This window comes from Listeria farberi (genome assembly GCF_014229245.1).
GTDB classification, from domain to species: domain Bacteria; phylum Bacillota; class Bacilli; order Lactobacillales; family Listeriaceae; genus Listeria; species Listeria farberi.
The window spans coordinates 230,686-275,900 of sequence record NZ_JAARZJ010000002.1; the positions used below are offsets into that span (position 1 = coordinate 230,686).

43 protein-coding genes (1 of these 43 running past the window's edge) are annotated in these 45,215 nt (G+C 36.7%); 20 read left to right on the forward strand and 23 right to left on the reverse strand.

Going from position 1 to position 45,215, the window contains the following annotated elements; all coding sequences use genetic code 11:
- The 8 genes from hisD to gdhA form a co-directional block, all read left to right on the forward strand.
- Nucleotides 1-1,121 carry the 3' portion of a histidinol dehydrogenase gene (gene hisD / locus HCB45_RS02960; RefSeq protein ID WP_185618680.1) on the forward strand. It extends 163 nt beyond the left edge of the window, so only the last 1,121 of its 1,284 coding nucleotides appear in the window; the start codon falls outside the window, past its left edge; its stop codon occupies nt 1,119-1,121.
- Entirely contained in the window at nt 1,122-1,706 is a 585-nt protein-coding gene (gene hisB, locus HCB45_RS02965; protein WP_185318073.1) for an imidazoleglycerol-phosphate dehydratase HisB, read from the forward strand.
- Nucleotides 1,707-2,333, forward strand: coding sequence for an imidazole glycerol phosphate synthase subunit HisH (gene hisH, locus HCB45_RS02970; RefSeq protein ID WP_185618683.1), 627 nt, complete (start codon nt 1,707-1,709; stop codon nt 2,331-2,333).
- Nucleotides 2,312-3,034 (forward strand): 1-(5-phosphoribosyl)-5-[(5-phosphoribosylamino)methylideneamino]imidazole-4-carboxamide isomerase, encoded by a 723-nt coding sequence (gene hisA, locus HCB45_RS02975; protein WP_185618686.1) that lies wholly within the window; start codon nt 2,312-2,314, stop codon nt 3,032-3,034. Before hisH ends, hisA begins: the two co-directional genes overlap by 22 nt.
- A complete protein-coding gene (gene hisF, locus HCB45_RS02980; protein ID WP_185608093.1) occupies nt 3,024-3,779 on the forward strand; it encodes an imidazole glycerol phosphate synthase subunit HisF in 756 nt (251 codons plus the stop codon). Before hisA ends, hisF begins: the two co-directional genes overlap by 11 nt.
- The gene (gene hisI / locus HCB45_RS02985; RefSeq protein ID WP_185318069.1) at nt 3,776-4,093 is read left to right on the forward strand and encodes a phosphoribosyl-AMP cyclohydrolase; all 318 of its coding nucleotides are present in this window, start codon (nt 3,776-3,778) and stop codon (nt 4,091-4,093) included. Before hisF ends, hisI begins: the two co-directional genes overlap by 4 nt.
- Nucleotides 4,094-4,405, forward strand: a complete 312-nt coding sequence (gene hisE, locus HCB45_RS02990) for a phosphoribosyl-ATP diphosphatase (protein WP_185318068.1) — start codon at nt 4,094-4,096, stop codon at nt 4,403-4,405.
- 532 nt (nt 4,406-4,937) lie between these two features.
- Nucleotides 4,938-6,314, forward strand: coding sequence for an NADP-specific glutamate dehydrogenase (gene gdhA / locus HCB45_RS02995; RefSeq protein WP_185618689.1), 1,377 nt, complete (start codon nt 4,938-4,940; stop codon nt 6,312-6,314).
- A 43-nt stretch (nt 6,315-6,357) separates the two neighbouring features.
- Here the strand turns inward: gdhA and HCB45_RS03000 are convergent, their stop codons facing one another.
- Entirely contained in the window at nt 6,358-7,263 is a 906-nt protein-coding gene (locus HCB45_RS03000; RefSeq protein ID WP_185318066.1) for a magnesium transporter CorA family protein, read from the reverse strand.
- 394 nt (nt 7,264-7,657) lie between these two features.
- Here HCB45_RS03000 and HCB45_RS03005 point away from each other — a divergent pair, with 394 nt between their 5' ends.
- Nucleotides 7,658-8,698 carry a lactonase family protein gene (locus HCB45_RS03005; RefSeq protein WP_185618692.1) on the forward strand — a complete coding sequence of 347 codons (1,041 nt, stop codon included), beginning with the start codon at nt 7,658-7,660 and terminating at the stop codon, nt 8,696-8,698.
- Nucleotides 8,699-8,740: 42 nt separating this feature from the next.
- Here the strand turns inward: HCB45_RS03005 and HCB45_RS03010 are convergent, their stop codons facing one another.
- The 4 genes from HCB45_RS03010 to HCB45_RS03025 all read right to left on the reverse strand — a co-directional run bounded on the left by HCB45_RS03010 (nt 8,741) and on the right by HCB45_RS03025 (nt 13,023).
- Nucleotides 8,741-9,436 carry a histidine phosphatase family protein gene (locus HCB45_RS03010; protein ID WP_185618695.1) on the reverse strand — a complete coding sequence of 232 codons (696 nt, stop codon included), beginning with the start codon at nt 9,434-9,436 and terminating at the stop codon, nt 8,741-8,743.
- Nucleotides 9,437-10,144, reverse strand: coding sequence for a histidine phosphatase family protein (locus HCB45_RS03015; RefSeq protein WP_185318063.1), 708 nt, complete (start codon nt 10,142-10,144; stop codon nt 9,437-9,439). It lies immediately after the preceding gene.
- A 127-nt stretch (nt 10,145-10,271) separates the two neighbouring features.
- On the reverse strand, nt 10,272-11,789 hold the full coding sequence (locus tag HCB45_RS03020; protein ID WP_185318062.1) for a peptide MFS transporter: 1,518 nt from the start codon (nt 11,787-11,789) through the stop codon (nt 10,272-10,274).
- A gap of 52 nt (nt 11,790-11,841) precedes the next feature.
- A complete protein-coding gene (locus HCB45_RS03025; RefSeq protein ID WP_185618697.1) occupies nt 11,842-13,023 on the reverse strand; it encodes an iron-containing alcohol dehydrogenase in 1,182 nt (393 codons plus the stop codon).
- 209 nt (nt 13,024-13,232) lie between these two features.
- Between HCB45_RS03025 and cbpA the strand changes: the two genes are divergently transcribed.
- Nucleotides 13,233-13,868 (forward strand): cyclic di-AMP binding protein CbpA, encoded by a 636-nt coding sequence (gene cbpA / locus HCB45_RS03030; protein WP_185318060.1) that lies wholly within the window; start codon nt 13,233-13,235, stop codon nt 13,866-13,868.
- A gap of 52 nt (nt 13,869-13,920) precedes the next feature.
- Here the strand turns inward: cbpA and HCB45_RS03035 are convergent, their stop codons facing one another.
- The 5 genes from HCB45_RS03035 to HCB45_RS03055 all read right to left on the reverse strand — a co-directional run bounded on the left by HCB45_RS03035 (nt 13,921) and on the right by HCB45_RS03055 (nt 18,987).
- Nucleotides 13,921-14,952 (reverse strand): WxLIP family cell surface protein, encoded by a 1,032-nt coding sequence (locus HCB45_RS03035; RefSeq protein ID WP_185618700.1) that lies wholly within the window; start codon nt 14,950-14,952, stop codon nt 13,921-13,923.
- Nucleotides 14,953-15,028: 76 nt separating this feature from the next.
- Entirely contained in the window at nt 15,029-15,871 is an 843-nt protein-coding gene (locus tag HCB45_RS03040; RefSeq protein WP_185318058.1) for a WxL domain-containing protein, read from the reverse strand.
- A 44-nt stretch (nt 15,872-15,915) separates the two neighbouring features.
- Nucleotides 15,916-16,209, reverse strand: a complete 294-nt coding sequence (locus tag HCB45_RS03045) for an LPXTG cell wall anchor domain-containing protein (protein WP_185318057.1) — start codon at nt 16,207-16,209, stop codon at nt 15,916-15,918.
- A gap of 19 nt (nt 16,210-16,228) precedes the next feature.
- Entirely contained in the window at nt 16,229-18,304 is a 2,076-nt protein-coding gene (locus tag HCB45_RS03050) for a LapB repeat-containing protein (protein ID WP_185618703.1), read from the reverse strand.
- Nucleotides 18,305-18,333: 29 nt separating this feature from the next.
- Entirely contained in the window at nt 18,334-18,987 is a 654-nt protein-coding gene (locus HCB45_RS03055; RefSeq protein WP_185318055.1) for a cyclic nucleotide-binding domain-containing protein, read from the reverse strand.
- 362 nt (nt 18,988-19,349) lie between these two features.
- Here HCB45_RS03055 and HCB45_RS03060 point away from each other — a divergent pair, with 362 nt between their 5' ends.
- The 7 genes from HCB45_RS03060 (at nt 19,350) to HCB45_RS03090 (ending at nt 25,194) form a co-directional block, all read left to right on the forward strand.
- Nucleotides 19,350-20,297, forward strand: a complete 948-nt coding sequence (locus HCB45_RS03060) for a sugar-binding transcriptional regulator (protein WP_185608090.1) — start codon at nt 19,350-19,352, stop codon at nt 20,295-20,297.
- Nucleotides 20,298-20,553: 256 nt separating this feature from the next.
- A complete protein-coding gene (locus HCB45_RS03065) occupies nt 20,554-21,804 on the forward strand; it encodes an NAD(P)H-dependent oxidoreductase (RefSeq protein WP_185618706.1) in 1,251 nt (416 codons plus the stop codon).
- Between the two features lie 54 nt (nt 21,805-21,858).
- Complete coding sequence (locus HCB45_RS03070; protein ID WP_185318052.1) at nt 21,859-22,239, forward strand: transcriptional regulator GutM; 381 nt, start codon at nt 21,859-21,861, stop codon at nt 22,237-22,239.
- 25 nt (nt 22,240-22,264) lie between these two features.
- Complete coding sequence (gene srlA / locus HCB45_RS03075; protein WP_185318051.1) at nt 22,265-22,786, forward strand: PTS glucitol/sorbitol transporter subunit IIC; 522 nt, start codon at nt 22,265-22,267, stop codon at nt 22,784-22,786.
- 20 nt (nt 22,787-22,806) lie between these two features.
- Nucleotides 22,807-23,793 carry a PTS glucitol/sorbitol transporter subunit IIB gene (gene srlE / locus HCB45_RS03080; RefSeq protein WP_185318050.1) on the forward strand — a complete coding sequence of 329 codons (987 nt, stop codon included), beginning with the start codon at nt 22,807-22,809 and terminating at the stop codon, nt 23,791-23,793.
- 19 nt (nt 23,794-23,812) lie between these two features.
- Entirely contained in the window at nt 23,813-24,163 is a 351-nt protein-coding gene (locus tag HCB45_RS03085; RefSeq protein WP_185618708.1) for a PTS glucitol/sorbitol transporter subunit IIA, read from the forward strand.
- Between the two features lie 110 nt (nt 24,164-24,273).
- Nucleotides 24,274-25,194 carry an ABC transporter substrate-binding protein gene (locus tag HCB45_RS03090; RefSeq protein WP_185318048.1) on the forward strand — a complete coding sequence of 307 codons (921 nt, stop codon included), beginning with the start codon at nt 24,274-24,276 and terminating at the stop codon, nt 25,192-25,194.
- A 36-nt stretch (nt 25,195-25,230) separates the two neighbouring features.
- On the opposite strand, the gene HCB45_RS03095 is transcribed toward HCB45_RS03090, so the two are convergent.
- The gene (locus tag HCB45_RS03095; RefSeq protein ID WP_185318047.1) at nt 25,231-26,427 is read right to left on the reverse strand and encodes a serine hydrolase domain-containing protein; all 1,197 of its coding nucleotides are present in this window, start codon (nt 26,425-26,427) and stop codon (nt 25,231-25,233) included.
- Nucleotides 26,428-26,663: 236 nt separating this feature from the next.
- Here HCB45_RS03095 and HCB45_RS03100 point away from each other — a divergent pair, with 236 nt between their 5' ends.
- On the forward strand, nt 26,664-27,680 hold the full coding sequence (locus HCB45_RS03100) for a tagatose-bisphosphate aldolase (RefSeq protein ID WP_185618711.1): 1,017 nt from the start codon (nt 26,664-26,666) through the stop codon (nt 27,678-27,680).
- A gap of 45 nt (nt 27,681-27,725) precedes the next feature.
- Here the strand turns inward: HCB45_RS03100 and HCB45_RS03105 are convergent, their stop codons facing one another.
- The 4 genes from HCB45_RS03105 to HCB45_RS03120 form a co-directional block, all read right to left on the reverse strand.
- Nucleotides 27,726-28,907, reverse strand: coding sequence for a M20 family metallopeptidase (locus tag HCB45_RS03105; protein WP_185318045.1), 1,182 nt, complete (start codon nt 28,905-28,907; stop codon nt 27,726-27,728).
- Nucleotides 28,900-30,144 (reverse strand): Zn-dependent hydrolase, encoded by a 1,245-nt coding sequence (locus HCB45_RS03110; protein ID WP_185318044.1) that lies wholly within the window; start codon nt 30,142-30,144, stop codon nt 28,900-28,902. Before HCB45_RS03110 ends, HCB45_RS03105 begins: the two co-directional genes overlap by 8 nt.
- 24 nt (nt 30,145-30,168) lie before the next feature.
- Nucleotides 30,169-31,359: a hypothetical protein gene (locus tag HCB45_RS03115; protein WP_185618714.1), complete on the reverse strand. Its 1,191-nt coding sequence runs from the start codon at nt 31,357-31,359 to the stop codon at nt 30,169-30,171.
- A 159-nt stretch (nt 31,360-31,518) separates the two neighbouring features.
- On the reverse strand, nt 31,519-32,841 hold the full coding sequence (locus tag HCB45_RS03120; protein WP_003721330.1) for a 6-phospho-beta-glucosidase: 1,323 nt from the start codon (nt 32,839-32,841) through the stop codon (nt 31,519-31,521).
- A gap of 171 nt (nt 32,842-33,012) precedes the next feature.
- Here HCB45_RS03120 and HCB45_RS03125 point away from each other — a divergent pair, with 171 nt between their 5' ends.
- Nucleotides 33,013-33,981: a LacI family DNA-binding transcriptional regulator gene (locus HCB45_RS03125; protein ID WP_185618717.1), complete on the forward strand. Its 969-nt coding sequence runs from the start codon at nt 33,013-33,015 to the stop codon at nt 33,979-33,981.
- 38 nt (nt 33,982-34,019) lie between these two features.
- On the opposite strand, the gene HCB45_RS03130 is transcribed toward HCB45_RS03125, so the two are convergent.
- The 8 genes from HCB45_RS03130 to wsfD form a co-directional block, all read right to left on the reverse strand.
- The gene (locus HCB45_RS03130; RefSeq protein ID WP_010990473.1) at nt 34,020-35,375 is read right to left on the reverse strand and encodes a PFL family protein; all 1,356 of its coding nucleotides are present in this window, start codon (nt 35,373-35,375) and stop codon (nt 34,020-34,022) included.
- An 18-nt stretch (nt 35,376-35,393) separates the two neighbouring features.
- A complete protein-coding gene (locus tag HCB45_RS03135) occupies nt 35,394-35,663 on the reverse strand; it encodes an ACT domain-containing protein (RefSeq protein WP_185318041.1) in 270 nt (89 codons plus the stop codon).
- Between the two features lie 183 nt (nt 35,664-35,846).
- Entirely contained in the window at nt 35,847-36,320 is a 474-nt protein-coding gene (locus HCB45_RS03140) for an Imm26 family immunity protein (protein ID WP_185618720.1), read from the reverse strand.
- Nucleotides 36,321-36,990: 670 nt separating this feature from the next.
- Complete coding sequence (locus tag HCB45_RS03145) at nt 36,991-37,845, reverse strand: diguanylate cyclase domain-containing protein (protein WP_185618722.1); 855 nt, start codon at nt 37,843-37,845, stop codon at nt 36,991-36,993.
- Nucleotides 37,846-37,857: 12 nt separating this feature from the next.
- Entirely contained in the window at nt 37,858-39,909 is a 2,052-nt protein-coding gene (locus HCB45_RS03150; RefSeq protein WP_185618725.1) for a cellulose biosynthesis cyclic di-GMP-binding regulatory protein BcsB, read from the reverse strand.
- 15 nt (nt 39,910-39,924) lie between these two features.
- On the reverse strand, nt 39,925-41,175 hold the full coding sequence (locus tag HCB45_RS03155) for a glycosyltransferase family 2 protein (protein ID WP_185618728.1): 1,251 nt from the start codon (nt 41,173-41,175) through the stop codon (nt 39,925-39,927).
- 10 nt (nt 41,176-41,185) lie between these two features.
- Nucleotides 41,186-42,682, reverse strand: a complete 1,497-nt coding sequence (locus HCB45_RS03160) for a DUF2334 domain-containing protein (RefSeq protein ID WP_185618731.1) — start codon at nt 42,680-42,682, stop codon at nt 41,186-41,188.
- Nucleotides 42,675-44,150 carry a glycan biosynthesis hexose transferase WsfD gene (gene wsfD, locus HCB45_RS03165; RefSeq protein ID WP_185618734.1) on the reverse strand — a complete coding sequence of 492 codons (1,476 nt, stop codon included), beginning with the start codon at nt 44,148-44,150 and terminating at the stop codon, nt 42,675-42,677. Before wsfD ends, HCB45_RS03160 begins: the two co-directional genes overlap by 8 nt.
- Nucleotides 44,151-44,387: 237 nt before the next feature.
- Here wsfD and HCB45_RS03170 point away from each other — a divergent pair, with 237 nt between their 5' ends.
- Nucleotides 44,388-45,128: a MerR family transcriptional regulator gene (locus tag HCB45_RS03170; protein ID WP_185618736.1), complete on the forward strand. Its 741-nt coding sequence runs from the start codon at nt 44,388-44,390 to the stop codon at nt 45,126-45,128.
- Nucleotides 45,129-45,215: the final 87 nt, after the last annotated feature.

Genomic DNA, 45,215 nt, shown 5'->3' on the forward strand with positions numbered 1-45,215 from the left:
GTATTGAATTAAATGAGTTGCGCGTCCCAAACAGCGACTTCCAAATAGCCAACAACAAAGTCGATCCCGCCTTCTTAGAAGCTCTTAAGCAAGCAAAAGCAAACATAGAAAGCTTTCATAACAAGCAAAAACAATCAGCTTTCCTAGATAGTGAAAAAGACGGTGTCATACGCGGGCAAATCATTCGCCCACTAGAAACAGTCGGCGTGTATGTTCCGGGCGGTACAGCAGCCTATCCATCCTCTGTTTTAATGAATATCCTCCCTGCCAAAATTGCTGGTGTAAAACGGATTGTGATGATTACACCCCCTGGCAAAAATGGTGTTAATCCACATGTTTTAGCAGCTGCAAATCTAGCAGGCGTAGACGAAATTTACCAAGTTGGCGGTGCGCACGGAATCGCTGCTCTTGCTTATGGAACAGAAACCATTCCTAAAGTTGACAAAATTGTCGGTCCTGGAAATATTTATGTCGCTACTGCTAAACGTGAAGTTTTTGGCGTAGTAGATATTGATATGATTGCCGGTCCATCTGAAATTGTTGTGCTCGCAGATGAAAAAGGCAATCCCGGTTTCATTGCAGCTGACTTACTCTCACAAGCAGAGCACGATACATTAGCCCGTGCTATTTTAATTACTACAAATGAAAAAGTCGCACAACAAACAAAAAAAGAACTATACAAACAATTAGAAAACCTACCTCGAAAAGCGATTGCACAAGAAGCTATTGAATCAAACGGAAAAATTATTATTGCAGAGAACACTACAGAAATGTTTAACATCATGAACGAAATCGCCCCCGAACATCTAGAGGTACAACTTGAAAATCCTATGAACTATCTTTATCAAATTAAAAATGCTGGCTCTATTTTCTTAGGAAACTATGCATCTGAGCCACTTGGAGATTATTTTGCTGGACCGAACCATGTCTTACCAACAAGTGGAACCGCCAAATTCTTCTCTCCACTTGGTGTAGAAGATTTTACGAAACGTTCTGCCTTTATTTCTTATACGAAAGAAGCTCTTGCAAAAGAAAAAGATGCTATCGTACTTCTTGCTAACAATGAAGGCCTAAACGCACATGCCAAAGCCATTCAAATTCGATTTGAGGAGGAAAACTAAATGAGAACAGCAAGTAAAACAAGGATTACTGGAGAAACTTCTATTGAACTGTCACTTAATTTAGATTCACAAGCAGAATCTACTATATCAACTGGTGTCGGCTTTTTAGATCATATGCTAACGTTATTTGCGAAACATAGCCGAATTACTTTAAATGTAAAAGCAGAGGGCGATACATATATTGATGCACATCATACAGTTGAAGACGTCGGCATTACACTCGGTATTTGTTTAAAAGAAGCACTTTCTGATAAAGCTAGTATTAACCGTTACGGCTCAGCGTATGTGCCAATGGACGAATCACTGGGATTTTGTGCACTTGATTTAAGCGGTCGTTCCTATCTTGTATTTGACGCCGAATTAACAAATCCAAAGCTTGGCGATTTTGATACGGAATTAGTAGAAGAATTTTTCCAAGCAGTCGCCTTCAACTCTGAAATGAACCTTCACCTTCGTGTCCTTTATGGTAAAAATACGCATCATAAAATTGAAGCACTTTTTAAAGCATTTGGTCGTGCTCTTCGCGAAGCAATCACCATAAACCCTGAAATCAAAGGTGTAAATTCTACTAAAGGAGTCCTGTAAATGATTGTTATTATTGATTATGATACAGGAAACACGAAGAGCCTCAGCAAAGCACTTGATTTTATTGGACTGCCAAATAAAATTTCTAGTACTCACGAAGAAATTTTACAAGCTGACGGCGCTATTTTACCAGGAGTCGGAGCTTTTCCAGAAGCGATGCAAGAACTCAGTCAGCGTGGACTTGATATGATGTTAAGAGAAATAGCAGCAACTGGTAAACCGATGCTCGGTGTTTGTCTTGGTATGCAACTTCTACTTGAATCAAGCGATGAACATCATTTTACTAAAGGGCTTGGTCTCATTCCCGGGCATGTCGAAAAACTACCAGCCGAACCTGGATTTACCGTTCCCCACATGGGCTGGAATCAACTTGAAATAAGACGCACCACTCCGCTCACTAGAAAACTTGGTGGTGAATATGTCTATTACGTCCATTCCTACTATGCAAATTGCCCAAAAGAATTCATCATCGCAACGAGCGACTATTCTATTGAAGTCCCAAGCATGATAAATAAAGGCAATATTTATGGTGCGCAATTCCACCCAGAAAAAAGTGGTCAAATCGGACTTGAAATTTTAAAAGGATTTAAGGAGGTCACTGAATCATGCAAATCTTCCCAGCAATAGATTTAAAAAATGGACAATGCGTTCGACTTTTCCAAGGTGATTTTTCAAAAAAAACGATTGTAAATGAAGATCCGATTGAGCAAGCAAAATCATTTGCTAAAAGCGGTGCAACCTATTTGCATATTGTTGACCTAGACGGTGCATTAGAAGGTCGCCCTGTTAATCTAGAAATTATCCAACAAATGAAAAAAGTAGCGAAAATTCCTGTTCAAGTTGGCGGTGGTATTCGAAGTATGGCTCAAGTTGATTACTATCTTGAGTCTGGTATTGACCGCGTTATTATCGGATCAGCAGCACTAACAGATCCAAGCTTTTTACACGCGGCAATACAAAAATACGGAACTAAAATCGTTGCTGGAATTGACGCAAAAAATGGCTTTGTTGCAACGAGTGGTTGGTTAGATATTAGCAAAGTAAGCTATTTAGATTTAGCCAAAGAAATGGAGACGATGAATGTCAAAACAATTATTTATACAGACATTGGTCGCGATGGTACGTTAACAGGTCCTAACTTAGAGCAGATGATTGCACTTCAAAACCACGTTACGGTAAATTTAATCGCTTCTGGTGGAGTTAGTAGCCGTAACGATCTAGAAGCAATTGCCGAACTTGGTTTATACGGAGCAATTGCTGGAAAAGCTCTTTATAATGGAAATATTTCGATGTCAGATATAGTTGAGGTGGAGCAACTTGCTTACTAAACGAATCATACCTTGTCTTGATGTTACAGCTGGACGTGTGGTTAAAGGAGTGAATTTTGTTTCATTGACCGATGTAGGCGATCCAGTAGAAATTGCCAAAGCTTATAATGAAGCAGGAGCCGATGAACTTGTTTTCCTAGATATTACGGCAACCGTTGAACTGCGTCAAACGATGATAGATGTTGTCGAACGGACAGCAGAGCAAGTTTTTATTCCACTGACAGTCGGTGGCGGTATAAATAGCGTGAAAGATATGAAAGACTTACTTCAAGCTGGAGCAGACAAAATATCTCTTAATTCTGCTGCAATAAAAAGGCCCGACCTTATCCAAGAAGGTGCTAGTAAATTTGGAAACCAGTGTATTGTAGTCGCAATTGATGCTAAATGGAACGGCACAAATTGGAGTGTTTTTACTAGAGGCGGACGAGATGATACGAAATTAGATGCTATTGAATGGGCAAAAAAAGCGACTCAACTTGGCGCTGGTGAACTTCTACTAACAAGTATGGACGGTGATGGCACGAAAAACGGTTACGATATCCCACTCACAAAAGCAATCTCCGAAGCCGTCTCCGTCCCAGTTATTGCTTCAGGAGGATGCGGTAGTGCGAGCCATATGGTAGAAGTTTTCGAAAAAACAAGCGCAACCGCCGCTCTCGCTGCTAGTATTTTCCATTACGGTGAACTTAGTATCCAAAATGTCAAAACTACTTTACGTGAAAAAGGAGTGAACATTCGCCCATGAATATTGTTGATTTTTCTAAAGGTTTAGTCCCAACAATTATTTTAGATGATCAGAACGGAGAAGTTTTAATGCTCGCCTATATGAATCAAGAAAGCTATCAAAAGACGCTTGAAACTGGCTATACTTGGTTTTTTTCACGCTCTAGAAATCAACTTTGGAATAAAGGCGAGACAAGTGGACATACTCAAAAAGTAAGAAAAATTTGGACTGACTGCGATAATGATACTTTGCTTATTCGCGTTATTCAAACCGGTCCAGCATGTCATACTGGTAAAAAAAGCTGCTTTTTCAACCTTATAAAGGAGGAATCTTAAATGCTTAGTAACTTATATGAAGAAATCAAACTTCGCAAAAACCAACCAAAAGAAGGTTCCTACACCAACTACCTTTTCGAAAAAGGGTTAGATAAAATTTTAAAAAAAGTTGGCGAAGAAACTACCGAAGTTGTTATTGCTGCTAAAAATAATGATCATGAGCTCATTTCAGAAGTTGCAGACTTAACTTACCACTTACTTGTTCTTTTAGCTGAAAAAAATATTCCATTGGAGCATATAAAAAAAGAACTACAAAACCGTGAAGGAAAGTTAAGCATAACAAGTGATCGTAAAGAAATTAACGATTTATAAAAACATGACATTTTCGTCACCTTAAAGAATGTTATTGTAAGAAAAAGCACATGATTTTAAAGAGCATATTTTATATACTTGTTTATGTGGAGAGCTTTTATTTTTCCCAAAAGAAAGCATGTAATGTTAGAGCAATAATTCTAGTATCCGAATTTAGTCTTATCCCTTGACTCGCTCTAATATTACTACTCCCTAATACTCCCTTTAACCGCATCCCCCTGGTGCGGTTATTTTTTATTACATCGCTTGGCAGTTAAGAAATCGTTTCAAAAAAGATTGTTTTGTCATCATTTTCCATTATTAACTTAAGCAAACGTTCTCATTGACTTGATTTTAAAAAATTTCAGAAAAATTGGTTTTTATGCTTGAAAATATTCTCAACAATGTGTAAACTAACAACATAGGTAAGAAAAGTTGACCTACTTGACGCACGAAAGCCGTTGTTTTTCTACTTTATAACATCGTGCGTATTTGCATTAAGTTTTCTACTTTTCCTTATAGTCAAAATATTTAAACAAGGAGCGATTATAGTATGGCACAAACATCCACTATTCAAAACGACACAAAGGCAGCCGAAGAATACGCAGCCCGTGTGTTTGAAACAATTAAACAACGGAATCCTGGCGAAACGGAATTCCACCAAGCAGTTGAAGAATTCTTAAACTCTGTTATCCCAGCCCTTGCAAAAGAACCTAAATACGAAGCAAATGGTATTTTAGAACAGTTAACAGAACCCGAACGCCTAATTAGTTTCCGAGTTCCATGGGTGGATGATTCTGGCACAGTACACGTAAATCGCGGTTATCGGGTTCAATTCAATAGCGCAATTGGTCCGTATAAAGGTGGGCTTCGTTTCCATCCTTCTGTTACAGGAAGCATTATTAAATTCCTTGGTTTTGAACAAATCTTCAAAAATTCCCTCACTGGTTTACCAATTGGTGGCGGTAAAGGTGGCTCTGATTTTAATCCAAAAAATAAATCAGATGCTGAAGTAATGCGTTTTTGCCAAAGCTTTATGACAGAATTACAAAAACATATCGGCCCAGATACTGATGTTCCAGCTGGTGATATCGGCGTGGGTGGACGAGAAATCGGCTACTTATTTGGACAATACAAACGTCTTCGCGGAGCTTATGATGCTGGTACTATAACTGGTAAAGGGCTATCTTATGGTGGTAGTCTAGCACGTACAGAAGCAACTGGTTACGGTCTTGTTTATTTCACGGTTGAAATGTTAGAAGCAGCTGGTGAATCTATTCGCGGTAAAAAAATTGTCGTTTCCGGATCTGGTAATGTAGCCATTTATGCAATTGAAAAAGCCCATGAACTTGGGGCTAAAGTAGTTGCATGTAGTGACTCTGCTGGTTTTGTTTATGATAAAGAAGGTATTAAAGTAGAAACTGTAAAACAATTAAAAGAAGTAGAGCGTAAGCGTATCAGTGAATATGTAGTACTTCATCCATCTGCTGAATATTATGCAGGCGGCGATGTGTGGTCTGTTCCATGTGATATTGCACTTCCATGCGCTACTCAAAATGAAATAAATGCCGACCAAGCTCGTGCACTCGTGAAAAACGGTGTAATCGCAGTTGCAGAGGGTGCAAATATGCCATCTACGCTTGAAGCGGTTGACATTTATCACGAAAACAAAGTATTATTTGGCCCAGCAAAAGCAGCCAATGCCGGTGGAGTTGCCGTATCAGCACTCGAAATGGCTCAAAACAGCACGCGCATGAGCTGGACTTTCCAATCAGTAGATGAACACTTACAAAATATTATGAAAGACATTTATAAAAACTCAAGCAATGCTGCAAGCGAATACGGCGCAACTGGTAATTTAGTTGTCGGTTCCAATATTGCAGGTTTCCTAAAAGTTGCAGATACAATGATTGCTCACGGAATTATTTAAATAGAAAAACCCTGCTTTCACACTGAAAGCAGGTTTTTTTACGTTATCTCATCAATTTTCGTAATATAAAAGAAAGTCCAAACCACAGTAAAACGCTAATAAAAATAGCAACAATCCATCCAAATGCATTATGTTCTAATGGAAGTGGCATATTCATTCCAAAAAAACCAGTGATAATCGTTGGCACTGTAAGCAAAATAGATAGCGCCGTAAGTATTTTCATCGTATCATTCAAATTATTATTTAAGATGTTATTATACGTACCCGACAGTTGCTGTAATATTTGCGAGCTAAGTTCTGTCATTTCAACTAGTTGTCTAGCTTCAATTAATGCATCCTCAAACTGCTCTTTTTCCACTTCATTTAACGTTCGAAAGATTACATGTGTTTTCATTTGCTCTAATAAAGCGGCGTTTTGTTTAGAAGCTGATAAAAAGTACACGATTCCTGTTTCTAAATCAGATAAAGAAAGTAAATTTTTCTTCGTCGTTTTAATTTTCAGCTTATCATTAATTGTTTTGCGATCAATATCCATCTCTTCTACATACGGGAAAAACGAATCCATAACAAGGTACAAACTACTAAATAAAAATTGTAAAATAGTCACATCTTCATTCTCTTTTAAGTATTTATTCATTTTTTTTACAATATATTGGTTGTTTTTATTTGTAATAGTTAGCAACTGTTTATCTTTAATAATGTAAACCATTGGAATTGTTTCATAATGATTATCAATTTTTCTCTGGTCGGGTACATTAAATACCACCACAAAAGTATCCGTTTTCTGGTCGTATTCAAAATGAGCTCGTTCGTTTCTATCTAAAGAATAAGCAATGACTTCCTCATCAATGTTATAGGTAGTATAAATATTTTCTAGCTTACCAGCCTTATCCGTATCAATGTTAACCCAATTGTATTTTTTATTACCAAAAATTGTTTGAATAGACATTCATTTCCCCACTTTCCTAGATGACATAAAAAAAGAGCACCTTTTCTAGGCACCTCTATTCATACATAATTATAGCACAGAACCTGGGAAATTCTGTGCTACAACCATCTTAAAGGAGTGTTTATTTGAAAAAAGTAATTAAAAACATTTCTATGGGGGAAGTGATTTATTTTTAATTAATTCATTTCAAATGACAATCTCTATGGGATAAGTATATCTTACATTACTTTTATTTCCAAGTCAATACTTTTGTTACAAAAATATTTCATAAAAGTCTAATATATAGTTAACTTTATGAAATGTAATAAAAATGCAATAAACATGATGTTTTTCTATCTTTTCTTCACTATGCTATAATTGATTAGGAAATATCTTATATATAGGAGGAATTGGCATGTCAAATAATGAAGCAACTGCTTATATTGGTACATACACCAAAGTCGAAAGCCAAGGCATCTATCGCCTAGTAATCGATAAAACTACTGGTGAAATTAAAGAAAATAAATTAGCTGGAAAAATGGATAACCCAACATATCTTAAAATTTCAGATGACGAAAAATTCGTCTACTCTGTAGCAAAAGATGGCGATAAAGGTGGAGTTGCAGCTTTTTCAATTGAAGAAGATGGCTCGCTTGCTTTCATTAATCAAGATGTTCAAACAGGTAATCCACCATGTTATGTAGATGCTTCAGAAGATGGTTCTATCGTTGTTTCTGCTAACTATCACCTAGGTACAATCGTAAGTTACCCAACAGAAAACGGTGCTTTAAAACCTTCTGTTGCAACGATTCAACATACTGGTAAAAGTGTTCACGAACGTCAAGAAAAACCTCATGCACACTTTGCCGGATTTACTCCAGACCAAAAATACGTTATTACATGTGACCTTGGAACAGACAAAGTAACTACTTACTCCTCTCATTCTGGTAAACTTGAAAAAGCAACTGAATTAGATGTAAAACCTGGGAGCGGTCCTCGTAACCTTGTCTTCCATCCAAACGCTAAATATGTATATATCATGACTGAATTAAATTCCGAAGTTATTTTTGCTGAATATGATAACGCAACTGGTAAATTAAACGTTATCCAAACAATCGCTTCTCTTCCAGAAGGATTTGATAAAGAAAATAAAGGTAGCGCAATTCACATTTCTCCAGATGGTCGTTTCCTCTATGTTTCTAACCGTGGCCAAGATGCTATCGTTAGCTATGCTGTTGCAGAAAACGGTACTTTAACACTTGTAGCAACAACTCCAGTAGAAGGCATTGGTCCTCGTGACTTTGACCTTAATTACACTGGCGACATTTTAGTTGCAACGAACGAAAACAGCAATAACGTTACTGTTTTTGGTGTTAATAAAGAAACTGGTGCTCTTACTTTACTTCAAAAAGATGTAAAAGTTCCAGAACCAGTTTGTATTAAATTCGTAAAATAATTTAAAAATCCAGAGTAGCGTATTTCGCCACTCTGGATTTTTTTATGCTAAGACTAGCTTTCCTGCTTCAATATAGCTTAAATCATTAACTGCTTCAATCGTCCATTCACCATTTTCAAATCCAAGTCTTGTAACACTCGCATTTGCTAATTCTGGATTAATTTGCGTTATATCAAAGAAAGAAATAATGGTATTAATCGCCATCCCATGAGAAACAACTAATACATTTGCATTTTCAGATTGATTTTCTTTAGCAACTGTTTCCAAAGCATTTTTCAAGCGAGTTACCATGGAATTCCATTTTTCGGACATTCCGGTCTCATCAATTTTTTCAACTGTTTCTGAAATGATTTGATAGCCATCGTAGCCGAATTTTTCAAAAGCTTCCTCCACAGACTGAAAACCAAGGTGCTCGATTACTTTTCCGAACATCACATCTTCATATTCTCCTTCAAACTTACCAAAACCAAATTCACGAAAATCACGCAACTCATTGATTTCTAAATGTGTTTGCTTACTTTCTCGTAAAACAATTCCAGCAGTTTCAATCGTTCGACCGCGGTCACTTGTATAAACAGCATCAAAAGGAATTTCCCTTAGCCCGCGACCTAAAAATTCGGCCACTTCTATTCCTTCATTTGTTAATGGTGTATCTGACCAACCTTGCACACGACGATATGTATTAAACATTGTCTTACCATGCCTAACTAAATACACATTAAGTTTTTCTGCTCCCACTTAAACTCCTCCTTGCGCTTTTTTTCCAGCCTCTACATAAAACATATTTCCAGGTTCTTCAATCGAAAAAACACCATCTTCAAAAATAACTTTTGTCACACTAGCATTTTCGATGGTTCTTAAGTTTTTACTTGCATCAATCATTTCAATAATGCGGTGAATCACCATACCGTGCGCAACGACTAGTACATCTCCACCCCCGCGAGTTTGCGCATCCCGAAGAATTGCATTCAATCCAGTAGTCAATCGTTTTTCAAAAATAGTCGAGTTTTCTGTCATACCGGTTTCATCCATTTTATGCACTGTATCAATGACGATATTAGAATTGTTTTCAGAAGTTTTATCATAATAGTTTTCAATTGACTCAAAACCGTGAGCCTTCGCAACCATTTTTAACACAGTTTGGTTATATTCACCTTCAAATTTACCGAAACCAAACTCGCGCATTTCAGCTAATTTTTCGAGTTTTAAATGATGGTTGTTACTTTCTTTCATCACAATTCGAGCTGTTTCGATTGCACGTCCACGATCACTTGCGTAAGCGCCTACAAAATGAGTCCCTTTTAAACCACGTCCTAAATCATGGGCAACAAGTGCTCCCTCTTCAGTGAGCGGTGAGTCAGCCCAACCCTGTACCCGATCAAGTGTGTTTAAAATCGTCTTTCCATGTCGCGTTAAATAAATAACTACCCTACTTGAAGATTCCATGTATACACTCCTTTAAATTATCACTTCTCCCTTTAATAGTAGCAATCTTAGGAGTTAATGGCAAACTAATTAATTCTCTATACAAAAAACACTTCCTCCAATTAAGGAGAAAGTGCGTTTAATTCTTTTAATGAACACCCTTCATGTATTTTTTCAAAAATGGTGCGAAAATGAATAATGCTATTGCAAAGGCAATTGCTACAAAACCAGTGATTCCGAAATAAGCAATTTCTGTGTCGGCATTAAAGAATTGTGTTACTTGCGCATTAAATGCTTGGCCCATCGCATCTGACAAGAACCACAGGCTCATTGTTTGGGATGCAAAAGCTTTTGGAGCTAGTTTTGTTGTTGCAGATAATCCTACTGGTGAGATAAACATTTCACCAAAAATACATATGAAGAAACTTAATACTAGCCAAAGTGGACTTACAAGTGTTGTCGTATTTCCATGTAAAATACCAGGAAGCATCATTACAACAAATGATAGACCAGCAAAGAATAAACCTAAAGCAAATTTTCGGGGTGTAGAAGGTTGTCTGTCACCAAGTTTTGTCCAAATCCAAGCAAAAATTGGCGATAAAGTAATCACAAAAACTGGATTAAGTGACTGAAAATTAGCCGGGTTTAGGTTAATTCCCAAAATAGATAAATCTGTTCTTTCTGCCGCAAAAAGGGCCAATGTTGATGAGCCTTGTTCTTCAATCATCCAAAAAAGAACTGCGATTAAAAATAACGGTATGTATGCAGTTAATCGTGATTTTTCATCTGCCTCTGTCTTTTTACTTGTCATCATCATAATAAAGTAAGCAAGTGGAACGCCAACGCCCATCACCGTTACAGCAAGGATAATTGTATTAATTGTCAAACTACCTGTAATCAGAGTTAAAATAGCAATTAATAATCCTATACCTAAAACAATACCAATGATTTTGAATGTAAGACTTTTTGCTTCTGCTTTTTGAAGCGGATTTGGAACTTTTTTGCCTGCTTCTTTTAAGTAACGTTTTCCTGTAAGAACATAAACAATTAGTGCAACTGCCATACCAATTGCCGCTACACCGAAACCAGCGTGGAAACTTCCAGCCCTATCAGATACAGTGGAAACGATTGGTGGGGCAATAAAAGCACCTAAGTTAATCCCCATGTAGAAAATACTAAAACCAGCATCACGGCGATTATCTCCCACTGGATATAAGTCACCAACTACACTGGAAACATTTGGTTTAAGCAAACCAGTTCCTAAGATAATAAATGCCATTGAAACAAATAGAGCCGTTGCTCCACCATTAGGAAGGGCAAGAACAATATGCCCTACCATAATTAATACGCCACCATAAAAAATTGTCTGTCGTGGCCCAAGAACTCGGTCCGCAAACCAACCGCCTATAACACCTGACATAAAAACAAGCGATCCATAGATAGACATAATTGCGGTAGCGGTAGCTTGGTCAAATCCTAGCCCACCTTTTGCAACCGAATCATACATATAATAGATAAGTATTGCTCGCATCCCATAGTAAGAAAATCGCTCCCAGAATTCTGTATTAAATAGGGTAGCGAGTCCACGCGGATGCCCAAAAAATGTTTTTTCCTTTGATGCATTCTCTGTACTCAAGAAAATTCGCCCTCTTTCATCTCTTTTCATATAAAATTAAGTAAATGCAGTTTATGCTAGTTACGAAAAGTTTCATTTATTGTTATAAAGCATTCGTATAAATTTGACGAGATACTTCTAATGTTTGATTGCCACGTTCTGAAATATTTGTTAAACCATGACGTTCTAATTGGTCTACAAGTACATCCACCACTTCTTCACCTAGCCCATAATCACTAAATCTAGTCCCTGCCCCTAAACTTTCAAAAAACTCACGGGTCTTAAGAATGGCTAGATCTATTTTCTCTTCATTACTTCCACTCGTGATTCCCCATACACGTTCAGCATATTGCACTAATTTATCATGTTTTTCATTACGACGTACATTTAAAAGAGAAGGTAGTACAATTGCTAATGTTCGTGCATGATCAATCCCATAAAGTGCAGTGATTTCATGGCCTAAACTGTGGCTCGCCCAGTCTTGCGGAACACCTCTGGATAACGTCCCATTAAGTGCATTTGTTGCAGACCACATGAAAGTAGCACGTGTATTATAATCATGATTATCTTCCTTGATAACATCTGGACCAATTTCAATTAATGTTTGTAGTAAACTTTCAGCATAACGGTCTTGTAGTAATGCACCCACTGGATAAGTCATATATTGTTCCATTACATGCACATAAGCATCCATAATCCCATTCGCTAATTGACGTTTTGGTAGTGTATATGTAAGTTCTGGATCAAGTAAAGAGAAAACCGGGTAAGTATAAGCACTACCAAAGCCAAGTTTTGCTTTCTTTTCAACAAAAGTGATTACTCCACCACTATTCATTTCAGAACCAGTTGCTGGGAGGGTTAAAACGGTCCCAAAAGGAAGTGCCTTTGTGATAGGCCGTTTTTCACCAATACCGCTACCAAAAATATCCATTGGCTCGCCGTCGAATAATGCTCCAGCTGCAACGAATTTTGTTCCGTCTATCACTGAGCCACCACCGACCGCAAGTAAAAAGTCATAATTTTCTTCTTTAACTAGTTGGATAGCTTTAATTAATGTTTCGTATGTGGGATTCGCTTCAATACCACCAAATTCGCCAACTTCTCGTGATTTAAGAGCTGCTTTTACTTTATCTAATGTGCCAAAACGCTCTACACTTCCGCCCCCGTACAAAATCAATACTTTTTTATCTTGAGGAATCACTTCATTTAATTCTGCTAAACGATTTTTACCAAAGATAATATGCGTAGGATTATAATAATCAAAATTCAACATTTCTTTTTGCATGTTAACGTCCTTCTTTCTGTTTACAAAATTACATAGCATAGTTAATAATACACTTTTTCAAGAAAAATTAAACCTTTACACAAAAGTTTCCATTTATATATGTAAATAATCGCTTTTATTCCGAATAATCGTCCCTGATAATAGTGATTTTCTATACAAAAGACCTACTTTAAGTTAAAATGAAATAGAAAAAGAATGGAGTGAATAACATGTTGATAAAAAACCTTTGTATCCCTAAAATAAATTTAACAACCGTTCCTGGAGATGCTACTTTACAAGAGGCTATCAATTTACTAGAAGAATCTGGTTATCGCTGTGTTCCTGTACTAGATGAAAAAGGCGAAAAGTTCCTAGGTAATATTTATAAAATGCATATTTACAAACATGCAGCAAATGGTGGAAGCCTGAGCGATCCTGTAATGAGCTTAATCAAAAATGCAACAAAACACATTTGTGTGAATGCATCTTTCTTTGAAGTATTCTTTACAATTAAAGAACTACCATATATCGCTGTTTTAAACGAACAAGGTAATTTCTATGGTATTTTGACGCATGGTAAGCTACTTGGTCTTCTTCAAGACGGCTGGAACGTAAAAACTACTAGTTATGTACTTACGATTGCAACCGGTGAAGTACAAGGCGCCTTAACTAAAATCACTAAAATCATCGACCGTTATTCGAGCATCGCGAGTTTGATTACACTCGATAACCAAACAGAAGATTTCATTCGTCGCGTACTTGTTTCCTTGCCAGTTGGAGTAACCGAAGATAAGAAAAACGAAATCATCACTCATTTAGAACGTAAAGGTCTTCGTGTTGTAGAGACAGAGAAAATTAAAAAATAAAAAAAGCTTGAAAACGACTTTTCATCTCGTTTTCAAGTTTTTTTATACAAATTTATTTTTCATCATCTTTTTTCTTTGCTGCCCTTTTTCCAACAAAGTAAGTTGCGATAATGATTAGAATGAAAAGTAGCAATCCGCCTACAATATACATCCATGTGTAATCTTTCTCTAGTCCTAATGCTTTTTTATTAGCTTTTTTCGCCTCATCTGATGATATAGTAAAATCTCTCGTCCACTCCCATTTGTCGTCTTTATTTTTAGCAACTAAATGTAATTTATACTTTCCTGGTTTTAATTCTTGATTTTTCCAATCCACGCTATAATTAAAATTGGAATTTGGCGCCATTGATAGGTCTGTGCGCTTTGATTCATGTAAAACTTTTTCGCTACCTTTTTTATATATTTTGGCATCCACGGCCAGTCCACCAACTAAGGTCGCTTTTGTATTTTGCAAGTTTATTTCGACTACATTTCGGTAGTTCCTACTTCCTGCTTTAATTTGATTTAATACTAGTTCTGGCTTCACTACAGTCGTTTTTTCGGTTAATTTCACACCAATTACATAGGCATATTCATTTTTAATTTGAACTTCTTTTTCTTGCTTTGTTTCTTTCTCTGTTTTTTCTTTAGTCTTTTCTTTAAAATGTAACCCGCCTAAAATAATTCCATCATAGCTTTCTTCAGGCATCTGAACAGTTACTGACCAACTTTTAGTCTCATTTGGTTCTAGTGAAACTTCAGAGTCACTCTCTTCTGTTATATATGCAAACGGATATTTAAGCGTTTCGTCCGGTTTCGTTTTCGGTATCGAGTAATCCACATATCCCATCTCATTGGTAATAGCCGTGTTGGCAACGCAATTAATAGTCATTTTTTCTTTACTTTGATTGGTAATTTCCACATCTAGTTTTTGCTTCTGCTTCGGTTCCATTTGTAAATCGAAATAAGTCACACTAGACGCCTGATTATCAGGGAGAACTGCTTTTACAGAAAAATTATTACTTTCTGCTGCATCTACTTGCTGGACTGGAAAACAAAGAATAGCAAGTATGCAAACAAAGATGAGAGTCCATATTTTTTTCAAATCTCTTTTTCCTCCTAATTACTTAATGTAAAAAGAGAAAACAACATCAAAAAATGAAGTTTTCCCTTATAAATTATTAGATTGCTGGTGTATCGCTTAAGGTCCAAGTTAATGTACTTTGGTATGTTCCTTCCGCTACTGCCACATTTTTAGGAATAGTTAATTTTGGTTTAGTTGTTTCCGTTGCTGATATTTGTGCGGAACCAAAGCTATCCGTCCATGTCCCCATTCCTTCATCATCGTTAAAGTTAGTTGGTGTAGCTGTTTGTTTATCTTTAGCTGCCATTACAGGAACTGCTGCCCCGCCAGTCATGGAAATTGTTACATTATCATACCCAGTTGGAGCTTGGGCAGTAGAATCTCTCGTACTGACAGTAGATTTTGGAATAGTTAATTCAGCACCAGCAATTTTTTTAGCAGGCGTGGAAGAATCTTTGAACTCACTACCTGTTACAGAAAGCGTCCATCCATTATTCGAACCACGAACGTCACTAATTTGGGCGTAAGGAGTTACATCTTTAGTAACAGAAACTTCTCCTGGTAAATCTTGTGTACCATTTCCATTAGTATCTACATAAGTATTAATCGTTTCATCTTTTGCATGCGCGGTTATTGCACCTTTAGATAATTTTGATACATCATGAGAGCCAAAATCCCAATCAGATACTGATAAAATCCAAAGACCATCAGTACCTACTGGAGGAACAGTTGGATCTGGAATAATCGGGTCTGGATCAACCGGATCTGGATTTACCGGATCTGGATCTGGCGTTAAGCTTTTATCAAATTTCACAGTCCCTTTTGAATCATGTGTTACGGATGTAGTTGCTGAAGCACTATCACTAGAAAGTACTGGTGCCACAATCAATCCTAACGCTAATAAACTTGCTGTTGTTACTTTTACTGTTCTACTAATCATATTATTCTCCTCTTTCTGTTATCTTTTTTTGCCTTGCCAAACAATTAACTCTCTTTCCTCACCCCCTTAAAGTGTTTTTTACCTATAAATAAAATTAGGCCAATCCCTAGAAAAACAAGAGTGAAATCACTTGAACCTCCAGTTTTTGGAAGCCTTTGGGGGATTTTCGTAGGAAAAGTGCCTGTTTTATCATCTGTTCCACTTTTACCTTTATGAGGGTCTTTCTTGATTACAACTCCTGCTTTACTAGTCGCTTTATCCATTGCTTTTACTTCTACATAAAATGGGGTTATGCTTAAGAATAAACTACAAATTATAATGAATCCTATTTTTTTCAAATCAAATAGCTCCTTTTGATTAAGGTCTAGGTGCATCTTCTAAAGTCCATGTAACCTTAGATTCATAAGCATCATTCACTAAAGCATCATTAGGTTGGATTTCTATTATTAATCTATCTTCTAAGTCGAAAATAGTAGAAACAAAACCTGATTCTGTAGTTGTTGCTTGTTTTTGCTCAATTGGCTGGTTTGTATTATTTAAGTAAACCGGACTACTCGCAGGTAAGTTACTTTGATACTTTAGTGAACTTTGAATAATGTCTCCACTGCCATTTGTAAATGTTGTCATTGAACCTGTTATCGTCCAACCTTGCTTCGACTTTCTTCTATCTATTACCTTTAACTCCACTTGTTCTCCTACTTGATAGCATTTCAATGTTTGTTTTTCATTTGAAATTGGAACCGAATCAATATTTGTATCAATATCCATCCGAAAATCACTAGGAATTTGCAGTTCTAGACTTTCTCTAACGTGAACTACTACAGTTACAGGGATAGCCGTTTGAGAATATGGTGGATTGCCTGGAGATGATAGCGTTACAACATAATCTCCAACTTTTTTTAAATCTACTACTGAGTCAAAATCATCCACAAGCGAACCAACCCCAGTCAAATTTGCATTAACATCTAGCCTAAATTGATTAGCATCAATACTTTCACCGACTAAATAAGTATATTCTTCATCTGCAGTTATAATAGGTGGCTTTGGTTGAAATATGACATTCACATTCACCGAGTCTTCTCCATCTATATTAGAAGCTTCGATTGTAACTACATAATTAGTAGGATTTTTTGAACTCGGTATTTTTTCCTTAAAATTAGTTGTAATTTTCGCTGGTTTATCTGTTACAACTTTTGCATCTTGTAACAATTGTTCTTCTGTTAGCGGTGTATCTATATCATAAATAAGCTGTTTTTCATATGATATAATCTTCGGAGCTACTATATATTCTAATGGTTGGTAAAAATATCCTGAATACATCAACTGACCGCCATTATCATTAATAGGTGTAACTTCTTCCCATCCATAAGAAACACCCTCTTTAATGCCACCTTCTTTTAAAGGTATAAACGGTTTTAATTTTACTACTTCTTGTGCCCAAGTAATCATGGAGTTTGTAGAGTCAATTGTCGCAGCTGGGTTAAAGCGAGACATTGGGATTGATTTGGTTGTACCTATAGCCTCTTCTGCCTTTATAGTAAAATCATATTTGGCAGATAGTTCCTTTGCTTCTAAATAAATTTTTTGATTTTCACAAGTTATTTCCACTAGATTCAGCATAGATGTATTTTTAAGGCTTGATAAATCAGCAATATTATTATTATTTAAATGAAGCCACTTTAGTTCAGTACTAGAAAATTCTGCCAATGGTGAAACATTTGAAATATCATTATAGTCAAGCATTAGTTCCTGTAATCGAGGAAGCGCATCAGGGATACTTGCAAATTGAGATAAATCAGTGATATTATTTTTCGCTAGATTTAGTTGCTTTAACATAGGTGCATTCATTTTTAAAATCGGCGAAATATCAGAAATCCCTCCTTTTAAAATACTTAAGCTGTCCAGTTTTTGAAAACCATTTGGTGCTTTTAAAAAAGCTGACATCCCTTGTAAAGATTCGTTAGATATAATCCTTAAGCTTTTTAAGTTAGATAGATATTGTATGCCTTCGATATTTTTAATAATTACTGTCGACTCATCAGCAATAGAAGAAATATTATTCAAATCCGCTTCAGTAACAACATCGCTAACTACCCAATCATTTTTATAAGTGGTCTGAAAATTGAGGTGTCGTGCTACTGATTCTGCCAGTTCTGGATCTGGGAATAAATCTGCTATCGTACTATTTGCAGGAATTGATAAGGAGTTGGCTTTCAGTTTTTTCGGTTCAATTAGTGTTTTTTTCGGTTCATTTTCTTCTTTTTTCAGTGACTCTGGTGTCACTTCTTTTTTTTCTGAAGCTTCCTCTATTACCGATTCCGCTGTTTGTTGCGGCAATATACTTTTTTCCGTCTCCGTAGCTTTCGAGTAGACAGGTACAATGAGCGCTAAAATTAAAACAAAAACCAGAACCATCTTCCAATTTATTTTCATTATTTTAAGGTCTCCTTTTTAAATGCTAGTTAACTGTTTTCATAATGTTTTGCTACCTTTTTTTGGACTAAGAAAGTTTTTTTGTGTGGCTTCAAAATTTCTTGTTCTATTAAGCGAATACGTTGTCTGTAAAAAGCTGCCTTTGATAAGGTACTATATTCAATTAAGATTTTAATTGTAATTTCTGGTGGTAATAAAACATTACCTTTTTCATCCTTTTCGCCAATGAGCATTCCTAAGTACTTTATCGCATAATATAGTTTTTCTTGATGCTCTTTACCATTAAGTAAAGCCCTATAGTATAAATGACGCCCAATCATTTTTAAAAAGAAATATTGAAAGCCAAAGTTTTCTGGAAAGAGTGATAATGCGTATTCTATATCCTCTTTTTTGTACTCATATACTATACATTCTTCTGAAAGAGCGATATTCGTTACTATTGGTGGTGAATTTTCTAAAATGGAATAACTTAAAAATATACCCGGTTCAAAAATAGATAACAGTTTTTCAGGCGACTCACAAGTATAACTGCTAATATAACCCTTTATTAATAAAATGGCACTGTTCGGATTTGAAGAATTGGTCATTACATTTTCATCACGTTTTAATTTACGTTTTTGATGTTTGATACCATATTTTTGCATCATTTTGATAAATTCTTTATATGTATATAATTCTTCCATTAAAATCCACTCCTCTTCTAAAATGAGCTTTTAAGCAGCTCATTGTTTAGCTTGTCAAGAACTAAACTTATACTACCATGCGTGAATTGATGTTGTTTCTCCAGAGAGAACAAATAACAAACTTTTCATTCAAAAATTATAAAGAATGGTTGCAAATTTCCTCGTAAATCCCAAAATAAAATTGTTTGTTATTTTGTCACAAATTAGCAAAAATCATTTTTCAATTTATTTTCTCTTATAAAAGTGCTCTATATACCTCTGATACCTTTCCAGAAGGTTCATTCTATGATACTATTATCATAAAACATTTGTGATAGATGGTAACTTTTGTTCCAATATAAAGTAGGATGGAGGTAATAAAGATGAAATGGGAAGAAAAAAGAGATATGGTGAAAATCGCTACTTGGTATTATCACTATGGTTGGACCCAAGCACAAATCGCCAAAAAAATCGGGATATCTAGATCTATTATTTCTAAAACTTTGCAACGCGCAAAAGACTTAGGTATTGTTGAAATTTTTATTAAAGACGAAACTTATTATACGGTGGACTTAGAACAAAAGTTAGAAGAAAAATTTGGTTTAGAGGAAGCAATTGTCGTGGCAACACATGATATGTCTGAGGAAGAGGCGCTAAATTTCCTCGCCAAAGAAGCAGCTTACACACTAAGTAAAAGAATTGCCAAAGTGAATACCCTCGGGATTTCATGGGGGAAAACAATTCGTAAATTCGCCAATGAATTCCCGTATATCCCTCATAAAGATTTAACGATTATTCCGCTAATCGGAGGCATGGGATCAAGCGATATCGACCTCCACTCCAACCAAATTTGCTACGATTTAAAGAAAAAAATGCAGTGTCATAGTAAATATTTATATGCACCTGCCCTTGTAGAAGATACAGAAATGAAAGTGGATTTATCTAAAAATAAATATATTAACGAAGTCCTTAAAGAAGGTAAAACTGTTGATATGGCTATTGTTGGTGTATCCAGTCCCTACAACCAAAGTACAATGGAAGAAATTGGTTACATCACACCTGAAGATATTGAAGAACTACGTTATAAAGATGTGGTTGGTGATATTAATTCACGTTTTTTCACGGCAAATGGGGAGGAAGCAAATACACAAATAAATACACATGTGATTGGACTCAGCTTAGAAGAACTTAAAAAAATTCCAACAGTCGTCGCTTTAGCAAATGGACTACAAAAAAAAGACGCCCTTGTTTCAGCACTCAATGCTGGATTGATAGATGTGATTGTGATTACTGATAGAATGGCCGAATATATCCTTCAAAAAAACGATTAAGTAAGATTTCATCCGTGAAAAACACACAATATCAAAAGCACTCTCCGACAATGGATTGGGCTTTTTTTATTTATTTTAAACTAAAAAAATCCAATATTTCATTGACGAAAAAATATTAAAGTGTTATATTTAATTTGTGAAATACGACATTTGTCACAATTGGTGACAAATGTCACCAAATTCATTTATTGGATAAAATAGCTTTATCCGGAGTTTTATTTTAATAAATGAAAACGATTACTAGGAGGAACTTGAAATGACTTTATATAGACAGTTACTTGCTCGTGAGAACGAAAATAATCCGATTCGCGTTGGCGTTATTGGCGCTGGTCAAATGGGATTCGGTATGATTTCGCAAATCGCCGCTATTCCGGGTATGAGTGTTGTTGGTATTAGCGACATTCATGTAGAAGCAGCACAAAAAGCAGCGGACGCATATAACGCCACCGCTACAAAAAAAGAAAAAATTCTACTATCCAATGATTTTAAAGAAATTATCCATTCTAATCTGGTAGAGGTAATTGTTGATGCCACTGGCGTTCCAGAAGTCGGCGCAAAAATTTCCCTGGAAACCTTACTTGCTAAAAAACAACTCGTTTTACTTAATGTAGAAATTAATATCACTATTGGGCCGCTAATGAAAAAATTATATGATAGTGCTGGCCTCATTTATACTGGCTCTGATGGTGATGAACCTGCCGCAATAACTGAACTTTACGAATTTTCCAAATCCATGGGTATGGAAGTCCTCGTCGCTGGTAAAGGGAAAAATAATAAACTTAAAATTAGCGCCAACCCTGATAGCTGTCAAGTCGAAGCCGATGGGAAAAATATGGCCTCTCACATGCTAGCTGCTTTCCAAGATGGAACAAAAACAATGGCAGAAATGAATTTGCTTTCTAATGCTATCGGTTATGTCCCAGACGTTGTTGGAATGCATGGTATTTCAGGTGACGTTGATTCGGTCATCAAAGACCTAAACTTAAAAGATCAAGGTGGTATTTTAAATAAATTCGGCGTTGTAGAATATGTAGATGGCTTAGCACCAGGTGTCTTCGTTATCGTAAAAGGACAAAATGAAGGCGTTAGTCACGAACTTAGTTACCTCATGAAAAAAGGTGACCGCGATCATCACATTCTTTATCGTCCCTATCACCTAGCTAGCCTTGAAACACCTTTAACCATTGCAAAAGCTGTGTTGAACCACGATCATGCTATCGTTCCAATGGGAGCACCAGTTTCCGAAACAGTTGCAGTTGCTAAAAAAGACATGGTTGCCGGAGAAAAATTAGATGGAATTGGTGGTTTCTGTGTACGAGGTGTATTGGAGACTCACGTCGATATGGCAACGAATGGTCACATTCCAATCGGTTTAATCAGCGGTGATGTGGTAGCCCGCAGAAATATCAAAGCTGGCACATTTATTACTGACGAAGACGTTTCATTAGATGAATCTACTACTGTTTGGAAACTTAGAAAACTGCAGGATGAAACATTTAGTAAATAAATTCAACTTGGTGGGAAGGCGAATCTCTTCCCACCCTCTAAGGAGGAAAAGTAAATGAATATTGTCCTTATTGCTTCCCTCATTTTCATTGCTCAGACGTGTCTTGGCTTTTTCCAAGTCAGGTATTATCAACATCATATGAACAAAGTTGCGAACAAATATGCTGGAAAAATCGGTTATCATCTTTATTCTGAAATGGAACGACTAAAATTTCGTACGAGTGCTGTAGCCATCTTAGTCGTAAATGAAAACCATATTGTTCATGAATGCCAAATTTTAACCGGTAAGACAATTTTTGCACAGTTCAAAACGTTCACCAACTACCATCATAAGGAATTATCCGAAATATTAATGGAACTCAGTAGTAAAAATAAGAATACAATTCAAGAAAAAGCCATTATTAAAACTGTCAACAGTTGTATGAAAGCGCTTTAAATAACTAAAAAAGGAGTGTTTCCTAGTGAATTATATTGAATGGTTTGGAACAAACTTTATCGGTCTATTTGAGGCTGGTGGCAAACAGTTTGTAAGTTTTATGACAGGAATTGTCCCTCTTTTAATTGTCCTATTAACCTTTACTTACTCGATTATCGCCTTTATCGGCGAAGAGCGAGTCAACCGAGCAATCCAATTTTCAGCCAAGAATATGATTTTGCGTTATACCTTAATGCCCATTTTATCCGTCTTGATGTTAACGAATCCTATGGCTTATACATTCGGTCGATTTGTTAAAGAGCATCAGAAACCAGCTTTTTATGACTCTGTGGTATCGTTTTTGCACCCAGTTACAGGATTATTTCCGTATGCAAATGCTGGTGAATTATTCGTTTACCTAGGTATTGCTAACGGTGTGGTCGAAGCTGGATATAGCATGTCAAGCCTTGCTGTTCGTTACTTCCTAGCTGGCATCGTCGTTATTTTAATGCGTGGTGTGATTACAGAAACAATTACAAAATTCTTAATGCGAAAAGAAAAAGTCTGATATAGAAGGAGGCAAATTAAATGTATCAATCAATTCATGTGAACAAAGGTCAAGGTGGTTGGGGAGCTGGACTAGATATTACTCCGAGCGAACCGAGAACAAAAGTTGTTTCTATTACTGGTGGTGGTATTCATCCCGTAGCACTGAAAATTGCTGAATTATCTGGCGCTGAAGCCGTGGATGGCTTTAAAAACTCGATTCCTGAAGAAGAAATGATGTGCGTTGTTATTGATTGTGGTGGTACTGCGAGAATTGGCGTCTATCCGATGAAACGTATCCCAACCATTGATGTTCTCCCTTCTTCCCCATCAGGCCCCCTCGCAAAACATATTACAGAAGATATTTTTGTTTCTGGCGTCAAACCTGAAGATATTGAACTTCGAAATAGAAGCGCTGAAACTGGAAAACCATTTGACAGAGAAAAGTTCAAAGAAGATTATGCCAAAATTAAAGAAGACCAAAAAGAAGCAAGCGAACTAAAGGAAGGTTTCCTCGTGAAATTTTCTCGCGGTATTGGTAAAGCAATGGGGGTGTTCTATCAAGCAGGACGTGATTCTGTGGATATGCTCATTAAAAACATTATCCCTTTTATGGCATTTATTAGTATGATTATCGGTATTATTAATTACACCGGCATTGGGAAATTAATTGCGAATACGCTCTCTCCTTTAGCTGGATCCCTGTGGGGAATGTTATTAATTGCATTTATTTGTAGTTTGCCTTTTCTTTCACCAATTCTCGGTCCCGGAGCAGTTATTGCTCAAGTAATTGGCGTTCTGATTGGTTCTCAAATTGCAATTGGTGCTATACCAGTAACTTACGCCTTACCAGCACTATTTGCGATTAATGCTCAAGCTGGTTGCGACTTTATTCCAGTAGGACTATCTCTTGCAGAAGCTAAGCCAAAAACAGTTCAGTTCGGTGTTCCAGCCATTCTTTATAGCCGGATGATTACTGGTGTCCTTGCTGTTGTTATCGCTTGGGTATTCAGTATCGGTATGTATTAATTTTTAGGAGGAACTTGCTATGACTATAAGTAAAATTATTGAAATCGGACAACTTGTCCCTGCTTTTGAAGAAGAAAAAATCGTTATCTTATTCGGACCAACAGCTACCAATGAATTGCGCGAAATATCGGTTATTCACGAATTCCAAGATCCACCAAATAACACCCTATCTAAAGGGAATAAATTACTAATCGGCAAACAAGCGTATATAATAGAAGAAGTCGGCACAGAAGCTAACAAAAACCTCGAAGAACTTGGTCATATTTCTATTTATTTCCGCTCAGGACAAAATGAAGTTTTACCAGGAGCAGTGGTTGTTTCTCCAGAAATTTTCCCAGCGATTACAGTGGGTGACAGTATTCAATTTTAAACCCCTGAAAAAAATGTGTTATCTTTCACCTTGTCAATCCTCCCTGTTTTCGATATAATTACTTTTATAACGATAATGAAAATCATTTTCAATTAGGGAGGAAATACAAAATGTACCAAAAGCATAAATGGGCTGCTATTTTGATGACTGTTCTTTTAGCAGTAGTTCTAACCGCTTGTGGCAGTTCTTCGGATAAAGACTCAAGCAAAGAAAAGGAATCCGCAACAAAAACGGTCACTGATACAACGGACCGCAAAGTAGAAGTTCCAACTACGCCAAAAAGAATTGTCGCACTTCAAAACGTAAGTGAAATGGAAATTCTTGGCGTTAAACCTGTTGGTACAACTGATTATTACATCACTACATACCCTGAGGCAACTAAAGGGACAGAAAGTGTTGGTAATGACAAACCTAGTATTGAGAAAATCGCTAATTTAAAACCAGACTTAATTATTATTAGTGATTACCAAAAAGATCTTTTAGAGAATTTAGAAAAAGTTGCACCAGTTTACATCTCGCATTTCGGTGATACTCCGGACAAACAACTTTCTAACATTGCCAATCTCTTAAATAAAAAAGAAGAGAAAGAAAAATGGGACAAAGATTACGCTCAAAGTTCTAAAGAAGCTAAGGCAACGTTAAAAGATGCTGGCGTGGAGAACGAAAAAGCTGCTGTGATTCAATTCTACGGCAAAGAAATCTATGTTCATGATGCTAAAGTATTTGATGGCTTATTCTCTGGGGCTGGTTTTACTCCTACTGATGGAGCTAAATCCAACAAAGAAACAAAAGCAATTTCAAGTGAAGCTATACCTGAATATGCAGCAGGTGCAGATCGTTTATTTATCTTAATGCCTACAGATGGTAATGAAAAGTCTGTAGACGAAATGCTTAACGGTGTTTGGAAAGATATTCCAGCTGTGAAAAAAAATCAAGTATATAAAGTAGACAACACTAAATGGAGTGACTATAGTGCTGCTGCTCAACTTTATCAAATGGAAGATGCAGTAAAACAAATTACTAGTAAATAAATAAGAACTCGATTCTGCTAACAGAATCGAGTTCTTTTATTTATTTAATAAACTATAAATGTGATTATTCACTTTTCCAAAGGAGGCAATCTTATTTTGAACATTAGAAAATAAGATTACATAAGTTCTACCAGTATGGCTCATGCTATTAGAAACATCCCAACCAGTTAAAACCCCGTGACTATTATAGCTTCCAGGATCCGCATAAAATCCCATACCATAATTAGATTTACTGCCCGGTGTGAACATTTTTTTTAAGCTTGCTTCTGAAATTAACTTTTTATCCATTAATGCTTTATCGAATAAATACATATCCGTAGTAGACATACTTATGTCCCCTGATCCATATAATTTCGTTAAATTTACTAATGCTGGATTTTGATAAACTCCATTTTCATCTATTTTGTAGCCTGTTGATATGTTTTTTCCCCCATCAACATCTTTTTGAAAGTATCCAGTATGTTTCATTTTTGCTGGTTCAAATATATTTTCTTGCAAATAAACGGCGAGTGGTTTCTCGCTAACTTTTTCTACGAGATACGCCATAATAGTATAATTTGCATCCAAATAGTCCCATTTCCCAGGTGGTGATTTAATTCCACGCTTCTCAATAGCTGCAACTAATTGTTCTGGCGTCACATTCCCAGATACTTGCGGACGTCCGACAATTCCAGAGGTATGATTCAAAAAATTTTTAATTAAGATGTTATTACCATTAGGAAAATCAGGCAAATACTTCGATATAGGATCATTTGTACTTATTTTACCTTTTTCTTCTAATTGTAATAAGGCTGTTGCTATTATCGCCTTTTGAGAAGAACCGATATAATATAATGTATCTGGCGTGTTTAATTCTTGTGTTTCTCGATTAGCAAACAAATACCCTTTTTGTATAATGATTTGGCCGTCACGAATAATTAGGGCTGAACCACTAAATCCGATTTCTTGTAAATAGGTATCAATTGCTTTGTTATTAACTATTGTTTCTTTAGGTTTTTCTTCTACTTTTTCCGGCTCTTTTGGCTTCTCAGCTTTTTTGGTAGTCGGTTTTTCATTTGGTGTAGTCGCTGTAGCTGCTTTTTTCTTTGTTGGTGCGGATACTGTTTGTTGTTCTTTACTTTTAAATTCAAAAACCATCCAGCTAGTAGCCATAAAAAAAAGTATAAGTACAGTACTCAACACGATAATCATGTTCTTGCGTCTTTTACGTTTACGTCTTTCGCGTCGATTCATTTCATCACTCCTGGTCTAGTCTAATCACTTACTGACTTCCCAAAAGAGAATGTATTAAAAGAAATTATCCCAAATTTCTAATAATACCTAACACTCCACATACATCGTAATTTATTATCTAAAATAAATCAATATGGAAATATACCTATGTTTTAAAAAAACTTTTAAGTGGTATACTAAGGATGGACAAATTGATATAGGCAACGATAAATTGCTATAAAGGAGACTAGATAAAAATGGTACAAATAACAAAAGGTAAATTTGATGGTTTACAAAGACTCTCCAACGATAAAGGTGTCATTGCAGCACTTGCTATTGACCAACGTGGCTCACTAAAGAAAATGATTCAACAAGCAAAGGGAACAGAAAATAAAAAAGATGTGGAAGACTTCAAACAACTTGTTTCTGAAGAACTGACACCTTATGCTTCCGCTATTTTGCTTGATTTAGAATATGGTACTCCAGCAATCAAAGCTCGTCATGAAGGTAGCGGTCTTCTAACTTCTTATGAAAAAACAGGATATGACGCAACTACTCCTGGTAAACTTCCTGATTTAATTGAAGATTTATCAGCACTTCGTATTAAAGAAAATGGCGGAGATGCTGTTAAAATTCTTGTTTATTATGATCCAGATGAACCTGCTGAAATTAATGAAATCAAATATGCCTTTTTAGAAAGAATTGGAGCAGAATGTCGTGCAGTTGATATTCCATTTTTCTTAGAGCCGATTACTTATGATGCAAAAGTTACTGATTCCGGTTCTTTAGATTACGCTAAATTAAAACCAGCGAAAGTAAAAGCATCTATTAAAGAATTCTCTAAACCTCGTTATGGTGTGGATGTACTTAAACTTGAAGTTCCAGTAAACTTCAAATATGTCGAAGGTTTTGCTGAAGGTGAAGTAGCTTATACGCAAGATGAAGCAGCTCGTCATTTTGAAGAATGCTCTGACTTAAGCCCGCTTCCATTTATTTATCTAAGTGCTGGCGTAACTTCTTATATGTTCCATAAAACAATCCAATTTGCTAATCAACATAATGTACAATATAGTGGTGTACTTTGTGGTCGTGCAACTTGGGCTGATGGTATCGAAGTGTATGGCAAACAAGGCGATGATGCTTTACGCGAATGGCTTCGTACGCAAGGGAAAGAAAATATTACTTCTCTTGATAAATTGCTTGATGAAGGTGCCGTTCCTTGGTGGACAAAATATGGTTCTTTTGAAGATGTTCACGTAGTAGAAAAACAATAATATCCAAAAAGCCTCCAGTTAAATTATTAACTGGAGGCTTTTTTATTAAAACTCATCTTGATTTAAATAATTATAGGCAAACTGAGCGTATAGTTCGGCGCCATTTTTCATGACACTTTCGTCAATATTAAAGCGACCATGATGGTGTGCCCATTCTGTGTCTTTTTCAGGATTACCCGAACCAACAAGCGCAAAACTTCCAGGAGCTTCGTCTTGGAAATAACTAAAGTCTTCTCCTCCCGTAGTTGGCCGTTCAAAATAAAGGGCATCTTCACCGAATGATTCAGAGATTGTTTTTTGAACAAGTAGTGCACTTTTTTCATTATTGATAACTGGTTGGGTCCCTTGTTTATATACCATTTCAGCTGTTCCTCCATAAATAGCGGCGGTTTGTTTAGCGTAATGTTCAATTGATTTGGCTACTTTAGCACGTGTCTCATTATTAAAACAGCGAAGTGTTCCTTCCAAATGAGCATTTTCAGCAATAACGTTGAACCGTGTGCCAACTTCCATTTTTCCAATTGTAACAACGACTGGGTCGAGAGGATCTGTTTCCCGCGCTACAATAGCTTGAAGATTCATAACAAATGAAGAAGCAATCACTGCTGCATCAATTGCGTCATGCGGCATTGCTCCGTGGCCACCCTGACCTTTAAAATCAATTTGAATGATATCTGCGGAAGCGAATGACGAGCCGACTACGCATGATATTTTCCCACTTGGAGTTTGGGACCAGATATGCATTCCAAACACGTGGTCCACACCCTCCATCGCTCCTTGAGCAACCATTTCTTTCGCACCTTCTGCATTTTCTTCAGATGGTTGAAAAATGAAACGAACTGTTCCTGGTAGCTCGTCTTTTACTTCTACGAGTGCTTTCGCCGCGGTTAGCAACATTGATGTATGAGAATCATGTCCACAAGCATGCATTTTACCGTCTTCTGTCGATTTATAAGGGAGATTTTGGTTAAGCTCTTGGACAGGTAGCGCATCCATATCAGCGCGTAAAGCTACAGTTTTTCCGGGTTTCTTACCTTTTAAATCGGCAATCAAACCTGTTGGGGTGGTTCGCCGGTATGCGATTCCGAGTTTATCTAATTCTTTAGCTACTTGGTCGGTTGTTCGAAATTCTTGCCATTGTAATTCTGGATACATATGCAAATCGCGGCGGAAGGCAATCATCTCTTCTTCTTTATTTAAAATAGTTTGTTTTATTATATTATTCATTCGTGCTTTCCTCCGTCCATTTTTTTACAGTTTCCAAAACGACTTCGATTCCTTTTTGAAGCTTATCATAATCAGTCCATTCTTCTGGCGCATGACTTATACCATTATGACTAGGCACGAAAATTAACCCTACATCAGTTAAATTAGCAAAAATCATTGCATCGTGACCGGCTCCACTAACCATTGTTCGATAGTTAAATCCAAGTTTATTAGCACTTTCGGTTAAAGCTTGATGAATTTCCTTTGATAAATTGGTTGGTCTTTCATAAAGCATATCCTCTATTTCGCAACTAATACTATCATTTGTGGCAGATTGGATAATTTTTTTTGCTTTTTTTAATGTATTCTGGACATGCGTTTCATCTTTTGCTCGAATATCCACGGTGAAAACGACTTTATCCGGAATTACATTCGCCCCATTTGGGTAGACGTTTAGTTTACCAATTGTGAGAACAGTTCCGCCTCCTTCTTGGATAGCAATTTCTGGCAGTTCGCTAATAATTTGGACTGCCGCAACTAGTGCGTCTTTTCTACCAAGCATGGGTGTGGTGCCAGCGTGACCAGCCTGACCCTTTACCGTTACTTTTATTTCAGTTAGACCGACAATAGTATCGACTAACGCAACGTCTTCATTTGCATTTTCTAGAACTGGTCCCTGTTCAATATGTAGCTCGATGAAAGCTCTGATTGAATCTTTTGACCGAATAACTGTATCTACTTTATTTGCATCAAATCCCATGTCTGCCATGGCTTTTGCGGCTGTAATACCAGCCATGTCTTTCATTTCATGTAGCATTTCTTTTGTGACTTTTCCCGTAATCGCTCTCGAGGCAAGAAGACCTGCCCCGAAACGAGAGCCCTCTTCTTCAACCATTGCAATGATTTCAAGTGGAAAATATGGCTTTATGTGTTGTTCATGGAAAACACTAGCTACTTCAAGCCCAGTTATAACACCAGCTGGGCCATCAAAAGCACCTCCATTTGGAACAGAATCAAAATGAGAACCAACCATAACAGCTGGTAAGTCTGGATTTGCACCTTCTAGTCGTCCATAAATATTTCCAATAGCATCTTCTGAAACAGTAAGCCCCACTTTTGCCATCTCACTTTTTAAATAATTTCGTGCGCCGAGGTCCTCTTTACTATATGTAAGGCGAGTAGTTCCTTGACCTGGAGTCGCTGTATAGACATCTAAATTTTCAAGGTGATTTTTAATTCGTTCAAGATTTGTTTGCACTAAGCATTCCTCCCCTTTTCTATTTTACAGGAATCCTACAAAAATGCCCGCTAGAACAACTGAAACAATCGTAACAGTGATAAAACCAGCAACAAGCATTGGCGGTAACATGTGGCTAGTGAGTGCATCTCGCTCTTTTTGGTCGGTCGTAAGTGAATTAATAACTTCATTTGTAATAATATAATCTGCTGGGAACCCATACAAAGCAGTAAGTGAAACTGCGAAAGCTAGCTCTTTACTAACTCCTAAGACCTTCCCAACGATAAAGGAAAAAATGTACATTCCTATTACACCAATAACAATTGTTCCAAACATTGGCCACATCAAATCTAGCAACATTTGTGGAGTGGCATTTTTTAGACCATCAAATATAAACAACATTAAACCCATGATGGCAAAACCGAATCCATTCGCTTTTTGTAATGGCTGACGCTCTAAAAATCCTATTGATGTCGCAATAACACCAAACAATAAACAAAGAACAAATGGGCTAATTGTCAAAATAGGATCAATTAAAACAGATAATCCATAAGCTAAAAAGCCAACTAATCCAAGACGTAAAAATTTAAAATAGCTCGTATTATATTTATCTGGAATTTTTCTAAACATTCGAGGTGTCTCATGGTTATCCGAGCCATCCACTTGAGCGACTTCATTGGTTGGCTTCCATTCACCTGAACGATATTTAGAAAGCATGCGGCTACCTTCTTTTTTCAACATAATCGAAGTAAGTGGATATCCCGCAAATCCTTGCATAACGTAGATTAAAATTGCTAATACTGATAAACTAACTAGTCCGGCTGCTTTTGCGGCTTCCGACATAATAAGGGAAGAAACAACCCCACCAACTAGCGGTGGTGCAACAACTACAACCGTTTTAAAATCAAATAGTAGTGTCCCAATCGTAAATAGTAAAGCTAAAATCCCCAAGATTCCAGAAAGAGCAATTAAAATCGTCTTCCATTGGTTCATAAGTTCACGAACCGATAGCAATGTTCCCATATTAGTAATTAATAGATACATTAAAAGCGTCGCTACAATCGGTGGAATACCTGCAATTTCGACAATATTACTTGGGAAAAATGTCCAATATCCAAATAAGAATAAGATAGCACATACAAAAACGGAGGGCACCCATGCTTTTGTTCGCGTGGCAACCACATCCCCAATAAATAAAATTAGTACGACAATTACGAAAGCTAACATCTGTGACATGTAAAAACCCCTTTTTAATTTTTTGACTTTTTCTAATTATGTTTTATTTTTAAAATATTACTACAAATCGAATTGTCAGTCAAATTAATTTTTAAATTCTGTAATAATTAAAACACTAATAAAAAAAGTGATTCCAACTAATTGGAATCACTTTTTTTATTATTTAGCGAACTGTGGTAAGAACTCTTTGTGTGCTTCTAACATTTCATCTAGAATTGTTTTTGCTAAGTCGCCGCTAGGAACAAGTGGATTGGAAGTAAATGCTTGAAGCGCTGTTGCATAATCGCCTGTTACTGCTGCTTCGATAGTCAATTCTTCCATGGATTTCATTACTTGTAGTAAGCCGCGTTGTGCTGGTGGGAATTTACCGAAGTTGATTGGTTCGGCACCGTGCGCACGAATAACACTTGTGATTTCTACTGCACTATCATAAGGAACATCATCAATTGCGCCATTATTACGAGTAGATACTACCATTACGGTACCTTTGTTGTTGTAAATGGAATTGATGATTTCACAAGCTGCATCACTGTAGTGTGCGCCGCCGCGTTTGGATAATTCTTCTGGTTTGTAATCAAGATTTGGATCTTTATATAATTCGAATAAGCTGTCTTCTAGTTTTTTCACGACTTCTCCGCGAGTACCTTCGTTTTTGAAAGATGCCAGTTCTTCTTCAAGCATCGCATCCGTCATGTAGTAGTAACGGTGGTACGGACATGGAAGCATTTTTAGATGTTTAACTTGCTCATATAAGAAGCGCATGTTTTTAATGTTTTCAACGACTTTTCCTGGATTTGCATCTGGTGCGTAAAGACCGTCAATCACTTTTTCTGTTAGTTCGGTACCATCTTTGTCAAATACGCGGTGCCAGTGCAAATGGTTGATTCCCGCGAATTTGAAGAATAAGTCTTCTTCTGGTTTTTCTAACACGTCTGAAGCGCTTTTCACTGCTCCGATTGGCACGTTACAAAGGCCGATAACTTTATCCCAGTTACCGTAACGAAGAACTGCTTCTGTAACCATTCCAGCTGGGTTAGTGAAGTTAATTAACCATGCATCTGGGCAAAGTTCGCGCATATCTTCGACGATACCAAGAATAACAGGAATTGTACGGAATGCTTTGAACATCCCACCTGCTCCGTTTGTTTCTTGGCCAATGATGCCGTGGCTAAGTGGAATTCTTTCATCTTTAATACGAGCATCTAACAAACCAACGCGGAATTGTGTTGTAACAAAATCAGCATCTTTTAAAGCTTCACGACGGTCGAGTGTTAAATGTACTTCGCAGTCAATGTTCGCTGCTTTAACCATACGTTTTGCCATATTACCAACGATTTCTAATTTTTCACGACCAGCTTCAATATCTACTAGCCAAAGTTCTCTGATTGGAAGTTCATGATAGCGTTTAATAAATCCTTCAACAAGTTCTGGTGTGTAACTAGAACCCCCACCAATTGTAACGATTTTTACACCTTTTTTCATAATATACTTACCTCCTAGAATTTTAAAGCGTTTTCTTTTCTTCTAGTTCATCATAATTCATGTAATGCATTACAGGTCAAGCACTTATTTTAAATTTATCTAAACTGGCTATTTGGCGGGCTTTTTTGGTATACTAAATACAGAGCTACGAGAAATCGAGGTGTTTTGTAATTGGCAAATATACAAGAAATCGCGAAACTAGCGGGTGTTTCATCAGCAACAGTTTCCCGAGTAATTAATAATCGCGACTATGTGAGTGAAGAAACGAGAAAACGCGTCCAGACAATTATTGACAAGTTAGATTACGTTCCAAATATTAATGCTGTATCACTGAAAAAAGGCGCAACTAAGTTAATTGGCATGGTCATTCCTAGCTTTACAGATTCACTTAATGTATTTTTAAAAAGTTTTACGATGATAGCGCAAGAGCATGGCTATAACGTCACTTTGTTTATGACACGGATTGATCCGGATAAAGAACTGGAAGCTTTAGAAATGCTGCGCCAAAAACAAATCGATGCGCTCGTACTTGTGATTCGGTCAAATGATTGGAAAACGATTGAGCATTATACAAAATATGGTCCAATTGTCACTTGGCAACGTGTCGAAAGTGAAAAAATCCCTTCTGTATTTATGAATCAATATGATGGCTATACGCTTGCACTAGAACACTTGTATGCAAAAGGCTACCGAAAATTTGTGAATGTCTACGGGAATACGACCGGACTCAATACGCAAAGTCGCATGCTTGCTTTTAAAGACTTTTGTGCGCGTTATGAGCTTGATCCGCATGAGTTTAGACAATTTTATGGGCAAGGTTCGCGACAAGACGGGGAAAAGATTGCGCATTGGTGGAGTGAGACTGAGCATAAACCCGATGCATTTTTAACGCCAAACGATTATTTTGCGGCGGGCCTACTCACGGAAGCTAGACGGCTGGGTTACAGTGTCCCGGAAGATTTTGCGATTTGTGGGTTTGATAATATGGAAGTGGCGCATTTGCTTGATATTACAACGATTCATTATCCGGTAAATTTACAGGCTGAAAATGCTTTTACGCTCATTATGAATCAATTATTTGGAAGCAACTTGCCACTGCTTGATTTAGATTTCCATTTAGTAGAAAGAAAAACGACATAAAAAAGGTTTCCTCGTAAATTTGCGAGGAAACCTTTTTGTTAATTTTTAAATGAATGAATTGGTGCTGGGATTCGACCACCGCGTGCAATAAAACTAGCGGAAGATTTACCGTTTACTGGCATTACTGGTGCCGTTCCAAGTAAGCCACCGAATTCGACCATATCGCCAACTTTGGTGCCGCTCGCCGGAATTACTCGGACAGCGGTTGTTTTATTGTTAATCACGCCAATCGCCGCTTCATCCGCAATCATCGCAGCTAATGTTTCGGCGGTGGTGTCACCTGGTACGGCAATCATATCAAGTCCAACTGAGCAAATTGCCGTCATCGCTTCTAGCTTTTCAAGATTAAGGGCGCCTTGTTGAACGGCTTCAATCATCCCCGCATCCTCAGAAACTGGAATAAATGCACCTGATAAACCCCCGACGTGTCCACAAGCCATGACGCCGCCTTTTTTCACCGCATCATTTAATAGTGCTAAAGCAGCCGTTGTACCATGCGTTCCAACCATTTCTAGTCCCATCTCTTCTAAAATATGTGCGACTGAATCACCAATCGCCGGAGTTGGCGCAAGTGATAAATCAACAATTCCAAAAGGAACGCCGAGTTTTTCAGAAGCGACTTGCCCAACGAGTTGACCCATTCTAGTAATTTTGAAAGCTGTTTGTTTCACTGTTTCGGCAACAATATCAAATGGTTCGCCTTTTACTTTTTCGATAGCGCGCTTCACAACACCAGGACCACTGACGCCGACATTGATAACACAGTCAGCTTCACCAACACCGTGAAATGCTCCAGCCATAAAAGGATTATCCTCGACTGCATTGGCAAATACAACGAGTTTCGCACATCCTAGTCCTTGCGTATCCGCTGTTAAGTCCGCAGTTTCTTTGATTACTTCACCCATTTGACGGACAGCATCCATGTTGATTCCTGTTCTAGTCGAGCCAACATTGACCGATGAGCATACGCGTTCCGTTTGTGCGAGTGCTTGCGGAATCGAGCGAATCAGGATTTCGTCACCTTTCGTGTAGCCTTTTTGAACGAGTGCGGAATAGCCCCCAATAAAATTCACGCCAACTTCTTTTGCGGCTGCATCGAGTGTTTTAGCAAATTCTACATAGTCAGTGTCAGCGCTTGAGCCAGCTATAATCGCAATGGGTGTGACAGAAATTCGCTTATTGATGATTGGAATACCAAACTCAGATTCAATCGCTTCACCAACAGCCACTAAATTGCGCGCTTTTGTCACGATTTTTTGGTAGATTTTCTTTCTAGCTACTTCACCGTCGCCGTCCATACAATCTAGCAAAGAAATCCCCATGGTAATTGTTCGGATGTCTAGCTTCTCTTCTTCAATCATACGTATTGTTTCTAAAATTTGGTTTGTTTCCATACTAGAATCGCCTCCATCCTAAAGTTTATGCATTGCGTTAAAAATTTCTTCCCGTTGAATATGTATTTTTACTTGGAGTTCTTCACCTTTTCCAGCTAATTCTGCCTTTACTTCATCAAATTCTTTCGTAATTTGGCTAATATCGCACATCATCATCATCGTAAAATATCCGTCCATAATTGTTTGAGATACATCCACAATATTGATGTTCAGTTCAGCTAATTTATTACTAACACCTGCGACAATACCCACATTATCTTTTCCAATTACAGTAAGTACAGCTCTCACATCCAACACTCCTTTAGTTCGTTAATACGTTCCATTATAGCATAAAAAATTTAAATCTTGTGAAAAAGAAAACACCTGATACAAACAAGTTAACTACATCCCCAAATCATTTTTTGTTTTCTAAAAGACGGATATTAACTATATCTATCATTATATGGTTTTAACATTTTTGCTATTTACTTCTTAAATGTTTTTGGGCATTTGAAAATCTGGCCAGTTTTCCAAATGTTCCAATATCCATTGAGGCAGTTGCTCCGGTTTATTAAATGTGCCGAGAGTGTATCCTTTTCTCACTAGATATATGTAGTATTCCTTCTCTACTATAACTGTTTTTTCTTTTCTATTTATTGCTGAGCGCTCCACACTTTCCTCAGGTAACCATTCCACGTAATATGCTAAATCTGGAGCGTGTACCTCTTCATCATCTAGTTCAATGCTCCCAATAACCGGCCATGTTCCATTTTTTATTAGAGATTCATTGCAACCTTTATATAATTTAAGCTCATGATTAATAATGTTTTCCGGTAAAACTCTAATTTCAGAAATAATATTATATATACCAATAATGGAGTCTTTAAATAATAGCCCATACGCAAAACGTCCATCAGGAAGGGGGATTTCTATGATTGAACCATAACCTATTTTTTTCCTATTCATTTCGATTTTACTCCTAAACTTTTCAACTATTTTTTGTAATTTATTATTTCCTATAAAATCGCAATTTATCTCAAGTATGTACTCTTAATTAACTAATAAACTAAATGAAAATAACAACCCCAAAACTGATACCTTTTTTCTCTTCGCATCAAAGGGAGTCCGTATCTATATCAAATTCATATAAAAGGTCATTTTTATCCAATAACACAAAGCTATAAAAATCCAATATTTCTATAAGATTAGTCAGGTTTTGATTAATATCATCATTACGAACAATTACCTTCCCTTCATAAAATAAGAAAATATATGGTGACACTAAAGATAAATATACATACATTGATTTTTAAAATCCTTAATTTCAATTGATATACAAACAGCATAATTTAAATCAGTATAACCATTAATTTTAAATGAATGATGTATAGCACTTAAAAATATTTTAGCAACTATGGTAATTTTCTATCTGCACAAATTAATTATAAATGAAGCAATACCGAACTTCCACAAAAAATTTTCATGTTTATGTTGCTAGAATCAAAGCTCATTCTTTGAAAGATAATCTTATTCATTTTCTTCTCTAAATTTGTAATTGCTATTATGCCATAGCCCTCATAGACTTCCGCCAATAAAATAGAGAGTTACCTCCTATTATAGAAGGTAACTCTCTTTTTTACACGTCATATTCTAATTCTTTTGTTGCTAAATCAATAAAATCAAGTGGTGTCTTCACTTTTTCGCTATCAAATTGACTCGTTCCAATTCGAAGTTCTAGCTTCACTCGGTACTTCGCGGCAAATTCTTCAGTGTTGGCCTCAGCTATGCGGCTTTTAATTCGGTCAGCAACTAATTTCCCGCCTGGCTCATCTGTTAAAAGCAAGAGCCCCCAAGTGGCATCGTCCTTATCTAGCAAATAAAGAACATCACTCGTACGGATACAAGTCTCTAAAACCGCCGAAATATCTTGCAGTGCCAGGCGCATTTCATCTTCGCTTTGGAATCGTTTCAATTCGCGCCAGTGGCGAACTTTGATAACCATCAGTGATAATGGTAAATCATAACGACGCGAAATGCTGGAAAAAATGCGCTCGTCATTTTGGAAAGAAACGATATTTTTAAGTAAAGTTTCTTGATCGATGGTTCCTAAATATAAGTTTTGCTGTTTGATTTTCGTATTTTCTTCTTGTAGTCTGGATGTATTTCTTGTAAACATCGCACTCGCTACCGTAAAAAGTGGCGTAATAATAAGCCAGTAGTAACTTCCAATACCATATGCTATTTGATTTGCAACAATTTCATAAATAATGTAAGTCGCATAAATGAAGATATAGAGGATATTTAAAATCAAACCAAGCGTTAAGTTCGTAAAATAGGTGATAATCACAAGTAAAAAAGTAATATTTAACAATATAATGTTTCGCAAATATTCATCTGGCGTATTAATCATAAAGCCAATCGTGATGAAACAAAGCAAAATGAAAAATAAAAAGCCGATATCTGCAAATAAGTTATTCGTTATTTTTTTCATGTTTATTTCTCCTCACTTCCGGCTCCGGCGATATTTACGCAAGATTAGTAAGACAGCAACTATTAGGATAACAGCAGTGAGAAGAGCGAATGCCCCAAACACAGTTACTTCTTTGTTATTACTAATTTTTGTCCCAAAACTTTCTTCTTTTGTATCTGCTGCTTTTTTGAACCTATAAGAGTGGATTGTGTTGTCATTATCAACAATAGCGCCATCTCCGTAGATTTTAGCTAAATTAGCTTTTGTGGCGATTAAATCTGAACCAAGCTCTGTTTGTTTAGCGCCCGGACCAGTGACTGCAAGAACGGGTACGCCACCAGAAGTAATCAGTTGCACACTACCAAGTTGTTTGCCGTAATTTTTTTCAATCGAGATTTTTTCGTTGGAAAGGAAATAACTACCTGATTTGTTGTACTGGAAATATAGGTCGTCATTAGCATTTTTTATGACTGGATTATTGTTCATTGTTCCCACTGCGATAACGTTCGATCCTTCTTTTGGCTTTTTCCAGTTTGCAGCATGTACAGCAGTTAGATTACCTCTATTTCCATCATGGAAACGACCCAGTAAATTGAAAATATTTGCTAATGAATCGGTATCTTCCGTCGTTAATTCGTCTGGAACAACGACAACTGCATTGTTAAAATCTCCACCGGTAACGAATGGATATGGATATTGTTCAAATAACAAGTCTGTTTCTTCGCTAGTATTCAGGTTAATGGTAGATTCTGGTGTGATATACGCCCATGGAATTTCGGAATCTGCAATAAAACCACAATAATTATTTGTTAAAACTAAATCAAAGGCAACTGTAACAGAAAAATCACCTTTTACATTTAAATCGCTTGGAATTTGGAAAGTTACTTTATCACTATTTGCTTTTTTGGCAGAAAGTTTTTGGCTTCCGATTGGTTTTCCGTTGACTAAGATGGTTACTAAGGAATGCTCAAAATCGAGGTTTTGGGCGTATCTGAAATCAAGCGATACCTCTGTTCCTGTTGAGGCACTTCGATTTGCAGGCATACTGATGAAATAATCTTGTGTGATGTGACCGATTCCTTTTAGTTTATCGCCAGTTGTTGTGAGTTTAGTATTTTTATCGATATTGTTGGCCGGTGTGTCAATTTGTTCATCCGTTGTTAGCCATTTAGTATTTGCTCCTAGTTGACTTAAGTAATTTTGGTTGGCAACTAATTTCCCTGCTTTTTTAAGGGCATCATTTGATTTAGAAGTGATCACAAGCGTATTAGTGTTTCCTACTTTCACCACTTGGAAAAGTGCTTGCCTTTCTAGTTTTTGATCGTCTTTAATTTGTGATTTTAGGTCATTTGGTAAATTGTTATAGCTGGAAAAAAGGACGACATAGTTTTTGCCATCGCGTGTTTTTGCTTCTTCGTACTGACCAAAAGTAATATTTTTATCTTCTAATGTATTCGCTGCTGAAAATCCAGAAAGGCCTTCAAGCGCTGCGCCAAGTTCTGCGTCATCGGCTTTTTTCATGACAGCTACCACACCTTGTCCACTTTTCACGGTATCAATTCCTGTGAAGCGTTCGCCAAAATCAGCGACCGTATTTTGAAAAGCTTTATCGGAATAAGAGACATTTACCGCACTGGTTTTGTCGAATTGTAGCCAATTGGCAGGCGTATCATCAATCGTACAACGACCATCTGGTAAATCTGTGTAGACAAAACTTTCAATGGATAGAACGTTAACACCTTTTTTTAATTTATCTTTTGGAATTTCGACTTCGATTTGTTTCGTCCCTTTGTCGGTTTTATCAGGTTTAAATGAGTAAAAAGCAGCATCGTTAATTTTTAAAGTCATTGTGGAAACTTCTCTTTCACTCAGTTGGGTAATCGTGTATACAAGTTTCACGTTTGCGTTTGACACGTCCCAATAATTCTCCACAGTGAAGTTTTGTTTGGTTGTCGTGAATTTTCCTTGAGCGGTTTTATCTGTTCCAAAAACGGTTTGATAATTTTTATCTGCTGCGAAAACGTCTGGCCTATACAGAAATAGTACGGCGAAAACAAGCAGCCCCATAACAGCTAATTTTTTCATTAGGCACTCTCCTTTTTAGAAACGCTCGGTTTTATACCATTTGGTTTCCCTTTTTAGTACAGTATCTTTTAAGAAAATAAAGAACCCATATGCGGCGACCACCATCCAAAGCTGGCAATACGTCACATACATCAACATAATAAATAATAGATTCGAAAAACTAATTTCCCCTTTTTCAGTGGTGAGCGTAATAAAAGTACCAGCGACAAAAAGTAAAATAGCCAGCAACCAAAGCGCCCCGCTAAGGCCAGCAAGTGTCGTATGTACAAGTCCAAGCGCATATAATACAAGTAAAACATCACTAACAATCAAGGAAGTTAATAATAAAAAGTAAATTGATAAAAAGTACAAAATATCAAATCGTACACGTCTCCCTTCTCGTTTGAAAAGGAGTGGTACATTTTTTAAAATTACATAAATATTACCTTTCGCCCATCTTGAGCGCTGTTTAAACCAGACCGGCAATGTTTGTGGTTCTTGCTCCCAAGTCACGGCCTTCGCTTGAAATTTGATTCGGTAACCCATCATATAAATCCGGAAACTGATTTCGGTATCCTCAGCGACTGCTTTCACATCCCAACCACCAATTTCATCTAAGAGCGATCTTCTCACAATAAAGTTGGTACCTGGAATGGTGCACAGTTTGAATAGCGCCCATCTACCAGCCTGAGCCATCCACTGAAAACTAAGCGTTTCGATATTGATAAAGCGCGTTAACCAGCTCGCATTTCGATTCCGCGTTCGGAATTTACCAATGACCGCACCAAGTTTTGCATCATTAGTAATCTCACTGACAAGAATTCGTAGCGCTTGTCGTTCTGGGGTATTGTCAGCATCATATATTGCCACCAGTTCGCCGCGGCTTTCCGCAAAGCCGATATTAAGCGCATTGGATTTTCCTTTGCCACCCGTTAAGTTATCGGTATTAATAATTTTTAACTGACGAGTTGGATTCTTTGCTTGAATAGCTGCAAGAAGTTCTGCGCTATTATCCGAAGAATTATCATTAATGACAATAATTTCGTAGCGATTGACCGGATAATCAAAAGCCAGCAGTGACTCAACTGTTTTCACGATTACTTTTCCTTCATTATGAGCCGGCACCATGACAGAAACAAATGGTACTTCCGCTGGTATTTCAGGGACCTTACGCGCTTCGTTTTTCAGATAGTAGATGTATCCTGCAACGATTAACACAATATTAATTAGTAAAAGTCCCCAAATACAAACCACCGCGAATAATGCTAAATAATCTGCAACAACCATTTATTTCACCTCATTTCATATATTTTTTCATATAAAGCCGGTATCCAAAGATGAATAAAACACCAATAATTCCAAGAGAAAGTACAATAATTATCGTGAAAAATGTATTTTGATAGCCGAAAAATCCTTCTAAACTACCAGCTTGTTTTTTAGTTTTATCTTGATTTGTTTTAATATACTTTAAATCATCATCTAGTGTTACGGACTGATTATTGATATAAAGTGAGCCAGCATTTGAAACAATCGTATCTTTATTTGTTTTTACTTGATGATCTTTATACCTGAAGTCACTTATGTTTTCATTTGCTAGATTGTTCGCAGCAGCCTTTAACTCCTTCTCATTCTGGAAAAATGAATAAGTCACCGCTATATCAACAGGAAAATTTTTTTCATTAGTCGTTGCGTAAAAATCGTTTGCTATACTGTAAGGCGACTTTTCAAAAGCGCTACCGTTGTTCTTTTTCGTTGTATGAATAATTTTTTGGTTCGGCAGTAAAATTCCAGTGTTAAATGGTTCAAAGCCCTCAATACCGTATACTTTATCAAAATTCCAATATAGTTCTGCTGTCACACCGAGTGCCGCTATATCATGATTCGCGAAAAAATGTAACGATTTTTGGATAATGTTTTCAAGTTCTCCCGGCGGACTATCACCGTACGTAACGACTGGGACATCCATCATAATAGTGCCATTTTTCGCTTGCACATAACGTAAAATTTCTGCATAATTTTTGGCAGCTTGAAAATCTTGATTATAGAAAACCGGTCCAGCACTTATAATAAAAGGAATCCCTTTTTCATAAAATGTGTCTGCCATTTTTTTTAGTAAATCAAAATCAACAAATGGATTTACATCCGTTATAAGCGCATATTGATTCGTCGTAGTTTTAATTTCAAATACTGCTTTAAGTAAATCCATCAAAGCAAATTCACTTGTATTATTGGCTTGAAACATTGGCGTATAAGCATAGTCACCATCATGAATACCGTAAGCCGATTTCCCATTTTCCGCGGCGTCCATTTCACCTAATGCTTTTCCTTTATAAGAAGTAATTAAATTAGTTTCGCTCACTAACTGAGGTTTTCCAGCTAGCCCCGCCTCGGTCTTGATGGCGATAGAACTATCTGTAATCGTTTTTGTTTTTAGCTGCAATTTATTTGCGAAGAAAGTTGGTGGATTCGCACCTATGTATGCGATTTTCGATTTGCTTTTAGCTAATTTCTCGGTCCATTTATCCGTTAATTGGTCCTTTTTATTTTGCAGTACGATAATTTCGCTTGCCTGACTTAGATTTGGATTTTCTTCCCAAGAATAGACCGTCACCCGTTTTCCTAAACTGTTTAACATCCGGAGTAACGAGTCCATATTCCCTTCGTTATCCGTCCCCTTTGCCAGACTATCATAAAAAACAACAACATCACTATCTGCTTTTGCTGGTTGAGGATGGGCAATTACTACGAAAGCGACGCAGGCAAATAGAATGCTTATAATGATTTTTTTATGCATTCCGCTCACCTCGTTTCTTCAAATAAAATTCGAGTAATGAAGCCGCTCCAATCAACATCGTTAAGTCAAAACAAACATTAAACAGGAAATTATGCTTCGTTAAATCCGCTTCTCCGTCACCAACAACTGTCACTAAAATCACTGCAAAACCAGAACCAATCAGTAAAACAACTAAATCAAAGAGTAGCGTTCCCCGAATGTTCTTCTCGCGGAAATGTTTAAACGCACTCACTCCGTATCCAATCAGAAAAACAAGCGCCCATAAAATCAAAAACGTGAATTTCGCTGGAGCAAATTTTTCTTTTACATCACTGTAAGCCGAGAAAAAATGCGTTTTCTCTTTAAATTCATATCCTGTCGCCTTTTCAAAATTCCCCATTTCAAATGGTCGAATTGAAAAACTATTTTGCGCGGATAAATCAAGCATTTCCCCAAATTGCTTTGGATTTTCCAAATAATAACTTAAAACCGAGACAAAATTATAATTTGGATAAAATTCCTGTTCCATTAATTTCGAATCTAAATCAATCATTTTATATTTTTGATAAAAGTTGGTTCCTTTAAGTAAAGCAAATTCGGAATTAATGCCCATTTCTTCAAGTGATTTCTCTGGATTTTCTGAATCAAGTAGCACACCGCGCGTCATTGTTTGATACTGATTTATCGTGACAAACTCTCCCGGAATGAATGCGTACATCACTACACCACTTATGAAAATAACAAAAAAAGTAGCCGCAGCCGAAATCCGAAACGTGCGATTTTTCCGGATGAAAAACACGAGTATTCCGCACACTGCAATAACAACCGCAATTGGCGCATTTTGTTGCTTGGCCGTAATTAAAATAAGGGACGCTACAAAAATCAAGCCTAACATGGCATAGTCGTTATATTTATGGTGATATAAAAGTAAAAATCCCGCTGAAATATACAGCATCATAATCAAAATAAGTCCTTCACTAAAAAACGAATTAAAATAAGCTGTATAAGCGGTATCTGCGAAAATAAAGACAGTTAGCGCAGCAATAACATAACCAGGCCAACCTTTCATTTTTGCCGTTAAACCAGCCACTAATAAGTAAATTGCTGGCAAAAGAAGCGCTAATTGTAAAGCACCTAAAAAACGTACATCAAAAACAGTTGTTGACCAAAAAATTTTATTTAAAAGAAGCGCAATTTGAATGAAAATACTTTGCGAGGAGTAAATCGCAACTTGATTTTCATTAAAATATTGATAAATCCCGAACTCCTTCACAAAATGTCCAAATTGTAACGCGTCATAATTGGCATTATTTACAAATAAACCATTGCTTGAGAATATTCTAAAAAAGTCTCCATTATCAGCCATACCAATATACGGCGGCACAAAAAGCGCAATAATAGTTATGATAAAAACACAAATAACCGCAAATATTTGCGGTGTTAGATGATGCCATAGCCACGTACTAATGGATTTTATTTTCCCCGTCATGATGCTATCCCCTTTTTATTCTCGCTAATCCCATTCACAAATTAGACACATTTACACTCCATTATACGAGAATGTCATAAGTTTTTCCATGGTTTTATTTATTTTCTTACAATTCATATGCACAACTTATTTATTAGCAACACTTTTCCACTAAAAGAGTTATAATAAACAAAAAAACTTTCTTGACTACTACGTCGCGTCATACTTTATAGTGGAAATCAGAAGGAGGAATCATTCATGCAAACAAAAGAATTAGCTGAACTCACTGGTGTAAGTGTGCGCACGCTGCATCACTACGATAAAATCGGCCTACTCGTCCCGCAAAAAGACGACTGGAACGGCTATCGTATTTATTCAGAAAAAGATGTCGACAAATTACAACAAATTCTTTTCTTTAAAGAACTCGATTTCCCTTTGAAAAAAATAAAGCAAATTCTTGATGATCCTACTTTTGATAAAGAAGTCGCTTTATCCTTGCAGCGCCATTTATTAGTAGAGAGAAAAATGCGAATTGAAGCGATGCTCGAAACTCTAGACCAAACCATCAAGAACGAAAAAGGAGAAATAATTATGACGAATGAAGAAAAATTTACTGGTTTTGATTTTTCAACGAATCCATATGAAGAAGAAGCGCGAAGACTTTGGGGTGATAAAATCGTAAACCAAGCAAATGAAAAAATCACGAACATGAATGAAAAAGAACAAATGGCTATAAAAGAGAGCTTTGATGCGGAATTTCGCCAGCTAGCTTCTGTTAGAAAATTCGCCCCCGATTCAAAAGAAGCTCAACAAGCCATACACCAATTCTTTCTATATTTAAATGATACTCATGGGAATTTATACTCTCTAGAAGCATTTGCAGGTCTTGGAGAAATGTATGTGGCTGATGAACGTTTCACTAAAAATATCGACCAGTTTGGCGAAGGTCTTTCTGTCTTTCTTAAAGAAGCTATGGCTGTTTATACCGAAAATAATTAAAAAAACGATGATTTTCCTTAAAGGAAAATCATCGTTTTTTTAAATTAATCCACCAAAATAGGGTTGGTATAACTTATAATAGGGTAA

Excerpts from the sequence above, each read along its gene's own strand:
- HCB45_RS03055 (WP_185318055.1), bottom strand. The coding sequence starts at position 18,987 with ATGGAAGAATTATATACATATAAAGAATTTATCAAAATGATGCAAAAA.
- HCB45_RS03015 (WP_185318063.1), bottom strand. The coding sequence starts at position 10,144 with ATGGAATCTTCAAGTAGGGTAGTTATTTATTTAACGCGACATGGAAAG.
- hisE (WP_185318068.1), top strand. The coding sequence starts at position 4,094 with ATGCTTAGTAACTTATATGAAGAAATCAAACTTCGCAAAAACCAACCA.
- gdhA (WP_185618689.1), top strand. The coding sequence starts at position 4,938 with ATGGCACAAACATCCACTATTCAAAACGACACAAAGGCAGCCGAAGAA.
- HCB45_RS03065 (WP_185618706.1), top strand. The coding sequence starts at position 20,554 with ATGACTTTATATAGACAGTTACTTGCTCGTGAGAACGAAAATAATCCG.
- HCB45_RS03025 (WP_185618697.1), bottom strand. The coding sequence starts at position 13,023 with ATGCAAAAAGAAATGTTGAATTTTGATTATTATAATCCTACGCATATT.
- cbpA (WP_185318060.1), top strand. The coding sequence starts at position 13,233 with ATGTTGATAAAAAACCTTTGTATCCCTAAAATAAATTTAACAACCGTT.
- HCB45_RS03160 (WP_185618731.1), bottom strand. The coding sequence starts at position 42,682 with ATGCATAAAAAAATCATTATAAGCATTCTATTTGCCTGCGTCGCTTTC.
- HCB45_RS03005 (WP_185618692.1), top strand. The coding sequence starts at position 7,658 with ATGTCAAATAATGAAGCAACTGCTTATATTGGTACATACACCAAAGTC.
- HCB45_RS03040 (WP_185318058.1), bottom strand. The coding sequence starts at position 15,871 with ATGATTAGTAGAACAGTAAAAGTAACAACAGCAAGTTTATTAGCGTTA.
- srlE (WP_185318050.1), top strand. The coding sequence starts at position 22,807 with ATGTATCAATCAATTCATGTGAACAAAGGTCAAGGTGGTTGGGGAGCT.
- HCB45_RS03090 (WP_185318048.1), top strand. The coding sequence starts at position 24,274 with ATGTACCAAAAGCATAAATGGGCTGCTATTTTGATGACTGTTCTTTTA.
- HCB45_RS03170 (WP_185618736.1), top strand. The coding sequence starts at position 44,388 with ATGCAAACAAAAGAATTAGCTGAACTCACTGGTGTAAGTGTGCGCACG.
- HCB45_RS03050 (WP_185618703.1), bottom strand. The coding sequence starts at position 18,304 with ATGAAAATAAATTGGAAGATGGTTCTGGTTTTTGTTTTAATTTTAGCG.
- HCB45_RS03150 (WP_185618725.1), bottom strand. The coding sequence starts at position 39,909 with ATGAAAAAATTAGCTGTTATGGGGCTGCTTGTTTTCGCCGTACTATTT.
- HCB45_RS03130 (WP_010990473.1), bottom strand. The coding sequence starts at position 35,375 with ATGGAAACAAACCAAATTTTAGAAACAATACGTATGATTGAAGAAGAG.
- HCB45_RS03100 (WP_185618711.1), top strand. The coding sequence starts at position 26,664 with ATGGTACAAATAACAAAAGGTAAATTTGATGGTTTACAAAGACTCTCC.
- HCB45_RS03120 (WP_003721330.1), bottom strand. The coding sequence starts at position 32,841 with ATGAAAAAAGGTGTAAAAATCGTTACAATTGGTGGGGGTTCTAGTTAC.
- HCB45_RS03085 (WP_185618708.1), top strand. The coding sequence starts at position 23,813 with ATGACTATAAGTAAAATTATTGAAATCGGACAACTTGTCCCTGCTTTT.
- wsfD (WP_185618734.1), bottom strand. The coding sequence starts at position 44,150 with ATGACGGGGAAAATAAAATCCATTAGTACGTGGCTATGGCATCATCTA.
- HCB45_RS03145 (WP_185618722.1), bottom strand. The coding sequence starts at position 37,845 with ATGAAAAAAATAACGAATAACTTATTTGCAGATATCGGCTTTTTATTT.
- hisB (WP_185318073.1), top strand. The coding sequence starts at position 1,122 with ATGAGAACAGCAAGTAAAACAAGGATTACTGGAGAAACTTCTATTGAA.
- HCB45_RS03070 (WP_185318052.1), top strand. The coding sequence starts at position 21,859 with ATGAATATTGTCCTTATTGCTTCCCTCATTTTCATTGCTCAGACGTGT.
- HCB45_RS03020 (WP_185318062.1), bottom strand. The coding sequence starts at position 11,789 with ATGAAAAGAGATGAAAGAGGGCGAATTTTCTTGAGTACAGAGAATGCA.
- HCB45_RS03155 (WP_185618728.1), bottom strand. The coding sequence starts at position 41,175 with ATGGTTGTTGCAGATTATTTAGCATTATTCGCGGTGGTTTGTATTTGG.
- hisA (WP_185618686.1), top strand. The coding sequence starts at position 2,312 with ATGCAAATCTTCCCAGCAATAGATTTAAAAAATGGACAATGCGTTCGA.
- HCB45_RS03105 (WP_185318045.1), bottom strand. The coding sequence starts at position 28,907 with ATGAATAATATAATAAAACAAACTATTTTAAATAAAGAAGAAGAGATG.
- HCB45_RS03095 (WP_185318047.1), bottom strand. The coding sequence starts at position 26,427 with ATGAATCGACGCGAAAGACGTAAACGTAAAAGACGCAAGAACATGATT.
- HCB45_RS03140 (WP_185618720.1), bottom strand. The coding sequence starts at position 36,320 with ATGAATAGGAAAAAAATAGGTTATGGTTCAATCATAGAAATCCCCCTT.
- hisI (WP_185318069.1), top strand. The coding sequence starts at position 3,776 with ATGAATATTGTTGATTTTTCTAAAGGTTTAGTCCCAACAATTATTTTA.
- HCB45_RS03000 (WP_185318066.1), bottom strand. The coding sequence starts at position 7,263 with ATGTCTATTCAAACAATTTTTGGTAATAAAAAATACAATTGGGTTAAC.
- hisH (WP_185618683.1), top strand. The coding sequence starts at position 1,707 with ATGATTGTTATTATTGATTATGATACAGGAAACACGAAGAGCCTCAGC.
- HCB45_RS03060 (WP_185608090.1), top strand. The coding sequence starts at position 19,350 with ATGAAATGGGAAGAAAAAAGAGATATGGTGAAAATCGCTACTTGGTAT.
- HCB45_RS03115 (WP_185618714.1), bottom strand. The coding sequence starts at position 31,359 with ATGTCACAGATGTTAGCTTTCGTAATTGTCGTACTAATTTTATTTATT.